We start from the raw sequence: 57,115 nt of genomic DNA on the forward strand, positions 1-57,115 counted from the left end.
GGGGGGCGCCCGCTCCGCACCGCCGGCGATCACGGGCCCCCGGCGGGGGCGCGAACGCGGCCGGGGAGCGGGACCCAGTGGTCCCGCTCCCCGGCTCTACTGTTCAGAGGTGTCCGCGGTCAGCGCGTCAGCGCCACCACTGGACAGCCTTCTCGGCGTTGACCAGGCCCGCGCCGTAGAAGCCGTTGTCGTCCGCGCCGCCCTCACAGGTGGCCTTCCAGGTGCCGGCACCGCCCGGGTTGAACTCGCCGGTCGGGCACGGGACGGACTCGGCGTGGCTGGTCAGCATCTCGGTCAGCTCGTCCGGGCTGGCCCACGGGAAGGTGCTGGCGAGCAGCGCGGCCACGCCGGCGACGTGCGGGGTGGCCATCGAGGTGCCCTGCATGTAGCCGTACTTGCCACCGGGGATGGTGGAGCGGATGCGGCCGTCCTTGTCCGGGGTGTTCGGGAACTGGAAGCGGCGGTCGCCACCCGGCGCGGTGACGGACACGACGCCCTTGCCGTAGCTGGAGTAGTACGACTTGACGCCGTCGGAGCCCACCGCGGAGACGGCGATGACGCCGGGCAGCTCGGTCGGCAGCGACAGGCAGTCGTTGGTGACCGGGCGGCTGCCGGGGGTGGTGTCGTCCGGGCTGGCCACGTCGACGGTCTTGTGGGCCAGGTCGAGGTTCTCGTTGCCCGCGGCGGCGACGTTGAGGACGCCCTTGCGCTGCGAGAAGGCGACGGCCTTGCGGACGGCGTCCGAGATCGCGGCCTGGTCCTTGTCCGTCTTGCAGTTGAACATCCACGGGTCGACGAAGTAGCTGTTGTTCGTCACCTTGAAGCCGTGCTCGCCGGCCCAGACGAAGCCGCAGACCGCGTTCTCCGGGTAGATGAACCCACCGTCGTCGACGACCTTGACGGCGGCCAGCTTCACGTTCGGCGCGACGCCGACGATGCCCTTGCCGTTCTTGGCGGCGGCTATGGTGCCGGCCACGTGGGTGCCGTGGTCGCTGGTGGTCGGCTGCCAGGCCTTCCAGTCGGTGTTGGTCTTGCCGTCGATGCAGGAGACCGACTGCGAGGCGTCCACGTTGGCGGCCAGGTCCTCGTGGGTGGCGTCGATGCCGGAGTCCAGCACGCCGACGGTGACGTTGCGGCTGCCGAGCGAGATCTTGTGCGCCTTGTCGGCACCGATCTGACGCATGTCCCACTGGTAGGCCTCGTCCGGGTCCTCACCCGGGGCGGCCGCCGTGGTGGCCGACTCGGTGGCGACCTCGGCCTTGCCCTGGTCGGAGGCCTGGATGCCCTTGGTGCGGCTGGCGCCGACCGAGTCGACGCCCTTGGCCAGGCGCAGCTTCTCGGCGAACTTGGTGTCGTTGGAGCGGGCGACGATGACGCCGACCTGCTCGTACGACTGGACGACGGTGCCGCCGAGGCCGGTGATGGCCTTCTCGACCTTCTGCACCTGGCCGTGGTTGGCCTTGGTGTTGACGACGTAGCTCATCAGCGGACCGGTCGTCGAGTCGGCCGTGGGGGCCGCGACGGCGGTGCCGGCCGGCAGCGCGAGGGCTCCCGCGGTGGCGAGCACGACGCCCACCGCCGCGTACCGGGTACGGCTGATCCGAGGAACACGCATGAGGGTTGGCCTCCCGGCTTGTCAGGCGGCAGCTGCGATGGGCAGATGCGCTTGGGAATGACCGGGACGCTAATGAATATTTGGTTATAAGCGCAAGAGGTAGTCATCTAATCGTCACATCTTGACCAGGAGCAGGGGTTACGAGCACCCGGCACCCAACAGGGGAAACAGAGGTCAAGAGTGTTAAAAAGTGATGGTTCGCCGACGTGCGGCCACAGCCGTCACCACATCCCCCACCAGCACGGATCGCACCCCTACAACGCGTACAGCCGACGCGCGTTGTCGCCCGCGACCGACCGCGCCAACCGCTCGGCGTCGGCCGCGGAGCAGGCGCCGTCGGCGCGCCAGCCCGCGAGCACCGCCCCCAGTCCGTACCGGAACTGACAGGTGCCCACCAAATAGAGTTCGGGCAACCCGTAGGCGTCGGTGGAGAACAGCAATTTGCCGAACGGGGCCAGCTCCAGCATCTCGCCCAGGACGGCGGCCGCCCTCGGCCCGGTGTAGGAGGCCGTCAGCCCGAGGTCGGTGTACACCGTCGGGAAGGCCTGGGCCAGCCAGGCGGCCTGCCGGTGGTACGGGTAGCCGTGCAGCAGCACCAGCGGGACTCCGCTGGGCTCGGCGGCCCGCACGAAGTCCGTCAGCAGCGACGGGTCGGCCCGGTGCAGGGTGAGGTCCGGATCGCCGAAGCCGGTGTGGAGTTGGAGCGGCAGGCCGAGCTCGGCGCAGACGTCCACCGCGGTCCAGAGCAGGTGGTGCAGCAGCACCGGGTCGGTCAGCCGACGCCGCCCGGCGCGCAGGTGGGCGCCGGCCGCGGCCACCACGGCCGCGGTGGCGGGGCGTTCGGCGGGGGCGGCCAGGCCGTGCCGGTAGGCCAGCACCGACTTGACCGCGACGGCCCCGGCGGCGGCCGACCCGAGCACCTGGGCGACGGCCCCCGGCCACTGCCCGGCGCCGGCCGTCACCGTCTCGGCGACCGATTCCAGCCGGACCACCTCGCGCACCGACGCCCCGGTCGCCTCGGCGAGTTCGGTCAGCGGCAGCAGCTCGTGGCCGGCGGCGGTGGGCAGCCCGGTGTCCACCAGGCAGGTGTCCAGCCCGGCCGCCGCCAGCAGTCGCACGGTGGCCTCGGCCGCACCCAACTCCCGCCGCCGGGCCAGGTAGTCGGCGGCCGGGGTGTGCGCCGGCAGGCCGAGCGCGGGCGGGCACCAGCGCCGCACCGCGAGGCCCAGCGCGCTGTCGAAGGGCGAACAGCCGGGAGCCGGCGGCCGGTCGGACTCGGTGAGCAGCCCGGCCAGGGCCTCGTCGGTGAGCTCGGCCGCCACCACGCTGTGGCAGTGGTGGTCGACCAGGGCGAGCTCCTCCGGCCGGGCCACTCAGTACCGCCAACGGGTGGCCGCGGCCAACTCCTCGGGCGTGACGGTCGCGTACTGGTCCCGCTCGGCCCGCCGCACCGCCAGCACCGCCTGGTAGAGCGGCTCGCCGAGCGCCTCGCGCAGCACGGCGGAGCGCTCGTAGGCGGCGATCGCCTCGGCCGGGCCGGTCGGCAGCCGGGGCACCGTGCCGGGCTCGGCGGCCGCCGGATCCCCGGTGAACTCCGGTGGCAGCGCGCGGCGCTGGTCCAGCCCGGCGAGACCGGCGGCGATCACCCCGCCGACCGCCAGGTACGGGTTGGCGCTCGCGTCGAAGCACTTGACCTCGGCGTTGGCGGCGGCGGCCCGCTCCCCGGTGGAGCCCGTCACCAGGCGCAGCGCGGCCTCGCGGTTCTCCAGGCCCCAGCACTGGTAGGCGCCGGCCCAGTGCGAGGGCACCAGCCGCAGGTACCCGGCCGGGCTGGAGCAGCCCAGCACCAGCAGTTCGGGCAGGGCGTCGAGCACCCCGGCGAGGAACCCCTCGGCCTCGGCCGTCAGGCCGTGCGGGCCGGGGCCGCCGTGGCCGAGGTTGCGCTCGCCGCGCCAGAGGCTGACGTGCAGGTGCCCGCCGTTGCCGACGGCGCCGGCCTCGACCACCGGGGCGAAGGAGACCCGCAGGCCGTGCCGGGCGGAGACGGCCCGGACGGTGTGCCGGACCAGGACGGAGGTGTCGGCGGCGGCGACCGGGCCCTCGGGGGCGACCGAGACCTCGAACTGGCCCGGGGAGTACTCGGGGTGGATCTGCAGGACGTTCAGCCCCTGCCGGCCGAGGGCGTGCAGGACGTCGCGCAGGTAGTCGGAGAGGTCGGTGATCCGGTGCATCCCGTACGCCGGGCCGTGCGTCGGGTACCGCGGGACGTCCTGCGGGCCTTCCTGCGGGCCTTCCTGCGGGGCACCGGCCAGGGCGACCGTCCACTCGACCTCGATGCCGGCCTTGAGGCTCAGGCCGCGCGCGGCCGCCGTGGCCTCGGCCCGGCGGGCGAACAGCCGCTGGCAGCCGGGGTGCGGGGTGCCGACCTGGGTGTACCTGTCCCCCGGGGCCCAGGCCCAGCCGGGCTGGGCGGCCAGCGGGACGATCCGGTCGAGGTCCGGGTAGAGCCTGAGGTCCCCGGTGGGGCCGCCGATGATCGGGCTGGTGGTGATCGTGTCGTCGGCGAGGAACACGTCGAAGCAGGGCGCGGTGCCGACGCCCCACTGCGCGGCGTGCACCAGGCCGCCGAGCGGCACGGCCTTGACCCGGGTGATGCCGGCGTTGTCCACCCAGGTGACGGCCACCGCCTCGACGGCCTCGGTGCGCAACCGGTCGACGGCCTCCTCGGCGCGCCGGGCCCGCTCGTCGCGCGGTGGCAGCGCGACGGCCGCCGCGGCCGCGGCGGCGAGCCGTTCGGCGGTGACGGGCGGCTCGGCGGGACCGGGCGCGGTGGGGCCGGCGGTGGCGGTTCCGGTGGTCATGCCCCCATGCTGCCCCGCCGGCCGGGGTCGGGTAACTCCCCTATCGGGTGGTCCCATTGGCAGCCATGTTCACCCGTTCACTCGTTCGGGGCGAACCTGGCGGTCAACTCCCCCGCGGTGATCCGCTCCAGGGTGTCCGGGGCGGCGTCGGTCGGGCCCGGGTAGAGCCGGTAGAGCGTCCCGCGCGCCCCGGCCGGCGCGGGCACGTCGGCGTGCACCAGCGCGGCGAACGCCCGGGTGCCGTCGAGGCGTTCGGCGATCATCCGGGCGGTGTCGTCCGGCTGCCGCTCGGTGCGCCGCTCGCTCTCGTGGAGCCCGCGCAGCCGCTCGGCGAAGGCGGCCACCGGCTCGTCCGCGCCGCGCTGGTAGACGTCCAGGATGCGGCCGGTGCGGTCGCGGACCAGCACCTCGTCGCTGCCGGCCGCGGCCGCGGCGCAGGCGAGGTCCCACAGGGTGGCCCGGGAGCCCGCCGCGAAGTGCGCGGTGACCTCGGAGGCCAGCGAACCGATCCGCCGGTGGTGCCGCGCGACGCTGTGGAACCCGGTGCCGGAACCGGGGTTGAGGTCGGTCCAGGTGTAGCTGCGCTGCCGGAGGTCGACGATCATCGGCACGCAGATCTTGGCGTCCCCGGCGAGGTCGAGCCGCTGGCGGACGTCCTTGGGGCGGAAGCCGCCCTTGCGCGACTTCGCGGCCTCCGCCGGGTCCAGGGCCATGAACCCGGCGAAGGCGTCGGCGAGGTCCTCGAAGGGGACGTCGTTGTAGCTGAACACCACCACCACGGCGTGCCGTGCGCCGCCCTTCAGCAGGGCGGGCAGGTCGAGGTCGACGAACTCGGTGGCGCCGTGCGGCGGCGGGGCGGTGGTGAAGTCGCCGGAGTGCACGGCCGCGCGCAGGCCGGAGACCAGCCGGGTGTAGTCGCACAGGCCGGTGAACTGCCACTGCTCGTCGAAGAACGCGACCGACAGGTCGAGGTCGACGCGCTGGCCGGGCTGCTGCATCCAGTGCACGAACAGCCGCAGCCGCTGCCCGTCCGGGAGCCGCTGGATGCTGCCGCGCGGCACCGCGACCAGGGTCTTGGCGCTGGCCCGCTCGGCGAAGGGGACGACCAGGTCGGCCAGTCCGGCGTCCAGCACGGACAGCTCGTAGCGCTCCGACCGGCCCGCCCGGCGCAGCAGTTCGGCCTCGATCAGGGCGCAGACCGGCGCGCTCGACCCGGCCGGGACGGGCGTGCCCCAGTCGGAGCGGGAGTGCGCCGAGGCGACCCGGCCGCGCGGGAAGTACAGTCGCCGCTCGCCGGGTTCGCGCGGCGCGCGCAGCCGCCCGTACGCACCGAGCAGCGGGCCGGGCGCGACCGCGCGCAGCGCTCCCGGCAGGGCCTCGGCGAGTTCGGCGGGCAGCGGCTCGCCGGGGCACCAGTCGGCGTGCACCCGCAGCAGGTGGTGCAGTCGGCGCACCAGTTCGCCCGGGCGGCGGGCCAGCAGCCGGACGGCGGCGGGCAGGTCGCCCTGTGCGAGGGCGTGCTCGACGCGGGCCGCGAAGGTCTCCACGGTCAGCCGGGTGTGGCCGGCCGGCGTCTCGCTCACCCGCAGCGGGGCGGGCGCCTCGCGCAGCGACGGGCCGAGGCCGTGCAGGTCGAGGTCGCTCTGCCGGACCACCGCGAACGCGGCCGCCGCGTACGGGAAGCGGGCGCGGTGCTCGTACGGGTGCAGCAGTTCGCCGGCCCGCAGCCAGGGCTCGCGGTGGCGGCGCAGGTCCTCGGCGAGGGTGCCGACCGGGAGCGCGTCCAGGATGGCGAGCAGTTCGCGGCGCAGCGGCCGGGGCAGGTTGCGCAGGCGCAGCGTGCGGGCGGTCTGCGGCAGCAGGTCGGGTTCGGCGCCGGACCACGCCCAGATCAGCCGCAGGACGTCGGTGGCGGTGGTGAGGTGGGCGGCGAGCAGCGGGCGGGCGGCCTCCCGGTCGCGGCGCAGCAGGGCGGCCAGCACGGTGGCGCGGGTCTCCCGGACGGGGATCTCGGCGGGCAGCCACGTGGCCGGGTCGGCGGGGGCGTGGTCGAGCAGCAGGGCGAGGTCCTCGCGGTCCTGCGGGCTGAGCGGGGTCCGCCGGGCGAGCAGGGCGGCGAGCTCGCTGCCGAACAGCGCGGCCGCCGCCAGGCGCAGCGGCTTGAGCCGCTGTCCGGGCCGCAGTGCGTTGGCGACGGCGCGGGCGCCCTTGGTGTCGGGCGACAGGTGGCGCTCGGGCTCCAGCGGGGTGCGGCAGACCGGGCAGCGGCGGTCGTCGAGGCACTCGACCAGGTCCTCGTAGCAGTCCCCGCACAGCAGGTGGGCGCACGGGGCGAGCGCGCCGATCCCGGCCTCCAGGCTGCCGCGCTCGCAGACCAGGCAGATCTGGCCGCTCTGGCAGAGCAGGTGGCCGCGGATCATCGCGGAGTAGGAGGCGTGCGCGTGCGAGGGCACGCCGTCGGGGAAACGGCGGAAGAGCGGGTCGTGACGGCGGTCGGCGCCGAGCTCGGCGTCGATCCCGCGCAGCAGCCGGGTACCGGCCTCGGCGAGGTCCGCCGGGCGCAGCCGGCCGAGGGCGGCGCGCAGGTCGCGGGTCAGGACGTACCCGCGTTCGGCCAGGTCGGTCTCCAGGACGACCAGCCCCTTCGCCGTCCACGGCTGCGGTTCCTCGAGCGGGGCCCCGGCCTCGACCAGGACCGTCCCGTGACGGCGCAGCAGGTAGGCGTCCAGTGCGGCCTCGGGCACCACGGTGTTCTGCTTCTTCACTGCTCTTCCCCCGGTGGATACGACAAAGCGGGGGCGGAGAGTGGGCGCACTCGGGTCATTTTGGAGATGAGTGAGAAGGAAGCGCGCCGCGGAGCCGCCCCCGCGTCGATCACCCTAGCGAAAGCCCGTCCGCGGCCCGAACGGTTTTCCGCCGACACCCTCTTCCTACTCGCGAGTAGCTTCGCTACAGTGGCCGGACACGCACCTCCGCCGGGCTTCGGGAGCCGCACCGGCGGCAGGCCGCGGTCGCCGTTCCTCCGGCGCCCGCGCGGTGCGCCTTCACCGGCAGGTGCCGCGGACCGCGGCGGGCCGGGTTCCTCCTCGTTTCAGAGCCGCTTCCTTCACTTTCGAGCGCCTGAGCACCACGGCACATCCGCAGTTCGGCCGGAGCGGACCGGCCGCCGCCCGGGTGCGCCCCACCCCGTCATCTCCCCAGCCCCCGCGCGTGGACCCTCCTCCGGCGGCGGCCGCCCCCGGCGTGCGTCCGGGCGCGGCGGCGTGCCCGTCGGAGCACGCGCGGGCCCTTCATGACTAGGAGTCAGGACAGATGGAGCGTCCCTTCCCCACTGTCGCCGTCGTCGGCCTCGGCACGATGGGTGCCGGCGTCGCGGTGGCGGTCGCCAAGAGCGGCCGCCGGGTGATCGGCATCGAGGCCACCGAGGACTCGGCCGCCCGGGCGCTGGCCCGGATCGAGGAGGCCACCGCCCACGCGGTGGACCGGGAGCGGCTGACCGCCGAGGAGCGCGCCGGGCTGCTGGCCCGGATCTCCGTCGGCCACGAACTGGCGGCCGCCGCCGGGGCGGACCTGGTGATCGAGGAGGTGCCCGAGCAGCTGGAGCTGAAGCGGGAGGTCTTCGCCGAGCTGGACCGGATCTGCCCGCAGACCACCGTGCTGGCCACCGGAACCACCGCGCTGTCGGTGACCCGGATCGCCGCCGCGACCTCCCGCCCGGACCGGGTGCTCGGCCTGCACTTCTTCAACCCGGTGCACACCATGAAGCTGGTCGAGGTGGTCCGCACCGTGCTGACCTCCCCGCGGACCGCCGAGGACGCCGCCGAGTTCGCCCGCGACCTCGGCAAGGAGCCGGTGGCGGCCGGCGACCGGGCCGGCTTCGTGGTGAACGGCCTGCTGTTCGCCTACCTGAACCAGGCCGCCTCGATGTTCGAGTCCAAGTACGCGTCGCGGGAGGACATCGACGCCGCCATGCGGCTCGGCTGCGGCCTGCCGATGGGCCCGCTGGCGCTGCTCGACCTGATCGGCATCGACACCGCCCGCACCGTGCTGGAGGCGATGTACGAGCAGTCCCGGGACCGCCTGCACGCCCCCGCCCCGATCCTCGGCCAGCTGGTCGCCGCCGGGCTGCTGGGCCGCAAGACCGGGCGCGGCTTCTACACCTACGAGGCGCCGGGCTCGTCCCGGGCCGTGGACGCGGCCACCGGGCCCGCCCGGCCCGGGGTGCCGGGCCGGGAGGTGCGCACCGTCGGCGTCTGCGGCTCGGGGACGATGGCCACCGGCATCGCCGAGGTCTTCGCCAAGGCCGGGCACCCGGTGCTGCTGGCCGCCCGCAGCCAGGAGAAGGCCGAGCGGGCCAAGGCGCAGCTGGCGAAGTCGCTGGAGCGCTCGGTCGCCAAGGGCCGGCTGACCGGCGAGCAGCGGGACGCCGCGCTGGCGCTGGTCACCCCGGTCGGCCGGTACGCCGAGCTGGCCGACGTGGACCTGGTGGTCGAGGCGGTGGCCGAGGACCTGGCGGTCAAGCGGGAGCTGTTCGCCACCCTGGACAAGATCGTCAAGCCGGGCGCGGTGCTCGCCACCACCACCTCCTCGCTGCCGGTGATCAGCTGCGCGACCGCCACCACGCGGCCGCAGGACGTGATCGGCATGCACTTCTTCAACCCGGCCCCGGCGATGAAGCTGGTCGAGGTGGTCTCCACCGTGCTGACCGCGCCGGACGTCACCGCCACCGTGCTGGAGCTGACCGCCGGGGTCCGCAAGCACCCGGTGGAGTGCGGCGACCGGGCCGGCTTCATCGTCAACGCGCTGCTCTTCCCCTACCTGAACGACGCGGTGCGGATGCTCCAGGAGCACTACGCGACGGTGGACGACATCGACACCGCGATGAAGCTCGGCTGCGGCTACCCGATGGGCCCGTTCGAGCTGCTGGACGTGGTCGGCCTGGACGTCTCGCTGACGATCGAGCAGGTGCTGCACCAGGAGTTCCGCGAGCCCGGCCTGGCCGCCGCGCCGCTGCTGGAGCACCTGGTCGCGGCGGGCTGCCTGGGCCGCAAGACCGGCCGCGGCTTCCGCGACCACGCGCGCCGATGACCACGCCGCAGCCGTACGGATCCCCGCCGCCCGGGGCGCAGCCCCACGGCGGCGGGGCCTCCGGCAACGGCGCCCCGCCGTACGGCTCCGCGCCCGCCACGGCCTCGGCGGCCTCCGCGCGCCCGGGCTGGAGCCCCGGGGCGGTGTCCTCCCGCTGGCCGCGCCCGGCCGTGACCGGCCCGGTCGCGCCGGTGCGGCGGGGAAGGGCCGTGGCCGCGCCGTCCGGGCCGTGTAGCGTTCCGGACATGGATCGGGTTCAGTCAACCTCCCCTCAGCACCCCGCCGGGCCGCACGGCGGCGCCGACCGGACCGCCCCCTCGACCGGGGGCACCGGGCCGGAGGGCGGGCCGGGCAGCCGCCGGGCGGCGGCGCAGCGCCAGCAGATGCGCCAGGACCTGGCCACGGCCGCGATGGAGCTGTTCGCCTCGCAGGGCTACGAGGAGACCACGGTCGACCAGATCGCGGCCGCCGCCGGGGTGGCCCGGCGCACCTTCTTCCGGTACTTCCGGTCCAAGGAGGAGGCGATCTTCCCGGACCACGACGACACCCTGGTCCGGGTGGCCGACCTGCTGGCCAGCGCGGAGCCGGAGGAGCACCCGCTGGACGTGGTGTGCCGCGGCATCAAGGAGGTGCTGCGGATGTACGCCTCCACCCCGGGGGTGTCGGTCGCGCGGTACCAGCTGATCCGTCAGGTCCCGGCGCTGCGCGAGCGGGAGATCGCCGTGGTGGCCCGCTACGAGCGGCTGTTCACCCGCTACCTGCTGGGGCGCTTCGACACCAGCGAGTCCATCCCGTCCGGCTGGCAGCGCGGCGGCGAGGACGACTCGATGCTGGCCGAGGTCTCGGCGGCGGCGGTCGTCGCGGCGCACAACCACGTGCTGCGGCGCTGGCTCCGGGCCGGCGGCCGGGGCGATGTGGAGGCGCAGCTGGACCACTCCTTCGAGGTGATCCGGCGGACCTTCTGGGCCGCCAGCGCACCGGGTGCCAGGCGTCGGGGATCGGTGGTGGCACCGGGTGCCAGTGGGACCTCGGATGACACCGGGGCGGAGAGCGCACTGAGTGCCAGCCCCGGAGGTGAGGTACTCATCACAGTCGCCCGGACGGACGCTCCGCTGGAGGTCGTGGTGGACAGCATCCGGGCCGCACTGAGTGGCGCCAGAGAGGCATAGCCACAGCATTCACGCAGGTCAGAGCGGTATCCAGGGCCCGCGCCGAGGAGTCGGCGCGGGCCCTTCGCATGCCCGCGCGACGCGCGTCGCGCGGCCCCGGAAGCCGCCGGAATTCGTGACACCCGGTGTCTTTACGAGTGGCACAGGGTGCCACTACGTTGTTACCCACCAGTCGCGGCGCCGCGGCTCCCCACCTCGGCGCGCCGTCGTCCGGCGTTCCCACACCCCGGGAGCAGAGCCAGCACGGCCCGGTCCACCCCGGGCGCCCAGCCTGACCCGCCCACCACCCACCTCAGCGAAGCCGGTGTCCGCTCCCGGCTCCCCCAGACGCCCTGTGCCCTCACACAGGTACGCCTTCGGAGGCAGCCATGCAGGAAATCCTCGACGCGATCATCAGCACCGACACCACGTCGGCGGACTTCGCGGCGATCAAGCTCCCCGAGTCCTACCGAGCGGTGACGCTCCACAAGGACGAGGAGCAGATGTTCGCGGGCCTCGACAGCCGCGACAAGGACCCCCGCGAGTCCCTTCACCTCGACGAGGTCGCCCTGCCCGAGCTGGGCCCCGGCGAGGCCCTGGTCGCCGTCATGGCGAGCGCGGTGAACTACAACACCGTCTGGAGCTCGATCTTCGAGCCGGTCTCCACCTTCGGCTTCCTGGAGCGCTACGGCCGGCTGTCGCCGCTCACCAAGCGCCACGACCTGCCGTACCACGTGGTCGGCTCCGACCTCGCCGGCGTGGTGCTGCGCACCGGCGCCGGGGTCAACGCCTGGAAGCCGGGCGACGAGGTCGTCGCGCACTGCCTCTCGGTCGAACTGGAGTCCGCGGACGGCCACAACGACACGATGATGGACCCGGAGCAGCGCATCTGGGGCTTCGAGACCAACTTCGGCGGCCTGGCCCAGCTGGCCCTGGTGAAGACCAACCAGCTGCTGCCCAAGCCCAAGCACCTCACCTGGGAGGAGGCCGCCTCCCCCGGTCTGGTCAACTCCACCGCCTACCGCCAGCTGGTCTCGCGCAACGGCGCCGGCATGAAGCAGGGCGACAACGTGCTGATCTGGGGCGCCAGCGGCGGCCTCGGCTCGTACGCCACCCAGTACGCGCTGGCCGGCGGCGCCACCCCGATCTGCGTGGTCTCCAACGACGCCAAGGCCGAGATCTGCCGCGCCATGGGCGCCGAGGCGATCATCGACCGCTCCGCCGAGGGCTACAGGTTCTGGAAGGACGAGCACACCCAGGACCCGCGCGAGTGGAAGCGGCTGGGTTCCCGGATCCGCGAGTTCACCGGCGGCGAGGACGTGGACATCGTCTTCGAGCACCCGGGCCGGGAGACCTTCGGCGCCTCGGTGTACGTCACCCGCAAGGGCGGCACCATCGTCACCTGCGCCTCCACCTCCGGCTACATGCACCAGTACGACAACCGGTACCTGTGGATGTCGCTCAAGCGCATCGTCGGCTCGCACTTCGCCAACTACCGCGAGGCCTTCGAGGCCAACCGCCTGATCGCCAAGGGCAAGATCCACCCGACCCTGTCCAAGGTCTACTCCCTGGAGGAGACCGGCCAGGCCGCCCTGGACGTGCACCACAACAAGCACCAGGGCAAGGTCGGCGTGCTCTGCCTGGCCCCCGAGGAGGGCATGGGCGTCGCCGACCCCGAGTTCCGCGCCAAGCACATCGACGCCATCAACCTGTTCCGCGAGCTTGACGAGCGGAACGTCCAGCCGAGCCGGAACGTGTGAGACGGATCAGATGACCGAGCCCCAGAAGCGCGACCGCCCCTGGCTGATGCGCACCTACGCCGGCCACTCCACCGCGAGCGACTCCAACGCGCTCTACCGGCGGAACCTGGCGAAGGGCCAGACCGGCCTGTCCGTCGCCTTCGACCTGCCGACCCAGACCGGCTACGACTCCGACCACGTCCTCGCCCGCGGCGAGGTCGGCCGGGTCGGCGTCCCGGTCGGCCACGTCGGCGACATGCGCACCCTGTTCGACGGCATCCCGCTCGAACAGACCAACACGTCCATGACGATCAACGCCACCGCCATGTGGCTGCTGGCGCTCTACCAGGTGGTCGCCGAGGAGCAGGGCGCGGACATCGCCAAGCTCACCGGCACCACCCAGAACGACATCGTCAAGGAGTACCTGTCGCGCGGGACGCACGTCTTCCCGCCCGGCCCGTCGGTGCGGCTGATCACCGACATGATCGCCTACACGGTCGGCAACATCCCCAAGTGGAACCCGATCAACATCTGCAGCTACCACCTGCAGGAGGCCGGGGCCACGCCCGTCCAGGAGATCGCCTACGCGATGTGCACCGCCATCTCGGTGCTCGACGCCGTGCGCGACTCCGGTCAGGTGCCGGCCGAGCGGATGGGCGAGGTGGTCGCCCGGATCTCCTTCTTCGTGAACGCCGGCGTGCGCTTCGTCGAGGAGATGTGCAAGATGCGCGCCTTCGCCCGGCTGTGGGAGAAGGTCACCCGGGAGCGCTACGGCGTCACCGACCCCAAGCAGCGCCGCTTCCGCTACGGCGTCCAGGTCAACTCGCTCGGCCTGACCGAGGCCCAGCCGGAGAACAACGTCCAGCGGATCGTCCTGGAGATGCTGGCCGTCACCCTCTCCAAGGACGCCCGCGCCCGTGCCGTCCAGCTGCCCGCCTGGAACGAGGCGCTCGGCCTGCCCCGGCCCTGGGACCAGCAGTGGTCGCTGCGCATCCAGCAGGTGCTGGCGTACGAGTCGGACCTCCTGGAGTACGGCGACATCTTCAACGGCTCCGAGGTGATCGAGGCCAAGACCGAGGAGCTGCTGGCCGGTGCCGAGGCGGAGATCGCCAAGGTGCTGGAGATGGGCGGGGTCATCCCGGCCGTCGAGTCCGGCTACCTGAAGTCCAACCTGGTCGCCTCGCACGCCGCCCGCCGGGCCCGGATCGAGTCCGGCGAGGACAAGATCGTCGGGGTGAACTGCTTCGACACCACCGAGCCGAGCCCGCTCACCGCCGACCTCGACACCGCGATCATGGTGGTCGACCCGGCCTCCGAGCAGTCCGTGCTCGCCGCCCTGGAGGCCTGGCGCACCGAGCGCGACGAGGCCGCCGTCCAGGCGTCGCTGGCCGAGCTCAAGGCCGTCGCCGCCACCGAGGCCAACCTGATGCCGGCCACGCTCGCCTGCGCCCGGGCCGGTGTCACCACCGGCGAGTGGTCCTTCGCCCTGCGCGAGGTCTTCGGCGAGTACCGCGCGCCCACCGGCGTCGGCGGCGCCCCCGTCGCGGTGGCCGCCGAGCCCGGCGGCGAGCTGGAGGCGGTCCGTGCCGCGGTCGCCGCCACCGCGCGGGAGCTGGGCGCCGGCAAGCTGCGCCTGCTGGTCGGCAAGCCCGGCCTGGACGGGCACTCCAACGGCGCCGAGCAGATCGCCGTCCGGGCCCGCGACGCCGGCTTCGAGGTGGTCTACCAGGGCATCCGGCTGACCCCGGAGCAGATCGTCTCCGCCGCCGTCGCGGAGGACGTCCACTGCGTGGGCCTGTCCATCCTCTCCGGCGCGCACGGCGAGCTGGTGCCCGACGTCCTGAAGCGGCTGCGCCGCGCCGGGGTGGAGGATGTCCCGGTGATCGTGGGTGGCATCATCCCGGCAGCGGACGGCGAGGCCCTCAAGGCCGCCGGCGTCGCCGCCGTGTTCACCCCGAAGGACTTCGGCATCACGACCATCATCGGCCGGATCGTGGACGAGATCCGGCTGGCCAACGAGCTCCAGCCGTGGACGCCCGCACCGACCGCGGCCACGAACTGAACAGCTGACCAGCTGACCACTGGGAAGGAACCCTCGATTCTCATGACTCCTGTCAACCGTCTGCGCCCGCGCCGCTCCTGTCTCGCCGTGCCGGGCAGCAACCCGCGCTTCCTGGAGAAGGCCCAGGGCCTGCCGGCCGACCAGGTCTTCCTCGACCTGGAGGACGCCTGCGCCCCCCTGGTCAAGGAGAGCGCCCGCCACAACATCGTCGACGCGCTCAACAACGGCGACTGGGGCACCAAGACCCGCGTGGTCCGGGTCAACGACTGGACCACCCACTGGACCTACCGCGACGTGATCACCGTGGTCGAGGGCGCCGGCCCCAACCTCGACTGCATCATGCTGCCCAAGGTGCAGGACGCCGAGCAGGTCAAGGCGCTCGACCTGCTGCTCACCCAGATCGAGAAGACCATGGGCTTCGAGGTCGGCAAGATCGGCATCGAGGCGCAGATCGAGAACGCCAAGGGCCTGATCAACGTCGACGCCATCGCCGAGGCCTCGCCCCGGCTGGAGACCATCATCTTCGGCCCCGCCGACTTCATGGCCTCCATCAACATGAAGTCGCTGGTCGTCGGCGAGCAGCCGCCCGGCTACAACGCCGACGCCTACCACTACATCCTGATGCGCATCCTGATGGCCGCCCGCGCCAACGACCTCCAGGCGATCGACGGCCCGTACCTCCAGATCCGCAACCAGGAGGGCTACCGCGAGGTCGCCCGCCGCTCGGCCGCCCTCGGCTTCGACGGCAAGTGGGTGCTCCACCCGGACCAGGTCGCCGCCGCGAACGAGATCTACTCGCCCTCGCAGGAGGACTACGACCACGCCGAGCTGATCCTCGACGCCTACGACTACTGCACCTCCGAGGCGGGCGGCGCCAAGGGCTCCGCCATGCTCGGCGACGAGATGATCGACGAGGCCAGCCGCAAGATGGCGCTGGTCGTCGCCGGCAAGGGCCGGGCCGCGGGCATGCAGCGCACCACCAAGTTCGAGATCCCGGAGGCGTGAGGCCATGCAGTTCGGACGCACCTACGAGGAGTTCGAGGTCGGCGCGGTCTACAAGCACTGGCCCGGCAAGACGGTCACCGAGTACGACGACCACCTCTTCTGCCTGCTCACCATGAACCACCACCCGCTCCACATGGACACCAACTATGCGGAGAAGACGACGGACTTCGGCAAGAACGTCGTGGTGGGCAACTACATCTACTCGCTGCTGCTCGGCATGTCCGTCCCGGACGTCTCCGGCAAGGCGATCGCCAACCTGGAGATCGAGTCGCTGCGGCACGTCGCACCGACCTTCCACGGCGACACCATCTACGGCGAGACCACCGTCCTCGACAAGTGGCCGTCCAAGTCCAAGGACGACCGCGGCATCGTCTACGTCGAGACCAAGGGGTACAAGCAGGACGGCACGGTCGTCTGCATCTTCCGCCGCAAGGTGATGGTGCCGACCGAGACGTACACCAAGGAGCGCGGCGGCGAGCAGCCCGGCCGTCCGACCCCGCTCTCCTGAGCCCCTCCCCGCCACAGACCCCGGACGGGGAGGCCGCCGTCATCGGCCGACCCCCACCCGGTCGGGGGCCCTGCTGCCGCAGCCACGCCGGCAGGGCCCCCGGAAATCCCCCCCCCCGCCCTCTTCAGACATTCCGGAGCCGCACGATGGGACGCCTCGCACAGACCGACGGCCTCACCGAGATCCAGCGGGACATCCTCGCCACCGTGCGGGATTTCGTCGACAAGGAGATCATTCCGGTCGCGACCGAGCTGGAGCACAAGGACGAGTACCCGACCGCCATCGTCGAGGGCATGAAGCAGCTCGGCCTGTTCGGCCTCACCATCCCCGAGGAGTACGGCGGCCTCGGCGAGTCGCTGCTCACCTACGCCCTGGTGGTCGAGGAGATCGCCCGCGGCTGGATGTCGGTCTCCGGCATCGTGAACACCCACTTCATCGTGGCGCACATGATCAACGCCCACGGCACCCAGGAGCAGAAGGACTACTTCCTGCCGAAGATGGCGGCCGGCGAGATCCGCGGCGCCTTCTCGATGTCCGAGCCGGGCCTCGGCTCCGACGTTTCGGCCATCTCGACCAAGGGCGTCAAGGACGGGGAGTTCTACGTCCTCAACGGCCAGAAGATGTGGCTCACCAACGGCGGCACCTCCACCCTGGTCGCGGTCCTCTGCAAGACCGACGAGGGCGGCGACACGCCGTACAAGAACATGACCACCTTCCTGATCGAGAAGGAGGCCGGTTTCGGGCCGAACCCGAAGGTTCCCGGCCTGACCGTGCCCGGCAAGATCGAGAAGATGGGCTACAAGGGCGTCGACACCACCGAGCTGGTCCTCCAGGACGTCCGCATCCCGGCCGACCGCATCCTCGGCGGCGTCCCCGGCCGCGGCTTCTACCAGATGATGGACGGCGTCGAGGTCGGCCGCGTCAACGTCGCCGCCCGCGGCTGCGGCGTCGCCCGCCGCGCCTTCGAGCTGGGCATCTCCTACGCCCAGCAGCGCTCCACCTTCGGCAAGAAGATCGCCGAGCACCAGGCGATCCAGTTCAAGCTCGCCGAGATGGCCACCAAGGTCGAGGCCGCCCACCAGATGATGGTCATGGCCGCCCGCAAGAAGGACGGCGGCGAGCGCAACGACCTCGAGGCCGGCATGGCCAAGTACCTCGCCTCCGAGTACTGCAAGGAGGTCGTCGAGGACGCCTTCCGCATCCACGGCGGCTACGGCTTCTCCAAGGAGTACGAGATCGAGCGCCTCTACCGCGAGGCCCCGATGCTGCTCATCGGTGAAGGTACTGCGGAGATCCAGAAGATGATCGTCGGACGCCGGCTCCTGGAGGAGTACCGGATCGCCGACTGACCCCCGGGCGGCCCGCCGACGGACCACGTCTCCGGGCCGCCCCCTCGAACCGCCGGTCGACGGGCGTGCGGGCCCGTCCCGGCGGAGCGCCGTGCCCCGTCACGGGCCCGGCCTGGTCCGCCTGGGTCCGGCACGGCCCTTCTGAAGCGGCCGCAGGGCGTACAGCTGCAACGACGCGCCCTGCGGCCGCTTCCGCACACCCGCTTCCGGCCGCTACGGCCGTTTCGCCCGCCGGGTTCCGTCGGCGAACCCGTTGAGACAAGAGTCACCAGCCCTGTCCGGTCCCTTGGGAACCGGACCGGGGCGAGCTACGGTCGTAGAGGTGGACGCGCACACGCGCCGCCACCGGACACATGAACGAGCAGGCGGGTTGCCCACCCACCGTGTGCTCCCGATAGCATCCACCGGGACAGCAAGCCGTCCCTCTATTACCGATCCCGCGGTGGCCCCCGTCCAGCGGCCATGATCCCCCGCGACAAAGGTCTTCGATGCCCATCAGCCCGTCCCCTCACACCTCCGTCACGGACCGCGATGCCCTCGCAGCCCCGACGGCCGGTCGGCGACCCCGCGTGACCATCGCGCGCGGAGCCACCCCCTGGTTCGTCCCCACCCTCGCCACGGCCGCCGTGACCACCGCCCTCACCCGGCGCAACGGCAAGTGGGCCCTGGCTGCGGTACCCGCCTGCGCACTCGGCGCGGGCATGCTGTGGTTCTTCCGCGACCCCGAGCGTGAGATCGGTGCGGGCAGAGTGATCTCCCCCGCCGACGGCGTGGTGCAGAGCATCGACGCCTGGCCGGACGGCCGCACCCGGGTCGCGATCTTCATGAGCCCGCTCAACGTCCACGTCAACCGCGCGCCCCTGCCGGGCACGGTGACGTCGGTCGAGCACGTCGCGGGCGGCTTCGTCCCCGCGTTCAACAAGGACAGCGACCAGAACGAGCGGGTCGTCTGGCACTTCGACACCGAGCTCGGCGACATCGAGATGGTCCAGATCGCGGGGGCCGTGGCCCGCCGCATCGTGCCGTACGTGGACGCCGGAACCAAGGTCGAGCAGGGCGACCGGATCGGTCTGATCCGGTTCGGGTCCCGGGTCGACACCTACCTGCCGGCCGGCGTCGAGGTCGGCGTCGAGGTCGGCCAGAAGACCACAGCCGGGGTGACGCGCCTTGACCGTGACTGAACCTGAGACAATCGTCGGCCTGGACGACGAGGAGACGGCCCTGCGCCGCCGCCGCTGGGCGCGCGACCGCGAGCTGCGCGCCCCGCGCTCTCCTCAGCACCTGTCCACCGCCGACTTCCTGACCCTGGGGAACGCCGTCTGCGGCTTCCTGGCGATCTACTCGATCACCACCGGGGTCCTCGTCCCGCACATCACCAACCCGGACGCCGCTCCGGACCGGCACAGCGCCGCCACCGCGGTCACGCTGCTGCTGATCGGCTCGATGTGCGACCTCTTCGACGGCCTGGTGGCGCGCAAGCTGCGCTCCTCCGCCCTCGGAGCGGAACTGGACAACCTGGCGGACCTGATCAGCTTCGGCATCGCGCCGGCCTACTTCGTCGCCGTCTGGGGCATGGTCTCCCAGGGCTCCAACAGCAAGCTGTCGGCGCTCATCGCCATCACGGTGCTGCTCGCGGTGGTCCTGCGGCTGGCCCGCTTCTCGGCCGTCAAGATGCGGCCCGGGGTGTTCCAGGGCATGCCCTGCCCGATGGGCGCGATGACGGTGATCGCCATCGTGCTGCTCGACCCGCCGTTCCTGCCCGGTCTGCTCGCCATCTTCGGCGCCGCGTACCTGATGGTCAGCCGGATCGAGTACCCGAAGCCGCAGGGACTGCTGGCCACCGCGACGCTCTGCTGGGTCGTCGTGGCCATCGGCTGCCTGGCGGCCTGGGCCACCGGCCTGCCCGGCGGCAACCAGCTGATGCACGTCGGCGCGTTCGCCCAGATCACCCTGGCCGCGATGGCACCGCTGCTGGTCATCCGCCGCAAGGTGGGGCAGAAGGTCGGCGACGTCCGCGCCCGGCGGGCGGAGTCCCGGCTCGGCTGAGTCCCCGCGATCCTCACGGATCGTCATGGACCGTCATGGAGAAGGGCCCGGAACCTCTTGGTTCCGGGCCCTTCTCCTGTGTCGTACGGGTCGCGCGTGTCGTGTCCGTCGGGTGACGGCCGGGCGGCGCGGCGGGTGCGGGCTCAGGCGCCGCCGGTGTGCACGCTGAACGCCGAGCGGCGGGCCGCCCGGGCCACGCCCGGGTCCGGGTGCACGCCCGAGACCGCCGTCAGCACCGAGGCCGCCCGCGGGTGGCCGGACTGCCGGGCCCGGGCGAACAGCCGGACCGGGTCGCCCGCCGAGGCGCCCTCGACATGACCCACCAGCAGCTCGGTCTCGCCGTGGTCGAGCACCGCGGCCGCGGTGTCCACCCAGAGCCAGGCCGCGTCCTCCGCGCCCAGCACGTCCGCCGGGGCGACGCCCTCGTCGGCGCGCTCCGCCAACCAGAGCAGCGCGTAGGGGCGCAGCACCGGCTCGTCCACCGCCGCGCGCACCGCCTGCTCGGCCGGGCCGCCGGCCACCCGCAGCGCCTCGAAGGCCAGTCCGCGCACCAGCGCGTCATCGCCCTGGGCGGCATCCAGCAGCTCGCCCACCGCCCGGTCCGCCGGACGGGCCGCGACCCAGGCCCGGAACTCGGCGCGGGCCGGGCCCGGCGAGTAGTCCGCGCACGCGTTCAGCAGTTCGAAGGCGCTCTGCTCGATGTGCCCGGCCGCGGTCTGCGCGACCGTGCAGATCTCCTCCAGCTTGGCCCGCACCGCCCAGTGGCCGAGCGGCGACAGCTCCGCGGCATCGTTCCTGCGCACCAGGGCGCCAACGGCCGCCAGGCCGTCCAGCATCCAGTCCAGGACGGCGGCCACGTCCGAGGGCGCGGCCGGGGTGTCGATCTGTGGCGCGCGGCAGGTGCCGCGGACGGCGGAGACGGCCGAGGCCGCGTGCGGCACCGGCGACAGCCCCGGTCCGCCGAGGCCGGTGCCGACCCGGCGTTCGTCCAGGCCCCGGCGCAGCAGCTCCAGCAGCTCGCTCTCGGCGACCGGGCCGTCCACCAGGTGCAGGAAGGAGAGCAGCTGCGGGGCCTGGTCCACGGCCTGCCCGGCCAGGACGGCGAACACGCCGCGCAGCGCGGCGGGCGGCACCGGGGCGAGCAGGGTCCAGGCGTCGAACAGCGCCGACCAGCCGCGCACCACGGCCTCGTCGTCGTGCTCCCAGGCGTGCAGGCGCCAGCCGGGGCCGGCTCCGCCGTCCCGGGCCTCCACCAGGCCCACCAGCAGCGCTTGCCCCCACGCCTTGGCGGCGGCGGCGACCGTCATGGCCAGCGCCCGGCCGGCCTCACCGGCGTCCTCGGGGAGCAGCTCGCCGCGCTTGTCGACCTCGGCCAGCTCGCCGGCCCAGCGGGCGACGCGGACGGCGTCCACCAGCATCCGGCGGGCCAGCGGCGCCAGCTCGGCGGGTGCCGGGAAGCCCTCCGGCACGGGAACCCTGCCCCGCCCGGGAGCCGGAGCGGGCCCTCGTCGCCGGGGCACTCCGTTACGGGGGACACCCGCCCCGCCCGGCCTGCCACCGGCGGGCCGTTGGGCCGTTCCGGGGAGACGGGTCACCGTCGCACCGGTACCGATCGTCGGCGGGAGCGGGGCATCACGGTCGCGCGGGTTCCGAGACGTCACGTCGAGCAGTCTTCCCCTTGTACCGGCCTTCTGTCACATCCGGTTGTCCGTACGACCGGGCGACCGCCGGTGGCACCTCCGCAAGATCGGGCAACAGCGGCAAACCGCCTGGCCGGAAACGTGTGACCTGCCCATGCCACTCATGCCGCTCCGGTCGCCGGAATTGCCCGAGCGGTCACCGTGCGTACGGGTGGGGGGTAAGGGGTCGGGCCAATAATTGCCCCTGACATCGGGGTGGTTTTCGCGCGGGTGGCGCGAGGATTCCCCTCCGCCGACTTCCGGCGGAGGTGTCCAGAACGAATCCGGACGGACGGGGGGCGGGGTGGGGGGATCGTGCCGCACGAGAAGTCGGACCGGCCGACTTCTCGCGCGCCGCGGGCGGAATGGGGGAAACGTTCATTCGTGGACGGGGGGAAGCGTGCCGGAAAAGGCCGGCGGGGACCCACCGGAAACGCCCGCAGGAGGAGGGGGGCGGGGGTGCGGCCCGCGGGTTCCGCGGGGCTTCGGGGCTTCGGAGCTTCGGGCCTTCGGGCCTTCGGGTCCTTCCCGATGGGAATCGCCCTACAGCAGCGGCGTGAGCCAGCGGCGCAGGAGTTCGGTGTAGCGGTCGGGAGCGGTGTTCCAGAGGGTGGCGTGGTCGGCCCCGGGGAAGGGCTGGAGGCTGACCACGTCACGACGGGCGGCGGCCAGCTTCTCGGCGGTGCCGAAGGGCGCGATCCGGTCCTCGGGGCTGTGCAGGAGGAGGGTCGGCACCCGCAGGTCGGTGCCCGCGGCGATGCGGCCGAAGTCGGCGAGGTCGACCCCGGTGCGGCCCTCCGCGGCCAGGGCGCCGAGCTCGGCGGCGACGCCCTGGAAGCCGGCCCGGGCGGCGTCCCGGCGGGCGGAGGCCGGGAGGTCGAGCACCGGCGAGTCGAGGATCAGGCCGCTGACGGCGTGCGGCCAGGCGGTGCGGGCCGCGGTCTGGAGGACCATGGTCGCGCCGAGGGACCAGCCGTAGAGGATCACCCGGCCCGCGCCGCTGTCGAGCGCCAGCCGCACCGCCGACTCGATGTCGCGCCACTCGGTCTCGCCGAAGTGGCTGAGCCCGTCCGGGGAGGCGGGGGCGCCGTCGTCGCCGCGGTAGGTGACGGCGAGGGCCGGCAGGCCGAGCCGGTCGAGGACCGGGAGCACCGGGAGGGTCTGCTGGCGGTCGGCCTCGGGGCCGTGCACCAGGATCACCCAGGTGCCGCGTTTGCCGTCGAGCTGCCAGGCGGGAAGGGCGCCGAGCTCTCCGTCCGCGGTGGTGTCGGCGAAGGCGAGGCCGAATGCCCCGGTGGGGTCGCCGAGGTGGACGCGGGGGGTGAAGCGGACCTCGGTGCCGGGGGCGAGGGTGCCCCGGTCGGCGCGGACCAGCCGGCGGGTGACACCCGACTCGTCGCTGTGCAGGACCTCCTCGACGACCGCGTGCCCGCCGTCCGCCCACTCGACCGCCCAGCGGCCGGGGCGCAGGCTCTCCGGGGCGCGGGTGAAGGTGACCCGGCCGGGGGCGAGTTCGCGGACCAGGACCGGCCCCGACTCCTGGACGGTGGTCTCCGGACGGACCATCCGCTCGGAGGCCCGACGACCGATCACCAGCACGGCGGCCCCGACCGCGGCGGCCGCCACGACGGCGGCGGTTCCCCAACGCATTTCGCTCCCCGCTCTGTTGCTGACGGACCGGACGGTGTTCGAGCACCAGTTCACCGGCGCCCCACCCGCCCGGCCACCCGGCTGGGCCGTCCGGGTCACCCGGGCGGCGGCCCGACGGTGCCCAGGAGGTACCGGAAGCGGGCGGTGAGGGCGCCGGCGGCGGGGAGCGGTGCGGGGGCGACGCGGGGGGCGGTGCGGCCGGCCCGGCGGCGGAACGGTGCGGGGGCGGTGCGGGCGTCCCACGGGGCGTCAGCACTGCCCGCGTGTGACCAACCCCTCCGTGACCTCGGTTGACTCCCGGTTCGGGCGCGTGATGGGATCCTGGGGCCAAACGGAGGCATGGAGAGGAAGCCGGTGGAATTCCGGCGCGGTCCCGCCACTGTCACCGGGGAGCACGCTCGGAACATCGCCACGGCGGGCCGTCGACGGCCGCTGGAAGGCTCCGGGAGTGCGTCCGACCCGGAAGCCAGGAGACTCTCGCCCCCGTCACGTCGATCCAGGGCGCGGACCCTGAGTGAGGACACGCACGCGATGCAGGCTGCCCCGCCCTGCCGGACACCGAGCCGCCTTCCGTCGTGCGCCCGATGACCGCGCTCGCGCCCTCCACCTCTTCGCGCAGACCGGCCCGAACTCCGGGCCCGTCGGTCCGCGCCGCCGCGTTCGCGCTCGGCGCCGCCGCGGGCTACGCCGCCGACGCCCGCTTCGCCGACCCGCGCCGGGGCCACCCGGTGGCCGTCTTCGGCAGCGCCGCCACCCGGCTGGAGCGCCTGCTGTGGCGCGACGACCGCGGCGCGGGAGCCGGGTACACGGCGCTGTGCGTGGGCGCGGTCGCGGCGGGCGCGCTCGCCCTGGACCGTACGGTGGGCCGGCGCCCGCTGGGCCGGGCGGCGCTGGCGGCGGCCGCGACCTGGACGGTGCTCGGCGGCACCTCGCTGACCCGGGAGGCGCGCACCATCGGCCGCTCGCTGGCCGCGGGCGACCTCGAGGCCGCCCGGGAGCGGCTGCCGCACCTGTGCGGGCGTGACCCGAGCGCGCTGGACGGGCAGCAGATCGCCCGGGCGGTGGTCGAGTCGGTGGCCGAGAACACCGCCGACGCCGTGGTGAACGCGCTGACCTGGGGCACCCTGGCCGGCACCCCCGGCCTGCTGGCCTTCCGCGCCGTCAACACCCTGGACGCCATGGTGGGCCACCGCTCGCCGCGCTACGCCCGGTTCGGCTGGGCCTCGGCCCGGCTGGACGACCTGGCGGGCTGGCCCGGTGCCCGGCTGACGGCGCTGCTGACGGTGGCCGCCGCGCCCGAGCCCCGTACCGCCTGGCGGGTCTGGCGGCGCGACGGCTCCGCGCATCCGAGCCCGAACGCGGGACAGGCCGAGTCGGCGTTCGCCGGGGCGGTGGGCGTCCGGCTGGGCGGGACGCTGCGGTACGGCGAGCGGGAGGAGCACCGGCCCGTCCTGGGTGCGGAGCTGCGGCCGGTGACGGTCGACGACATCGAGCGCGCCTGCGCGCTCTCCCGGCGGGTGGGCGCACTGGCGCTGGGTACGACGGTCGCGGGGCACGTCCTGCTGCGGACGCTGCTGAGGAAGAGGGGACGGGCATGAGCAACGCGCTGCTGGTCGCGGGGACGACCTCGGACGCGGGCAAGAGCGTGGTGACGGCCGGGATCTGCCGTTGGCTCGTCCGCCAGGGCGTACGGGTCGCGCCGTTCAAGGCGCAGAACATGTCGCTCAACTCCTTCGTCACCGCCGACGGCGCCGAGATCGGCCGCGCCCAGGCGATGCAGGCGCAGGCCGCCCGGGTGGAGCCGGAGGCGGCGATGAACCCGGTGCTGCTCAAGCCGGGCGCGGACGGCCGCAGCCAGGTGGTGCTGCTCGGCAGGCCGGTGGCCGAGGTGGGCGCGCTGGACTACCGGGAGCGCAAGCCCGTCCTGCTGGAGCGCGCCCTGGAGTGCCTGGCCGACCTGCGCCGCCGCTACGACGTGGTGGTCTGCGAGGGCGCGGGCTCGCCCGCCGAGATCAACCTGCGCGACCGCGACATCGCCAACATGGGCCTGGCCACGGCCGCCGCCCTGCCGGTGGTGGTGGTCGGGGACATCGACCGCGGCGGGGTCTTCGCGGCGATGTACGGGACGCTGGCGCTGCTGTCGGCGGAGGACCAGCGGCACGTCGCCGGCTGGTTCGTCAACAAGTTCCGCGGCGACGCGCGGCTGCTCGCGCCCGGGCTGGAGATGCTGCACGAGCTGACCGGCCGTCCGGTGCTGGGCACCCTGCCGATGCTGCCCGGGCTCTGGCTGGACGCCGAGGACTCGCTGGACCTGTCGACCGTGGTGGACCGGGCGGACGGGCCCGGACCGCTCGGCGCGGACGTGCTGCGGGTGGCCGTGGTGCGTTTCCCGCGGCTGTCCAACTTCACCGACATGGACGCGCTCGCGCAGGAGCCGGGCGTGCTGGTGCGCTGGGCGACCCGGCCGGAGGAACTGGCCGACGCCGACCTGGTGGTGCTGCCCGGCACCCGGGCCACCGTCGCGGACCTCGCCTGGCTGCGCGAGCGCGGCCTGGAGCCGGCGCTGAAGGCGCGGGCGGCGGCCGGGCAGCCGATCCTCGGGGTCTGCGGCGGCTACCAGATGCTGGCGCACTCGATCGTGGACGAGGTCGAGTCGAAGGCGGGCGCCGTCGAGGGCCTCGGTCTGTTGCCGACGCGGGTGCGGTTCGGCGCCGAGAAGGTACTGGCGCGGCCCGTCGGCGAGGCGTACGGGCAGCGGGTGGAGGGCTACGAGATCCACCACGGGGTGGTCACCGTCGAGGGCGGGGACACCTTCTTCTCCGACGGCCGGGGGCGCGGCCTGGACGGCTGCCGGGTGGGCTCGGTCCGGGGCACGACCTGGCACGGCGCGCTGGAGAACGACGGGTTCCGCCGCGCGTTCCTGCGCGAGGTCGCGGAGTTGTCGGGCCGCGCGTTCGTCCCGGCCCCGGACACCTCCTTCGCCGCGGCGCGCGAGGCCCGGCTGGACCGGCTGGGCGACCTGATCGAGGAGCACGCCGACACCGACGCGCTGTGGAAGCTGATCGAGGGCGGGGTGCCGGCGGCCGGATCGCTGCCGTTCGTGCCGCCCGGGGCCCCTGGGAGTGACGCATGAGCCGGGCAGGGCGGCAGAGCCGGACGGGATCACCGGGCCGGGCAGGAACGCGGAAGCGGATACGACTGGAGTGGGGTACGGCATGAGTGACGTCCGCTATCCGTTCACCGCGATCGTCGGCATGGCCGACCTGCGGCTCGGGCTGCTGCTGAACGCGGTCTCCCCGGCCGTGGGCGGCGTGCTGGTGCGCGGCGAGAAGGGCACCGCGAAGTCGACCATGGTGCGCGCGCTGGCCGGCCTGCTGCCGTCCATCGCCACCGTGGACGACTGCCGCTTCGCCTGCGACCCGGCCGCACCCGACCCGCAGTGCCCGGACGGGCCGCACGTCTCCCCGTCCGCTTCCGAACGGCCTTCCCAGCTGGTCGAGTTGCCGGTCGGCGTGGCCGAGGACCGAATCGTCGGCTCGCTCGACCTGGAGCGGGCGCTGGCCGAGGGCGTCAAGGCGTACGAGCCCGGACTGCTCGCCAGGGCGCACCGCGGCGTGCTCTACATCGACGAGGTGAACCTGCTCCAGGACCACGTGGTGGACCTGCTGCTGGACGCCGCCGCGATGGGCCGCTCCTACGTCGAGCGCGAGGGCGTGTCGGTGCGCCACGCGGCCCGGTTCCTGCTGGTCGGCACGATGAACCCGGAGGAGGGCGAGCTGCGGCCGCAGCTGCTCGACCGGTTCGGCCTGACCGTCGAGATCGCCGCCACCCGGGACCCGGCCGAGCGCGCCGAGGTGGTCCGCCGCCGGCTCGGCTACGACGCGGACCCGGCCGGCTTCGCCGCGCGGTTCGCCGAGGACGAGCGGACGCTCGCCGAACGCATCGTCGCGGCACGGGAGTTGCTGCCCAAGGTCGAGCTGACGGATGTGGCGCTGCGTCAGATCACCGCCGTGTGCGCCGCGTTCGAGGTGGACGGGCTGCGCGCGGACATCGTGATGGCCCGCACGGCCGTCGCACTGGCGGCCTGGGACGGGCGCACCGAGGTGCTGGAGGAGGACGTCCGCAAGGCCGCGCAGCTGGCGCTGCCGCACCGGCGCCGCCGCAACCCCTTCGACGCGCCGGGGCTGGACGAGGAGCAGCTGGACCGGACGCTGGAGGAGCACGCGCAGCCGGAGGACCCCGAGCCCGAGGACGACGGGCCCGGCCCGGACGGCGACGGCGGACCCCAGGACGGCCCGGACGGGGGACCGGAGGACGACGGCCCGGGGGGCGGCCCCGACGGCGGCGGCGCGCCCGAACCGTCCGACGGCGGCCCCGACGGACCCGCCTCCGAGGCGCCGGCCCCCGAGGCCCCCTCGCCCGAGGGCACCGAGGAGCCCGCGCAGTCGCCCGTACCCGCCCAACACCCCGCCCCCGCACGGGAGTCGGCGCCGGTCGCGGCCGGGGACCCGTACCGGACCCGGCTGTTCACCGTCAAGGGCACCGGGCAGGGCGCCCAGGGCCGCCGCTCCCCCGCCGAGACCACCGGCGGGCACACCATCCGCGCCCGCCGCCCGCAGGGCGCGCTCGCCCGGCTGCACCTCACCGCGACCCTCCAGGCCGCCGCACCGCACCAGGTGGCACGCGGGCGCAGCGGGCGGGCGCTGGTGGTGCACAAGGACGACTTCCGCGAACAGGTGCGCCAGGGACGGGAGTCCAACCTGGTGCTGTTCGTGGTGGACGCCTCCGGGTCGATGGCCGCCCGGCAGCGGATGACCGCCGTCAAGGGCGCGGTGCTGTCGCTGCTGATGGACGCCTACCAGCGCCGCGACAAGATCGGCATGATCACCTTCAGGGGCGCGGGTGCCGAGCTGGCGCTGCCGCCCACCTCCTCGGTGGAGGTCGGCGCGGCCCGGCTGGAGTCGCTGCCCACCGGCGGGCGGACCCCGCTGGCCGCCGGCCTGCTGCGCGCCCACGAGGTGCTGCGGGTGGAGCGGCTGCGCGACCCGAACCGGCGCCCGCTGCTGGTCGTGGTCACCGACGGCCGCGCCACCGGCGGACGGGACGCGCTCGGCCAGTCCCGTCGCGCGGCCGCGCTGTTCGCGGCGCAGGGCACGGCGAGCGTGGTACTGGACTGCGAGTCCGGCCCGGTCCGCCTGGGCCTGGCCCGCACCCTGGCCGGGCTGCTCGGCGGCACCGCCGTCAGCCTGGACGAGCTGCGCGCCGAGGGCGTGGCCTCGCTCGTGCGCCAGAGCCGTTCCGAGAACCGCGGTGCCACGTCGACTGCTTCGATTGCTTCCCCTGCTTCCACTGCTGCGACTGCTCCGATGCGAAAGGCGGCCTGAGCCGACATGCCCAAGGGTGTCCCCGAGAGCGTCCCCGACGACGGCCTGACGACCCGTCAGCGCCGTACCCAGCCGATCACCGCCGTGCACACCGGCCCCGGGAAGGGCAAGTCCACGGCCGCGTTCGGCATGGCGCTGCGGGCCTGGAACCAGGGCTGGTCGGTCGGGGTGTTCCAGTTCGTGAAGTCCGCCAAGTGGAAGGTCGGCGAGGAGAACGCCCTGCGCGTGCTCGGCGCCTCCGGCGAGGGCGGCACCGTCGACTGGCACAAGATGGGCTCCGGCTGGTCCTGGATCCAGCGCTCCGCCGAGCAGGAGATGTCCAGCGAGGAGGCGGCCAAGGAGGGCTGGGAGCAGGTCAAGCGGGACCTCGCGGCCGAGACCTACCGCTTCTACGTGCTGGACGAGTTCACCTACCCGATGCACTGGGGGTGGATCGACCCGGAGGAGGTGGTGGCCGTGCTCAGGGACCGCCCCGGCAGTCAGCACGTCGTCATCACCGGCCGGTACGCGCCCGAGGCGCTGACCGGATTCGCCGACCTGGTCACCGAGATGACCAAGGTCAAGCACCCCATGGACGCCGGCCGCAAGGGCCAGCGCGGTATCGAGTGGTAGACCGTTGAGCACCGGCCCCGTGAACATCCCCCGCCTCGTCGTCGCCGCGCCCTCCTCGGGCGCCGGCAAGACCACCGTCGCCACCGGCCTGATCGCGGCGCTCGCCGCCCGCGGGCTGGCGGTGTCGCCGCACAAGGTCGGCCCCGACTACATCGACCCGGGCTACCACGCGCTCGCCGCCGGGCGCCCGGGCCGCAACCTGGACGCCTTCCTGTGCGGGCCGGAGCGGATCGCCCCGCTGTTCCTGCACGGCGCGGCGGGGGCGGACGTCGCGGTGGTCGAGGGGGTCATGGGCCTGTTCGACGGGGCCTCCGGGCGCGGGGAGCTCGCGTCCACGGCGCACGTCGCCAAGCTGCTGCGGGCGCCGGTGGTGCTGGTGGTGGACGGCTCCTCGCAGTCCCGCTCGGTGGCCGCGCTCGTGCACGGCTTCGCCTCCTGGGACCCCGAGGTCCGGCTCGCCGGGGTGATCCTCAACCGGGTCGCCTCCGACCGGCACGAACAACTCCTGCGCGAGGCCCTGGAGGAGGGCTCCGGCGTCCCGGTGCTGGGCGCGCTGCGCCGCTCCGCCGCGGTCGCCACGCCGTCCCGCCACCTCGGGCTGATCCCGGCGGTGGAGCGCTCGGCGGAGGCCCTCCGGGCGGTCGCCGACATGGGCGAACTGGTCGCCTCCTCGGTCGACTTGGACGCCCTGCTCGAACTCGCCCGGACGGCACCGGACCTGGACGCCGAGCCGTGGGACCCGTCGGTCGAGGTCACCCCGGTGGCCGCGCCGGCGTCCGGCCGGCCGCGGATCGCGCTGGCGGGCGGCGCGGCCTTCTCCTTCTCGTACGCCGAGAACGCCGAACTGCTCGGCGCGGCGGGCGCGGAGGTGGTCCCGTTCGACCCGCTGCACGCCTCGTCGCTGCCCGAGGGAACGGCCGGCCTGGTGATCGGCGGCGGCTTCCCGGAGCTGTACGTCCGCGAGCTGAGCGGCAACGGCCCGCTGCGCGCCGCCATCGCCGCGTTCGCCGCCGCGGGCGGGCCGATCGCCGCCGAGTGCGCCGGACTGCTCTACCTGGGGCGGGAGTTGGACGGCCTGCCGATGTGCGGCGTGCTGGCCACCGACGCCCGGATGACCGAACGGCTCACCCTCGGCTACCGGGACGCGGTCGCCCTGCACGACTCCCCGCTGGCCCCGGCCGGCACCAGGCTGCGCGGCCACGAGTTCCACCGCACGGTCTGCGACCCGGGGGCGGGCGAACTCCCGGCCTGGGGCTGGCACCTGCCGACCGGGCCCCGCACCGAGGGCTTCGCGGGCGGCAACGTGCACGCCTCCTACCTGCACCTGCACTGGGCGGGCGCACCGGCGCTGGCGTCCTCCTTCACGGCCGCGGCGGCGGACTTCGCGGCGGGGGACTTCGGGGCGGGGACGGCGTAGGCGGCGGGGCAGCGGGGCCGGCGTAGGCGGCGGGGCGGCACAGGCGGGAGAAGCGGCAGCGTCTGCACGCGGCACCCGGCTTGGGCTTCCGCGGCGGCCCGCCGGGGACAACGGCGCGACGCCGCGGGCCGTCCCGACCTAGGCTGCGGGCATGCATGTGATCGTCCTCAACGGCGGGTCCAGTTCCGGCAAGTCGAGCATCGCCCGGTGCCTGCAGGAACTGCTGCCGGAGCCCTGGCTCCACCTCGGCGCGGACACCATGGTCGAGGCGCTGCCGCCCTCGCTGCGCAGCGGCGGCGAGGGCATCGGCGGGCTGGAGGACGGGAACGGCACGGTCGAGGTCGGTCCGGCCTTCGCCGCGCTGGACGCCGCCTGGACGATCGGCGTGGCGGCGATGGCCCGGGCCGGGGCCCGGATCGTCGTGGACGAGGTGTTCCTCGGCGGCGGCGCCTCACAGGCCCGGTGGCGGGCGGCACTGGAGGGCCTGGACGTGCTCTGGGTCGGGGTGCGCTGCGCCCCAGCGGTGGCCGCGGAGCGGGAGGCCGCGCGCGGTGACCGGGTGGCCGGGATGGCGGCCGCCCAGGCGGAGGCGGTGCACCAGGGCGTCGCGTACGACCTGGTGGTGGACAGCTCACGGGCATCCGCGGCGGACTGCGCCCGGGCCGTGGCCGCACGGGTGGACGGCCACACGGGGTGAACGGGTGAACGGGAGGGCGGGCGAGTAGGGCCGGTACGCGGACGCGCCGCCCCGCCCGCGTAGGCCCGCGGACGCCTCCTGGGCCACTCGCGGGCTGCTCCCGTGCTACGCCCGGTCGAGCAGCGCGGCGAGGTAGCACGCCACCTCGTCGCGCAGTTCCTCCGGCGCCGGGATGCGCCAGTGCCCGCTGCCCGCCGTCGCGTTGAACAGCACCCCGTCGCACCAGCGGAGCAGGCGGCGGGCGTCGGCCGCCGGGTCGGCCGAACCGCACCGCGCGAGCAGGGCGGCGGCGATGCCGGCGAAGCGCCCGCCCAGACGGTCGTAGACGGCGCGCAGTTCGGGCCGCCGGGTGGCCTCCAGGGCGAGCTCCAGGCGGGCCAGGGTGAGCCGGCGGCCGCTGGTGAGCGCCTGGTAGAGCACCTCGGCGCCGACCCGGACGAGCAGGTCCCGCGCGGCGGCGGAGGCGGCGGAGGCGGCCGGGGTGAAGGCGGAGGCAGCGGCGGGCGAGGCCGTGGCGGGGGCCTCCTCGGTGAGGACGGGCTGGCCCTCGGTCTCCCGTTCGACGATCCGGATGAGCGCGAGTTCGAGCAGGGCGGCCCTGGTCCGGGCGAGGTTGGAGGTCGAGCCGGCGGGCAGGCCGGCCTCCTCGTCCACGGCGCGGTGGGTCAGCCCGCGCAGGCCGCGCTCGGCGATCAGGGTGATGGCGGCGTCGGCGATCAGGGTCGGGCGCGGGGGCGTCATGGGTCCGATCATGGCCTCTCTCCTGGGGCGATCCCAAGTCACTACGGCAGTAGTGCCCGCAGACTACATCTGTAGTACGGTGCTGACAGATGAACACTACGGATGTAGTGCGAGGAGAGGAGCCCTCCCATGGGCAGCCCGCAGGGCAGTCAGCAGGCGATCGTCATCGGCGGCGGCATCGGCGGGCTCACCGCCGCCCTCGCCCTCCACCGGCAGGGCATCCCGGTCCGTGTCCACGAGCGCGCCGACTCCCTCGAACCCGTCGGCGCCGGGCTCGCCCTCGCCCCCAACGCCCTGCGCTCCCTCGACCGGCTCGGCATCGGCGGGCGCCTGCGCGCCCTCGCCACCCCGCACCCCGCCATCGGCCTGCGCCACCCCTCCGGCCGCTGGCTCGCCCGCACCAGCACCTCCGCCTTCGAGGCCTACTTCGGCGACACCATCGCCGCCGTCGCCCGCGCCGACGTCATCGCCGCCCTGGTCGACGCACTCCCGGAGGGCACCGTCCGCACCGGCTCACCCGCCACCCTCGTCACCCCCGGCAGCGCCACCGAACCCGCCGCCGTCCGCACCACCGACGGGGAGGAGACGGCCGACCTGGTCGTCGCCGCCGACGGCATCCACTCCGCGACCCGGGGCCTGCTCTTCCCCGGACACCCCGGCCCCCGCTACAGCGGATTCACCACCTGGCGCACCATCGTCACCCCCGGCCGCCGCCCGGCCGCCGCCGGCGAGGTGTGGGGCCGCGGGCGGCTCGCCGGGATCGTCCCACTCGCCGACGACCGCGTCTACGTGTACGGCGCCGCCCTCGCCCCGGCCGGCGAGCGGGCCGCCGACGGCGACGAACGGGCCGAACTCCTGCGCCGGTTCGGCGACTGGTGCGCCCCCGTCCCGCAGCTCTTCGCCCTGGCCGAGCCCGAACGCGTCCTGCGCCACGACGTCCGGGACCTCGCCGACCCGCTGCCCGCCCACCACCACGGCCGGGTCGCCCTCCTCGGCGACGCCGCCCACGCGATGTGCCCCTTCCAGGGCCAGGGCGCCTGCCAGGCCATCGAGGACGCCGTCGTCCTCGCCTCCCTGCTCACCCCCGGAGCCGACCCGGCCGCCGCCCTGCCCGCCTACACCGCCGCCCGGCTCCCCCGCACCACTGCCGTCGTCGCCGACTCCCGCCGCATCGGCGACCTCGTCGCCCTCCGCTCCCCCGCCGCCACCCTCCTGCGCACCACCGCCCTCACCCTCGCCGGCCTCCTCCCCGCCCGCGCCCTGCTCAGCCGCTCCGCCCGGACGTACGGCTGGCAGCCGCCGACCCTGGACGCGGCGGGCTGAGCGATTCGCGGCGGCCGGGCACCCCGACTACACGTCGGTGTCCTTCGGATGCCGGGGCGATGCATGGACCAGATGGACGGTTCGGGCCGCCTCGTCCACCACGTACCGCACCCGGCCGCCGGCGGTCACCTCGTACTCCCACTGCGGCAGCTCGACGCCCCCGAACACCCGGGTCGCCATGCGCCCCCGGAGGCGGTGCTGGCGGTCGGGGTCCCGCCCCGACAGGGGGCTCGTACGGAGCGCTTCGAAGCAGCGGCGGGCATTGCCGGGCGCTTCGGCGCACAGATCGCCCCAGCCCTTGGCGGCCTCGCTCGTACCGAACCGAAGGCGCCATTCGCCACCCACGGGTGGCGGCGGGACGTCGTCGCCGCGCTTGGAGCTCACGGCTCGACCACCTCGCCGTGGTCATCGCCGGGCAGGGGACGGGTGAGCTCGGCCGCCAGCTCCGGGTCGGCGAGGACTCTGGCGGTGGCGCGCCACTCGGCTATCACTCGGTGCAGACCGGCGTGCACGTCGAGCTCGACCACGTCACGCGTCGCGTCGACGAGGTCGACGACGAACTCGCGGACCTCCGCGGCCGACAGGTGCCTGGTCCACGGGAAGACCGCGGGAAGGGCGAGCAGCACGGCCCGCGCACCCTCGTCACTGGCGATCAGTGCCGCGAACAGACGGGCGGTGACGTCCGCGGTCTCCTCCCGCTGACGGTCGTGGCGCTCGGTGGTGAGGTACAGGTCCTCGCCGTCCCGCCGCGTGACGTGCACACGCTGGGCCCGCTCCACGGTGTCCGCGACACGCTTGGAGTTCTTCGACAGCTCGGAGAACGACACGGTGAGGGTCGACATGGCCCGACTGTAGTTCGGAACACGTTCCGAAGTCCAGGAGTATCGGGCTGCCGGACGGCCGGTGTCGGTGTCAGCTGCGATGATGCGCGGCATGGGTGACTCCGGCCGCCGGGCCATTGCCGAGTACTGGGACGCGGCCGCCGAGGCCTTCGACGAGGAGCCCGACCACGGGCTGCGGGAGGAGCCGGTGCGGGCGGCGTGGGTGCGGCGGGTGCGGGGATGGGTGCCGGGCGGGGCGGCGGACGTGCTGGACGTCGGCTGCGGCACCGGCTCGCTCGCACTGCTGCTCGCGGCGGACGGGCACCGGGTGACGGGGGTGGACCTGGCGCCCCGGATGGTCGCGCGGGCCCGGGCGAAGCTGCTCGCGGCGGGGCTGACGGCGCGCTTCCTGGTGAGCGACGCGGGCGCGCCTCCACTCGGGGACGGAAGCTTCGACGCGCTGCTGTCGCGCCACCTGGTCTGGACGCTCCCCGAGCCCGAGCGGGCGCTGCGCGCCTGGGTGCGACTGCTGCGGCCCGGCGGCCGGCTGGTCCTGATCGAGGGCCGCTGGCGCGAGGCCGGGCAGGCGGCCGCCTCGCCGTACCCGGCCGGGGCGGGGCGACTGCCCTGGGACGGCGGGATCGGGGCCGAGGAACTCGCGGCGGCCGTCCGGCCGTTGGTGTCCGAGCTGCGGGTCGAGCCGCTGGGCGGGGAGGCCGAGCTCTGGGGCGGCCCGGTGGACGACGAGCGGTACGCGCTGGTCGCGCGCCGTTGAGCGCGCCGCCGAGCGCGCCCTTGAACGCCCCCTTGAGCGCGCCGCCGAGCACCCCTCCGGGCGCCCGTCAGGCGTGGTTGCCGAAGGTCCCGTTGAACGGGTCGGACCGGTGGCAGGCGAGGCAGCGCAGCCGGGTGTAGATCGCCACCGCACCCATGAAGACGTCCTCGCGCCCGTCGGCCGGGGACTTGGAGGCGGCCGGCTCCCCACAGTCCAGGCAGACGCGGTGGGGGCGGGCGGCGATGGAGCAGGCGCGGCAGATCAGGTGGGTCGGGTGTTCCGCGTGCACGACGACGGGCTGCGGGCCGCCGTACAGCAGGTGGTCGCACCACGTGCAGGACTCGTCCTGCTGCGAGGCCAGCATCCGGGCGCGGGTCTCCTGCTGCCACTTCGCCGCCTGCTGCAGCGGCACCCTGACCGGCGGCCCCCACCCGGAGGCGGTCAGCCACTTGGCGCCCTCCGCGCCGGCGGCCCGCAGCTGGTCGTCGACGGCGATGTCCCTGGGGGTCTTCTCTTTCATCGGGGCCTCTCCTCCGGTGGGCTTCCGCAGGGATAACGCGGCCGGGACACGGCTGGACACGCCGTCCGCCGTCCCGCCCCGGGGAGCCGACCCTGCTTCAGAGGAGCGGCTCGGTGTCCCCGTGCGCGATGAGCAGCTTGCGCAGCAGGGCGTCGAGCCGGGTGCGCTCGTCCGGGTCGAGGGCGGAGAGGATGCGCTCCTCGTTGTGGACGTGACCGGCCAGCGCGCCGTCGATCAGCTCCTTGCCGGCCGGGGTGAGGCGGACCAGGACGGCGCGGCGGTCGGTCGGGCACGGGTTGCGCTCGACCAGGCCCTTGGCGGACAGCCGGTCGACCCGGTTGGTGATGGCGCCGGAGGTGACCATCGCGGACTTGAGCAGCGCGCGGGCGTTGAGCTCGTACGGCTCGCCGGAGCGGCGCAGGGTGGCCAGCACGTCGAACTCGGAGGAGTCCAGGCCGCAGGCGGTGAAGTACTCGCGCAGGGCGTTGTCGACCCGGACGTTGAGCCGTCGCAGCCGGCCGATCAGGGCCATGGGCCCGGAGTCCAGGTCGGGGCGGGCCCGGGCCCACTGCTCGACGATGTCGTCCACGGTGTCGCGCTGTCGCATGCCCGCCGCCCTCCCGGAGCCGTCTGTTCGAAGCCGTCCGCCCGAAGCCGTCCGTCCATCGCAGATATCTTAACATTCACATACTTGACGTTCTCCGATCCTGGGCGTAGAAAGTATCTCAACGTTCAGATAATCAACGTTCAGGGGGACGTCATGGCCGTCATGGACCGCAAGCGCGCAGGAATCGCCGTCACCGCCGCCCTCGCCCCGGCCGCGTGGGGCACCACCTACCTCGTCACCACCCAGCTGCTGCCCGAGGGCCGCCCGCTGCTGCTCGCCGCCCTCCGCGCGCTCCCGGCCGGACTGCTCCTGCTGCTGATCGGCCGTCGACTTCCCAAGGGGCGCTGGTGGGGGCGCGCGGCCGTACTCGGGATGCTCAACATCGGGCTGTTCTTCCCGCTGATGTTCGTCGGCGCGTACCGCCTTCCCGGCGGCGTCGCCGCCACCATCGGGGCGATCCAGCCGCTGCTCGTCACCGGGTTCTCGATCGGCGTGCTGCGGGTGCGGCCCGGACGGCGGGCGGTGATCGCCGGGCTGGTCGGGGTGGGCGGAGTGGCCCTGCTGGTGCTCAAGAGCGGCGCCCGGCTGGACGGCGTCGGGATCGCCTCGATGGTCGCCGGGATCTCGCTGATGGCCATGGGCACCGTCCTCACCCGCCGCTGGGGCCGTCCCGAGGGCGCCACCCTGCTCGACCTCACCGCCTGGCAGCTCCTGGCCGGCTCGGTCTTCCTCGTGCCGCTCGCCGCCGTGGTCGAGGGCGCCCCGCCCGCCCTGAGCGCCGCCAACCTGGCCGGCTTCGCCTACCTCGGCCTGTTCGGCACCGCGCTCGGCTACTTCCTCTGGTTCCGCGGCATCGAACACCTCGGCGCCGGCCCGGCCTCCTTCCTGGGCCTGATCAACCCGGTCGTCGCCACCCTCGGCGGCCTCATCGTCCTCGGCCAGACCCTCACCCCCTGGCAGCTCCTCGGCCTCCTCCTCGCCCTCGCCGCCATGCTCGTCGGCCAGGCCCCCGCCCGCCGCACCCCGCCCCCGAACCCGACCCCCCAACCGGCCACCGCAGCCACCCCCACCCACACCCCCGAACCAGCCACCGCCCGCTGACCCGGGCCTGCCCGAAGGCCGACACATCCCCCGATACCCGTGCCCCGCCGGTCCGTCCGGACGGGGCGCAGGCGTGTCCGGCGGGGCGGCGAGCCGTGGCGGAGGGGCCGCGCGAACGGCGGAACCCCACCCCCGCCCGCGGTGGAGAGGTCCTGGGACGCAGGTCCGGACGCAGGCGTGTCCGGCGGGGCGGCGAGCCGTGGCGGAGGGGCCGCGCGAACGGCGGAACCCCACCCCCGCCCGCGGTGGAGAGCTCCTGGGACGCAGGTCCGGACGCAGGCGTGTCCGGCGGGGCGGCGAGCCGTGGCGGACGGGCCGCGCGAACGGCCGACTCGCCCGGCTGGGGGGGTCAGCCAGTAGCGCGAACGTAGATGTCGGCGGCGCCGGGCACGCCACCGGGGATGGCGGCGACGCAGATGCCGCGGGCAGTGGGGGCGGGAGAGGTCCCTGGGGCCGGGTGGGGACCCAGGTCCGGGCAAAGACGCGTCCGGCGGGGCGGGGAGCGGTGGCGGATGGCCGCGTGGCTGTCGGAATCCGGCGCCCGGCCGTGGGGTCAGCCGGTGGCGCGGATGTAGATGTCGGCGGCGCCGGGGAGGCCTCCGGGGATGGTGGCGACGTAGATGCGGCGGGCGGTGGGGGCGGGGAGGTCGGTGGGGGTCGGGGTGGGGGTCCAGGTCGGGGTGGGGGGCGGGGTGGTGGGGGCCTCGGCGGCGTCGCGGGTGGGGTCGTCGTCGGGGGCGACCGCTGGGGCCGGGGCGGGGGCGGGGGCTTCGTCCGCAGGGTCGGCAGGGGGCTCGCTGACGTCCGGGGTGGCGGCGGTGGGGTCGGGCTCCGGGGCCGGGGGCTCGGCGGTGGCGGGCGGGTCGGGCGTCGGCGTGGGTGTGGGCGTGGCTGTCGGTGTCGGCGGCGTCGGCGCGGATTCGGGGAGTTCCGGGGCCTCGGCCGGCTCGTCGCCGCCGAGGGCGGCGACGAGGTCGGCCGGGAGCGGGGCGGCCGGGCCGGGCGAGGGGAGGTCGTAGGCGCTGAGGAAGTCGCCGAGGCCGGGGGCCCGTCCGCCGCCGAGGCGGTAGTGCAGGTAGGCGACCGGGGCGCCGTCGAAGGTGTGGGTGTAGACGGCGCCGACCGGGACGTAGAAGCGGCCGACGCCGGGGTGCTGGGAGGGGTGCAGGCCGGCCAGGCGTTCGGCGCGGTCGCGGTCGGTCTCGCGGCCGGTGCTGCCGGCGGTGAGCGCGTTGACGCCGCGCACCACGAGGGCGGCGGCGACGGACACGCAGAGCACCAGCCCGACGGCGACGGTGCGTCGCAGGACCGGGCGGCCGTGCAGCGCGGGCCAGGAATCGGTCACCATGCGCTCGGGTGGAATGCCGTCCACGGTTGTCGTGCTCCCCCGTTCGATCAGAACGCTCGTCGGGACGTCTGATCAGGCAATTCGTTCGAGGCGCCTGATCAGGACGTCACACTCTGCTCGACGTGGGACCGTAGCCGAGAGTTCCTCAGCCCAGGTAGGCGGGGGCGACCGCAGCCCCGGTGACCTGCCGCGCACCGCCCGAACCGTCCGCCGGGACGGTCCACAGGTCGGCGCCGTAGTCGCCGGGCAGGGCGTAGACCAGGGTGCCGTCGCCGGACCAGAGCGCCTGGTCGTCGATGTTGCGCTGTTCGGCGGTGGCGGTCTCGGTCATGGTGGCGAGGTCGAGGACGTACAGCCGCCAGGGGGCGTCGGCGGGCAGGCCGGGGACCCGCTTCTTGTACGCGACGCGGGTGCCGTCCGGGGAGAGCGAGGGGCATTCGACGTTGTCGTGCAGGGTGGTGAGGGTGCGGGCGGCGAGGTCGCCGCGGACGAGGTGGGTCCGGCCGGCACTGGCGAGGGTGGCGTAGAAGGTGGTGTCGTCGGCGAAGGTGACGCCCCAGATGTTGATGTCGTGCGCCTGGTACGGGTGGCCGTCGAGGACGACCGCGAAGTCCTCCAGGTTCTCCCGCAGGTTCCAGTCGCGGACGTCCACGATCGAGGTGCGGGTGGAGAAGTCGCTGCCCGCGTACGAGTCGCCGCTGACGAAGACCGTCCAGGCGGCGAGGTGCCCGGACGGGGAGACCCGGGAACGGGTGGGGATGCCGGCCGCCGGGAAGGCGCGGAGCTCGCGCAGGTGGTCGTCCAGGACGACGGCGCGGTAGGTGTCCTCCAGCGCGCCGTGCTGGGCCTGGAGGCAGATGCCGGTGCCGGCGGCGGCGTGGAAGCGCAGGCACTGGACGCCGGAGGCGGTGCGCGGGCCGTCGGGGCGGTCGGCGGCGACGGCGGTGATCTCGTCCCGGTGCGGGCCCCAGGCCATGTTGCGGAACAACAGCTGTCGTGCGCCGCTCTGCACCTGTAGTGACACGGGGCCGGAGGTGACCGACGGCCCGCCGGGCTGGGCCTGGTCCCGGCGGGCGGTGCGGTCGGAGGCGTGGAGGACGGCGCCGGTGCCGACCGCGCCGAGCAGGACGACGGCGACCAGCAGGATGATCATCCTGGTTCGGTTCTGCAGGTTCATCGGGTCTCCTCCGGGGTCTTCGCGGCGGCGGGGCCGGGCCGTCCGGCGGCAGGGCCGGGCTGCCCCGAGGCGGGGCCGGATTGCCCGGCGGCGGGTCCGGACGGGCGCAGCACCGCCGCCGCGCCGAGCACGCACAGCGCCAGCGCCCCCGCCGACCAGCCCAGCGCCGCCGGGCCGCCGACCAGGCCCCACAGCGCGCCGAACAGCAGCGAGCAGGCGAACCGGGCCAGCGCCTGCCCGGTGCCGACCAGGGCGAGCCCGGCGCCGCGCTGCTCGGCGGGTACGGCGTCGGCGGCCGCGGCGGCGAGCACGCCGTCGGTGGCCGCGTAGAAGGTCCCGTGCAGCACCAGCACGCAGAGCACCGCCGGCAGCCCGCGCAGCGGCGAGAGCAGCAGCCCGTACGCGAGCAGCAGCACCCCGTGCCCGGCGAGGAAGAGCCGGTGGCGGCCGATCCGGTCGGCGAGCGCGCCGAGCGGGACGGCGAGCAGCAGGAAGGCGGCGGCGGTGCCCAGCGGCAGCAGCGGGAAGAGGCCGACGGGCAGGTCCAGTCGGCGCTGGACGAGCAGGTAGAGGAAGGAGTCGCTGACGGTGGTGAGGCCGAGCAGGACGGCGCAGAGCGTGAGCCGGCGCAGCCCCGGCAGCCGCAGCAGGGTGAGGCTGTCGCGCAGCGAGGGGGCTGAAGTCGACAAGTCGTCACCCTGCTGCCGGTTGGGCACGAACAGCAGCAGGATCAGCACACCGAGCGCCGCGACGCACGCGCTGACCGTGAACACCGCGTCGTAGCCGTGCCGTTCGCCGCCGTCCGCGAGCAGCGGGCCGCCCGCCAGCCGCAGCACCAGGAAGGCGGTGAGCGGGCCCAGCAGGGCGCCGGCCGTGTCCATCGCCCGGTGCACCCCGAACGCCCGGCCGCGGTGGGCGGGGTCGGTGGCGAGCGAGATCATCGCGTCCCGGGGGGCGGTGCGCAGGCCCTTTCCGGTGCGGTCGACGGCGATCACGGCACCGATCAGCGGCACCGTGTGGACGAACAGCAGCAGCGGCCGGCACAGGGCGGACAGCCCGTACCCGACGGCCGCCACGGCCTTGTGGCGGGCCGCACCGTCGCGGCCGCGGCGGTCGGAGAGATGGCCGCCGACCAGCCGGACCAGTGCGCTGAACCCGTTCTGGATGCCGTCGAGCAGGCCGAAGCCGAGCGGGGAGAGGCCGAGGCCGGTGAGCAGGTAGAGGGGGAGGACGGCGGTGACCATCTCGGAGGAGACGTCGGTGACCAGGCTGACCGCACCGAGGGCGACGACCGCCCCGGGCACGGCGCCCCGCCGCACCGGGCCGGCGGCCGGCGCCGCGGAGGACGGGCCGGCGGAGGACGGGCCGGCGGAGGACGGGCCGGCGGGGGCCTTCGAGCTGCGCGAGTCCGCGACGTACACGGGCGTCAGTCCCCGAATCCGGTGAGGCCGGTGCGGTCGGTGCGGCCGGTGAGGCCGGCGGCGCCCGCGGAACGCGGCCGGCAAGCGGGGACGGGGGTGCCGCGGTCGGGGGATCCGGGGGTACGCGGTCGTGCGAAGGCCATGAGGTCCTCCGGAGGTCGGGGCTTCCCGGGCGGGGGCGCCGAGAACAGTAGGAGCGCCTCGGTGTCGTGTACCGCACAACGCAGGTGAAGAACAGGCGAACAGCTGCCGTGCCGGGGCCGATCGGGCGGACGGCTCCGCGGACGGCGCGACGGACGGGCCGAGCGCGGGTCGGCGGCCACGGGACCCCGCGTCGGATCTCACACCCGCCGCGATTGACCCGTTCCGGCCGGGCGTGGTGGGATCACCGGAGCTGGGACGAAGGGGTGCGGCACGTGAACGATCCGGTCGCCGGCGCCCCCCGCACCCTGGTGGTCGGGATCGGCGCGAGCAGTGGCGCCGAACGGACCGAGGTGCTGCGGCTGCTGACGGACACCCTCCGGGAGGCCGGTCTGGCGCGCTCCGCGGTGGCCCGGCTGGCCACCGTGGCGGGCAGGGCGGACCACCCGGCGGTGCGCTGGGCGGCCGATCACCTCACCGGAGCACCGGTACCGCTACCCGTGGACGAACACCCGCCCGAGGCGCTGGCGGACGTGTCCGTGCCGAACCCCTCCGCCGCGGTCGGTACGGCCGTCGGCACCGCGAGCGTGGCCGAGGCGGCGGCACTGGCGAGCGCACCGGGTGGCCGGCTCGTGGTCACCAAGCGGAAGTCGGCGCGGGCGACGGTCGCGATCGCCCGGGTGGCGACCGACGACCGCCCGACGCCACCCGACGCGGCGGCCGTTCCCGCCCCCGACAACCGGCACCAGCCTCCGACATCACCCGCGCCGACCAGCACCAGCCGTACGCCCGCAAGGAGACCCCGCGTGACCGCCCCCGAACCCGACCTGCGCCACCACGGCGACGCCGAGGTGCGCGCCGACGGGCTCGGCCTGGTCGACCTCGCCGTCAACGTCCGCACCGGCACTCCCCCGGCCTGGCTGCGCGAGCACCTCGCGGCCACCCTCGGCGACCTCGCCGCCTACCCCGACCAGGGTGCCGCGCGCGCCGCGGTGGCCGCCCGGCACGCCCGCCCGGTCGGGGAGGTGCTGCTCACCTCGGGGGCGGCGGAGGCCTTCGTCCTGCTGGCGCGTGTCCTGACGTCACGTCACATCGTCGTGGTGCACCCGCAGTTCACCGAACCGGAGGCGGCCCTGCGGGACGCCGGACACCAGGTGCACCGGGTGCTGCTCTCCTCCGAGGACGGGTTCCGACTGGGCGCCGTGCCCGAGGAGGCGGACCTGGTCGTCCTCGGCAACCCGACCAATCCGACCTCCGTGCTGCACCCCGCCGGGGCCGTCGCCGCACTGGCCCGGCCGGGGCGCACCCTGGTGGTGGACGAGGCGTTCATGGACACCGTCCCGGGAGAGCGGGAGTCCCTCGCCTCCGTCCGGGACCTGCCCGGCCGGGTCGTCGTGCTGCGCAGCCTCACCAAGACCTGGGGTCTGGCCGGACTGCGGATCGGCTATGTGCTCGGGCCCGCGCCGCTGATCGCCGAACTCGGCGCCGCCCAGCCACTCTGGCCGGTCTCCACCCCGGCGCTGGCCGCCGCCGAGGTGTGCAGCGGCCCGGCGGCGCTCGCCGAGGCCGAGCAGGCCGCAGCCGAACTGGCGCTCTGGCGTGAGCACTTGGTGAAGGGCCTGGCCGCCTTCCCGTCGGTGCGGCTGTACGGCGAGCCGGCCGCTTCCTTCGTCCTGGTCCGGCTCCCGGAGGCGGCGGCCGTCCGGCAGCGGCTGCGCGAGCACGGCTTCGCCGTCCGGCGCGGGGACACCTTCCCGGGACTGGGCGAGGAGTGGCTGCGGATCGCCGTCCGGGACGAGGCCACCACCGACCGCTTCCTCAACGCCCTTGAAGCCGTGCTCGGTTCGGCCTGACCGGCTGGAAAGCCGACCCGCTGGTCAGGCCGACCGGCGGAACAACCGGCCCGCCGGACGCCGCGCGGCGCTACCGGACTCCGAGCACCTCCGCCGCCAGGGCGGTCCCCCGCACCCGGGCCGCGATCTTGGCGAAGGCGGTCTCGCGCGAGGTGGAGACGTCGTCGGCGAACGGCGAGAAGCCGCAGTCGTCGGTGGTGCCGAGCTGGTCGACCGGGATGTACCGGGCCGCGGTCAGCACGCGGTCGCGCACCTCCTCCGGGGTCTCCACCTTGAGGTCGATCGGGTCGGTCACCCCGACGAACACCCGGATGCCGGGGCGAAGTTGCTCCGCGATGACGGCGAGGACGCGGTCGGGGTCGGCCTCGCTCGCCAGCTGCACGTAGAAGTTGCCGACGTTGAGCCGGAAGAGCTTCGGCAGCAGCCCGGCGTAGTCGACGTCCAGGCTGTGGGTGGAGTCCTGGTCCCCGCCCGGGCAGGTGTGCACACCGAGGCGGGCCCGCTCCTCCTCGGTGAACCGGTCGAGCACCCGGTTGTTGAGGGCCACGAAGTCGTCCAGCAGGCCACCTGACGGGTCCAGCTTCAGCGACAACCTTCCCTCGGTGAAGTCGAGTTGGACGACGTGGGCGCCCGCGTCCAGGCAGCCGCGGATGTCGGCCTCGGCCTCGCCGACCAGGTCCTCCAGGAACTCCTCACGCGCGTATCCGTCGATGCCGCCGGCCGGGTAGAGCAGGCTGAGCGCCGAGGGCGCGATGACGGCCTGCTTGACGGGCAGCGAGGTGTGGCGGCGGGCGTCCCGCAGATAGGTCTCGGCACGCACGTGGTACCGGAAGGGGCCGGCGGTCAGCCGCGGCAGCTGCCGGGTGTGCCCGTCGGCGAAGGGGATGACGGCACCGTCCCCGTCGAGGGAGGTCAGTCCGGTGAGGGGGTAGGTGGCGAAGCTCGGCTTGGCCTGCTCGCCGTCCACCAGGACGGGGCAGCCGAGTTCCACCAGCCTGGCCAGGGTGTCGGCGGTGGCCTCGTCCTGCACCTTCTTCAGCTCGTCGTCGGACAGGCGTCCTTCGGCGTGCTCCGCCAGGGCGTTCAGCAGGGTGGCCGGCCGCGGAATGCTGCCGATGGGCTCCGTGAGAATGGTCATGACTGGACGTTAGGAAGGGGGGCGCCCCGAGCACAACGGGGCGCACGGCGCACGCCACCGGGCCATTCACACCCCGCGCGCCCCTCCCTTCTCCTTTCACGCCCCCGGAACAGCGCGCCCCTCCGCCCACTCCCGTAGCCTGGCGAAGTCCTCGGTCAACAGGCCGATCCGGGGGTTGACGTGCAGGGCCAGCGCCGGCCCCGGGTGGTGGGCGGCGATCCACTCGCCGTCCTGCGGGCCGAGTTCGTCGTCCACCCAGACGAACGGGCGCCCGGCAGCCCAGGCGACCACGTCCCTGGTCTTCCAGTGCAGGCCGTCCGGGTCCTGGCCGAACAGGTCGGACCAGCGGATGTACGGGAGTTCGGGCAGGCCGATGTGCGGGCCTATGTGGGTGTTCGCCTCGCCCATCCACCCGGTGGCCCACACCAGTTCGTACGGCAGCGCCAGCAGCTCCTCGCCGTGGGAGGGGTTGAGCCAGACCCGCAGCGGCTTGACCCGGACGGCGGGGGGCTTGGCGTGCCTGGCGCGGGTCGCCTGCCGGGCCTGGACCGCCGCCAGGTGCTCCTGCTTCGCCACCCACCAGGAGGGGCGCAGCCGGTGGGTGTCGTAGCCCTCTGGCCTCCGCTTCGGCGCGGCGAAGGGGTTGAGCGGTCCGTCCACGTCGAGGAGGAGCAGGGGCTGCTGGGTCATACCGTGAATTCTCAGCCCGGCAAGGGCGCTTGACCAGCGATTTGCAGGTCACGATCAGGGCGCCCACACCGGGTGTCACGGTCGGGCGCCGGCAGACGTCACGGACGGCCCCCTCCCGCACCGGCCGTCAGGGGCGGTCCCACAGGTTGCGGGCGGCGAGCAGCGGAAGCACGCCCTCGCCGAACCAGTACGCCTCCTCCAGGTGCGGCATCCCGCTCAGCACGAACTCGTCGATGCCCAGCTCGTGGTACTCGCCGATCAGGTCCGCGACCTCCCGGTGGCTGCCGACCAGCGCCGTCCCGGCGCCGCCGCGCAGCAGCCCGATGCCGGCCCACAGGCCCGGGTACACCTCCAGCCGCTGCGCCGAACCGCCGTGCAGCGCCAGCATCCGCCGCTGCCCCTCCGACTCGCTCTCGGCGAGCGCCCGTTGGGTCTCCCGCACCCTGCGCGGGTCCATCGCGGCGAGCAGCCGCTCGGTCTCCGCCCAGGCCTGTGCGGCGGTGTCCCGGGTGATCACGTGCAGCCGGATGCCGAACCGGACGGTCCGGCCCCGGGCGGCGGCCAGTCCGCGGATCCAGCGGATCTTCTCCCGGACCTGGGCGGGCGGTTCGCCCCAGGTCAGGTAGACGTCCGCGTACCGGGCCGCGACGTCGCCGGCGGCCGGGGAGGAGCCGCCGAAGTACACCGCCGGCACCGGGTCCGGCAGCCGGTTCAGCCGCGCACCCTCGACCCGCAGGTGCGGGCCGTCGTGGTCGACCGTCTCCCCCGCCCAGAGCCGCCGGGTGATGTCCAGGAACTCCCCGGTCCGCGCGTACCGGGCGTCCTTGTCCAGGAAGTCCCCGTAGGCGCGCTGTTCGGCGGACTCCCCGCCGGTCACCACGTTGAGCAACAACCGCCCGCCGGAGTGCCGTTGGTAGGTCGCGGCCATCTGCGCGGCCAGCGTGGGGCTGATCTGCCCGGGGCGGAAGGCGACCAGGTACTTCAGCCGCTCGGTCGTCTGGCTGAGCATCGCGGTGGTCAGCCAGGCGTCCTCGCACCAGGCCCCGGTCGGCGTCAGGACCCCCTCGAAGCCCAACTGCTCGGCACTGCGGGCTATCTGCCCGAGGTAGCCGATGCTCGGCGGCCGGTCCGACCCGGCCGCGCCGGGCGTGGAACCGTGCCCGCCGCCGACGATCAGCCGGCTGTCGCCGTTGGTGGGGAGGAACCAGTGGAAGGTGAGAGCCATGGACGGACACACTCCTGGGGCCGGTACTGCCTGCGGTCGGTTGACGGAACCCACCGACCGCGACACCCGTCCGCCCACACCCGGCCCAGGTCCACGTGCAGACGGCGCACGAGGAGGGGCCGACCCGGAGCAGTCATGGTCCGATTCTCCGCGACGCCCCCACCCCGATCAAGCCCCGGCGCCGGGACACCTCGTCCCTCCGACGCCCCCGGCCCGAACGCCCCGCCGAGCCCGAACGCCCCGCCGAGCCCGAACACCCGAGCGCCCGAACGCCCGGAGACCCGAACGCCGGAAACCCGAACGCCGGAATGCCCGCAGGCCCCCTCCCGAACCGGGAAGGGGCCTGCGGGCGTTGCACACACCGGGTGCCGCGGTGAGACCGCGGTGGATCAGACCTGGCCGGCCTTCTCCAGGGCCGCGCAGCAGGTGTTGATCAGGAGGCGGGTGACGACGTAGGGGTCGACGTTGGCGTTCGGGCGACGGTCCTCGATGTAGCCCTTCTTGTCCACCTCGACCTGCCACGGGATGCGCACGGAGGCACCGCGGTCGGAGACGCCGTAGCTGTAGACGTTCCACGGGGCGGTCTCGTGCTTGCCGGTGAGGCGGGACTGGATGTCGTCGCCGTACTGGCTGACGTGCTCCAGCACGATCTCCTGGGAGGCGCCGAGCGACTCGCAGGCGGTGATGATGGCGTCGTAGCCCTCGCGCATCGCCTTGGTGGAGAAGTTGGTGTGGGCACCCGCGCCGTTCCAGTCGCCCCGGGCCGGCTTGGCGTCGAGGGTGGCGTCGATGCCGAACTCCTCGGCGGTGCGGTAGAGCAGGTAGCGGGCGATCCACATGTCGTCGGAGACGGTCAGGGCGTCGACCGGGCCGATCTGGAACTCCCACTGGCCGGGCATGACCTCGGCGTTGATGCCGCAGATGGCCAGGCCGGCGTCGAGGCAGCGGTCCAGGTGCAGCTCGACGATCTCGCGGCCGAAGACCTCCTCGGCGCCGACGCCGCAGTAGTAGCCGCCCTGCGGGGCCGGGTAGCCGCCCTCCGGGAAGCCGAGCGGGCGGGAGCCCTTGAAGAAGGTGTACTCCTGCTCGATGCCGAAGATCGACTCCTGCGCGGTGTACTTCTCGGCGACCTCACGCAGCAGGGCGCGGGTGTTGGAGACGTGCGGGGTGCCGTCCGTCTCCAGGACCTCGCAGAGGACCAGGATGTTGTCGCCGCCGCGGATCGGGTCCGGCACCACGCGCACCGGGTCCAGCACGCGGTCCGAGGCGTGGCCCTCGGCCTGGCTGGTCGAGGAACCGTCGAAGCCCCAGGTGGGGATCTTGTCGGCGTTGGGCAGGACGCGAGTCTTGGAACGGAGCTTCGCGGTCGGCTTGGTGCCGTCGATCCAGATGTACTCGGCCTTGATTGCCACGTCGTGTCCCTCGCGTTGCTGGGTGGTGGGTGCCCGCGTAGCGTTGCAAGCCGCCGTTTCCCGGTTGTTCCTCTCGTGTAACGCGCATGTGAACCAACCGTCCGCATTGGCACCGTCACGGTGCGGGAGTGCCGGGAGTGGCACTCCCGCCGCTACGGGTGCCGTCGGTCACGGCTCCGGCGCGGTCAGTGACGACGGGCGTGCGCGGCGCGACGGCGCCGGGTGGCCCACAGCGCGGCCGCTCCGCCCGCGACCAGGGCGGCGGCCCCCGCGGCGAGCGGGCCGGTGGCGCTGCTGCCGCCGGTGGCGGCCAGGTTCTCCGCCTTCTCCGCCTTCTCGGCCGTCTCGGCCGTCTCGGCCTTCCCCGACTTCTCCCCCTTCTCCGCCGCGGCCTGCGGGACGGCGGTGCGCGAGGCGGTGGTGTCGGAGGCCGGCTGGGCGGCGGCCGCGCCGGCGGGCGCGGTGCTCGCGCCGGCCGGGCCGGACGGGGTGGTCGCCGGGGTGGCCGCCGAAGTCGCCGCCGGCGCGGAGGGCTTCTCGCAGCTCACCGAGGCGACGGTGACCTTCCCGGTGACCTTGGCGACGTTCAGGTTGAGCGGGTTCACCTCCACCTGCACCTCCAGGGCCGAGGCGGCGGCGGTGGTCGTGGTGACGGTCTTCTTGGAGAACTCCACCGAGACGCTGCCGATCAGCGGCACGTCCACCTTGGTCGGGCCGTACAGGCCGACGGTCACCGGCTTGCCGAGCACGCTGAGCTTGACCGGGGCGATCACGTCGGCGGTGGGCTGCCCGTCCACCGGACAGGTCGCCTCGGCGCTCATCGCCTCCAGGCCGAGCAGCGCGGTGGCCGGCAGGCCGGGGGCGTGCACGTCGGCGTTGACGAGCTTGACGGAGGCGGTGGCGCCCTTGGCGTCGACGCGGGTGACCGACTTGCCGATGTCGGCCTTGACGAGCTCGACCGGGCCGGTCTGGTCGACCCCGGCCACCGTGGCCGTCAGGATCGACCCGTCGCGCTGGGCCGGCGACTCCACCTTGTTCAGCGCGATGTTGACCGGGATGTCCACCGCCTTGTTCAACAGGCTGACGTCCAGGTCGAGTTCGGCGGTGACGGCGCGCGCCTTACCGGGCGACGGGGCGGGCTCGGCCGCCTGGGCGGGCGCGGCGGTGAGCAGTGTGCTCGCCACCACGGCGGTGGCCGCGGCGGCGGAAACGATTCGGCGAGAAGACATGGCGATACCCCCACACAGATGAAACGATGAGCCGCCAGTCTTCTCGAACAATCCGTCACATGAGTAACACAGAAAGTCATTTCACTCGTTGGAGTGAGATTGGCGTTCCGCGCTGACTCACCTCTGCTACAGCGGCCGTACCGGCGCCGGAGCGCCTACGGCAGCCGCCAGTCCACCGGCTGCGCCCCCTGCCGCACCAGCAGCTCGTTCGCCCGGCTGAACGGCCGCGAACCGAAGAAGCCGCGGTCGGCCGACATCGGACTGGGGTGGACCGACTCCACCGACGGGACGTTGCCCAGCAGCGGGCGCAGGTTGCGGGCGTCGCTCCCCCACAGGATCGCCACCAGCGGGCCGCCGCGCGCCACCAGCGCCCGGATCGCCTGCTCGGTGACGGCCTCCCAGCCCTTGCCGCGGTGCTGGCCGCTCTTGCGCGGCTGCACGGTGAGCACGCGGTTGAGCAGCAGCACGCCCTGCCGCGTCCACGGGGTGAGGTCCCCGTTGGACGGCTGCGGCAGGCCCAGGTCGGTGCCGTACTCCCGGTAGATGTTGATCAGGCTCGCCGGGATCGGCCGCACCTCCGGCGCCACCGAGAAGCTGAGCCCGACGGCGTGCCCGGGGGTCGGGTACGGGTCCTGCCCGACGATCAGCACCCGCACGTCGGCGAAGGGCTGCTGGAAGGCCCGCAGCACGTTCGGGCCGGAGGGCAGGTAGGTGCGGCCTGCGGCCAGTTCGGCGCGCAGGAAGTCGCCCATCGCGGCGACCCGTCCGGCGACGGGTTCCAGGGCGGTGGCCCAGCCGGGCTCGACGATCTCGTTCAGTGGACGCGGTGCCATGGTCGCCACCCTATCGGCCTACACCGACAGGGCTTTCAGTGGATGATCATGTGATCGAGGCCGGTCGGGAGGGCTCCCGGCTACCCGACCGGCCGCCCCCGCAGCACCACCAGCCGCGGGTCCGCGAGCACCCGGACGTCCGCCCGCGGGTCCTCCCCGTACACCACGAAGTCCGCCGGCGCGCCCTCCTCCAGCCCCGGCCGCCCCAGCCACTCGCGCGCTCCCCAGCTCGCCGCCGACAGCGCCTGCGCCGGGCTCAGCCCCGCCTTCACCAGCTCCGCCACCTCGTCCGCGACCAGCCCGTGCGCCAGCGAGCCGCCCGCGTCCGTCCCGACGAACACCGGGATGCCGGCGTCGTGCGCGGCAGCCACCGTCTCGTAGCGGCGCTCGTGCAGCCGCCGCATGTGCGCCGACCAGGCCGGGAACTTGGCCTCGCCGCCGGCCGCGAGGTCCGGGAAGGTGGCGATGTTGACCAGGGTCGGCACGATCGCCACCCCGCGCTCGGCGAAGACCGGGATCAGCTCCTCGGTCAGCCCGGTGGCGTGCTCGACGCAGTCGATCCCGGCCGCCAGCAGGTCCGGCAGCGACTCGGCGGAGAAGCAGTGCGCGGTGACCCGGGCACCCTCCTCGTGCGCCGCCGCGATCGCCTCGGCCAGCGCGTCGCCGGGCCAGCAGGCGGCGAGGTCGCCGCGCTCGCGGTCGATCCAGTCGCCGACCAGCTTCACCCAGCCGTCCCCGCGCCGGGCCTCGGCCCGGACGTAGGCGGCCAGGTCGCCGGGCTCGATCTCGTGCGCGTAGTTGCGGATGTAGCGGCGGGTGCGGGCGATGTGCCGCCCGGCCCGGATGATCCGTGGCAGGTCCTCGCGCTCGTCGATCCACCGGGTGTCGGCGGCCGAGCCGGCGTCGCGGATCAGCAGGGTGCCGGCGTCCCGGTCGGTGAGGGCCTGCTTCTCGCTGGTCTCGGCGTCCACCGCGCCGTGCGCGTCCAGGCCGACGTGGCAGTGCGCGTCCACCAGGCCGGGCAGCACCCAGCCGGTCACCGTCCGCACGTCGCCGGCGGTCGGCGGGCGGGTGAAGCTCACCCGGCCGTCCACCACCCAGAGTTCGTCCCGGACGTCCTGCGGACCGACCAGCACCCGACCCCGTACGTGCAGCACCGCACCATCGCTCATGGCCGCACTCTACCGACGGGCGGGTTCCGTGTAAGCAGTCATGATGCGGCAGACTCGTTTCCGCACCCCCTCCCCGCGCAGCACCGCGCACCCGCGAAACCCCGCGGACCCCGCAAGACCCCGCAGAACCCCCGCGAAAGGCGATAAAGACGTGAGTCCCTTCCTCGACCTGCCCCCGCTCAGCGCCGCCGAGTTCGCGGCGATCGAGGACCAGGTGGCCGCGCTGCTGCACACCGAGGCCGATGTGATCGTCACCCAGGGCGAGGCGCTCCTCCCCCTGGAGGCCGCGATCCGCGGCGCCGCGCACCCCGGCTCGACCGCCCTCAACATCGTCACCGGCCCGTACGGGCAGACCTTCGGCAACTGGCTGCGCTCCTGCGGGACGAAGGTCGTCGACCTGGCCGTGCCCTTCGACAGCGCGGTGAGCGCCGAGCAGGTGGCCGAGGCCCTGGCGGCGAACCCGGAGATCGACTTCGTCTCGCTGGTGCACGCCGAGGCCGCCACCGGCAACACCAACCCGGTCGCCGGGATCGGTGCCGTGGTCCGCGAGCACGGCGCGCTGCTGATGCTCGACGCGGTCGCCTCCGTCGCCGCCGAGCCGCTGCTCACCGACGAGTGGGGCGTCGACCTGTGCGTCATCGGCGGCCAGAAGGCGATGGGCGGCCCGGCCGGGGTCTCCGCCGTGTCCGTCTCCGCGCGCGCCTGGGAGCGGATCGCCGCCAACCCGGCCGCCCCGCGCCGCTCCTACCTGTCGCTGCTCGACTGGAAGGAGCGCTGGACGGACGCCGGCCGCGCCGTGCTGCCGCACGCCCCGGCCCAGCTGGAGATGCTCGCGCTCGGCGCCTGCCTGGACCGGATCGCCGCCGACGGCCTGCCCGCCGTGATCGCCCGCCACCGCGCCGCCTCCGCCGCCACCCGGGCCGGTGTCCGCGCGCTCGGCACCCTGGCCCCGTACGTCGTCGAGGACGCCCACGCGGCCCCGGTCGCCACCACCCTGCGCACCCCGGACGGCGTCGACGCGACCGCCCTCGCCGCCCGCCTCGACCCGGCCCTGCCCGTCCAGCCGGGCGGGGGCGCCCTGGCCGGCTCGATGCTGCGGGTCAACCACTACGGGCAGGCGGCCGCGCTGGACACCGTCCGCGCCTGCCTGTCGGCCCTCGCCGGGGCGACGGACGCCGAGGCGGCGCCCGCCCTGGCCGCCGCCGAGGCCGCCTGGAGCGCGACCGTCGGAGCCTGATCGGCCCGAGCGCACACGGCCGAGGCCCCCGCAGGACGTCCTGCGGGGGCCTCGGCCGTACCCGGGGCGCCGTACCCGGGGCGCCGTACCCGGGGCGCCGTACCCGGGGTCAGTGCCCGTTGACGTCCACCACCTCGACGCCGCGGATGTTCCGCTCGATCTCCTCGGCCGGCAGCGCGATCGCCAGCGCCCAGTAGTAGACGACCAGCGAGAACGCCACCACGACGACGATGTCCCACCACAGCGGCAGGTTCCCCTGCGCGCCCACGCCGAAGGTGCCCTGCCAGGAGGTCAGACCCATGCCGATCAGGTAGACCGGCAGCCACTGCCCGGCCCGGAAGTCCATCCGGGGAGCGTTCGGCAGCCCCTTCGAGCGCGCGTACCAGGAGTACCCGCCGAGCAGCAGGTAGCCGATCACGATCGCCAGGCCCAGGCGCCACAGGGTGTCCCAGCCGGACCAGTAGATGACCAGGCTGGCCACCACGAAGGCCAGCGGCGAGACCACCGAGCCGGCGGGCAGGTGGTACGAGCGCTCCATCCCGGGCAGCCGCTTGCGCAGCACCCCGAAGGCCAGCGGGGCGCCCGCGTACATCAGCACCACCGCCGAGGTGATGAAGCCGACCAGCCGCTGCCAGCTCGGGAAGGGCAGGAAGCAGATCACCCCGGCCACCCAGGCGATGAGCAGGCCGAGCCAGGGCACCGCGCGCTTGTCGGTGGCCTGCAGCGTCTGCGGCGCGTAGCCGTTGCGGCTCAGGCCGTAGGTGACCCGGGAGCTGGAGGTGATGTAGACCAGCCCGGTGCCGGCCGGCGAGATGACCGCGTCGATGAACAGCAGGGTGGCCAGCCAGCCCAGGCCGATCAGGGTCGCCAGGCCGGCGAACGGTCCGCTGATCCCGGGATAGTCGAGGGTGCTCCAGCCGTGGGCGAAGGTCTCCGGCGGCAGGGCGCCGATGAACACCACCTGGAGCATCACGTAGACGATCGTGCCGATCACCACCGAGCCGAGCACCGCGCGGGGGATGTCCCGGCGCGGGTTGCGGCTCTCCCCCGCCCACTGGATGGCCTGTTCGAAGCCGAGCAGCGCGAAGATCACCCCGCTGCTGCTGATCGCGGTGAGCACGCCCTTGGCGCCGTCCGGCGCGAAGCCGTGCACGTCGAAGTTGGAGCCGTGGAACTCGGTGATGCCGAGCGCGAAGATGGTCAGCACCGGGACGGCCACCTTCCACACGGTGGCCGCGCTGTTGGTGTGGGCGAGCAGCCGCACGCCGAGGAAGTTGATCGCGACGAAGACTCCGAGCAGGGCGGCCGCGACGACGAACCCCCAGCCGGTCAGGGTGAGGTTCTGGTTCAGCAGGCCGTCCGCCCAGCTCCAGTGCTGGGCGTAGTTGATCATCGCCTGCACCTCGATCGGCGCGATCGTCGCGGCCTGCAGCCAGGTGAACCAGCCGAAGGACATCCCGGCGAACCCGCCGAAGGCGTAGTGCGGGTAGCGCGCCGTGCCGCCCGCCACCGGGAACAGCCCGCCCAGCTCGGCGTGCACCAGCGCCAGCAGGACGATCGCCACCGCGCCGATGCCCCAGGACAGCAGCGCCGACGGCCCGGCCGCCACCGCCGCCTTCTGCGCCCCGAACAGCCAGCCGGAGCCGATGATCGCCCCGACCGAGGCCCAGAGCAGTCCGATGACGCCGACCTCGCGCCGCAGCGCGGTGTGCCCCGAGCCGGGCGGATTGGATGAGGAATGGGCCATGGCCGATCGCCTCTCGAAGCAGGAGGAATTCCTCCGACAGTGCCGCAGCCCGACCGACTCCCCGCCCCGAAACGCCCCGCACCCCGCACCCCTCACTCGAACAGCCCGCGAGAACGGCCCGCGGGACCAGCCCCGGGGAACGGCCCGCGGGAACGGCCTGCGGGGACCCGCCGCGGGAACCTCCGCCGGCACAGTTCCCGAAGCGTTCACCCGCCCGGCACGCGGAGCTCACCGGAGGCAGGCAGGCTCCCGAGCAGGGCCTGAAGTTGGCTATACAACTTCAGGCCGCACGAGAGCCCGACAGCACAGCCCGACACCACAGCCCGACACGACAGCCGTAGTGCCGCCGAGGAGAAGACCGATGACCGAACTGCCGCCGTACTGGCTGCGCGACAACTGCCCGTGCGCCGAGTGCCGGGACCCGCGCAACGGGCAGAAGCTGTTCCAGATCGACGACCTGCCGCAGGACCTGGCGGTCACCGGGAGCGCGGAGGCCCACGGGCACCTGGAGGTGCACTGGTCGGACGGGCACCGCTCCCGCTACCCGCTGGAGTGGCTCGACCGGGCGGACGACGGCGACGGGCGCACCGAGCAGGGCAAGCGGCTCTGGACGGCGGCGGACTTCGCGCCCGACATCCCGCAGGCGCGGTGGGAGGACTACCTGACCGACCCGGCCGAGCGGGCCGCGGTGCTGGCCGCCGTACGGGACGGCGGCTTCGCCGTGCTGCGCGGGGTGCCGGCCGTCGAGCGGCAGGTCCTGCGGGTGGCGGAGAGCTTCGGCCACGTACGGGTCACCAACTACGGGGAGCTGTTCGACGTCCGGGTCGAGCCGGATCCGAACAACCTCGCCTTCACCAGCGTCGCCATCGCCCCGCACACCGACAACCCGTACCGGGACCCGGTGCCGACCCTCCAGCTGCTGCACTGCCTGGAGAACTCGGCGACCGGCGGCGACTCCGGACTGGTGGACGGGTTCAAGGCCGCGGCGATCCTCCGGGAGGAGGCGCCGGCCGCGTTCGAGGTCCTCACCCGCACGCCCGTCCCGTTCGTCTTCCGCGACCGGGGCACCGAACTGCGCGCCGACCGCCCGCTGATCGACGTGGACCCTCGGGGCCGGATCCGCGAGGTCAGGTTCAACAACCGCTCGATCGGCACCGTCCGGGCCGGCGGCCCGGCCGAGCTGAACGCCTTCTACGCCGCCTACCGCCGCTTCGCCGCGATCACCCTGCGCCCCGAGCTCCAGCTCACCTTCCGCCTCGGCCCCGGCGACTGCCTGATCTTCGACAACACCCGCCTGCTGCACGCCCGGACGGCCTTCCAGCAGGACGGCCACCGCCACCTCCAGGGCTGCTACGCCGACCTCGACGCCCTGAACAGCACCCTCGCGGTGCTGCGCCGCCGCACCGCCGCCCTGGACGCGATCGCCGCCCTCTTCGCGGGCGAGGGCGCCGGGGAGTACCTGGGCGAGGAGGTCACCATGGCCGAGCACATGCTCCAGGCCGCCGCTGCCGCCGAGGCCGCCGGGGCGCCCGGGCACCTGGTCGCCGCGGCGCTGCTGCACGACGTCGGGCACTTCTTCGACGAACACGGCCAGGAGGCCCTGCACGGGCGGGATCTGATGCGGGGTCAGGACAACCGCCACAGCGACTCCGGGGCCGACTGGCTGGCCCGCTGGTTCGGCCCGGAGGTCACCGAGCCGGTCCGGCTGCACGTGGCCGCCAAGCGCTACCTGTGCGCGGTCGAGCCCGGGTACCGGGAGCGGCTCTCCGCGGCCTCCGAGTACACCCTGGGCGTCCAGGGCGGCCCGATGGACGAGCGCCGGGCCGCCGCCTTCGCCGAACTCCCGGGCGCGCGGGACGCGGTGGCGGTACGGCGCTGGGACGAGCAGGCGAAGGTGGCCGGCGCCCCGACGCCGGGCTTCGCGCACTACCGCCCGCTGCTCGCCGCGCTCATGCGGTAGCCGCTCGGCTCATCCCGCCCGGCTCATCCCGCTCGGGGAACGCCCGCCCGGCTCATCCCGCCCGGGGAACGCTCGCGCGGCACCCGCGAGGGCTTCAGTCCAGCTCCCGCGCGTGCCGCGAAAGCGCCGAGGTGGCCAGCGAGTTGTGCACGCTGAACGCCACCGTCCCGGGCAGGTAGCGGTCCTGGGACCACTCCACCGGCGTGCCCGTCGGGTCGGTCGTGCGGCGCCGCTCGCGCAGCAGCGGACCGCCCCGGCGGCAGCCGAGCAGCCGGGCGTCCTCGGCGTTGGCCGGGACGACGTCGATGGTGTGGTCGGCGTCGGTGAACAGGATGCCGTGCTCGCGCAGTACTTCGGTGTGCGAGACCACGTCCGGCGGCAGCTCGGCGACGATCTCGCCGACCCGCGGCGGGTAGACGGTGCGCTCGACCATCACCGGCGTGCCGGACAGCGTCCGCAGCCGGACGATGACGTACACCTCGGCGCCCGGCTCCAGGCGCAGTTGCTCGCGCTCGGCGGCGTCGGCCGGGCGGCGCACCAGCGAGTCCAGGATGCCGCCGGGCTCCTCGCCCATCGAGTACGCCCAGTGGGTGAAGCTGAGCAGTTCGGAGAAGCTCTGCACCCGGGCGCCGCCGAGGACCACCCGGCGGGTGCCGCGGCGGGAGGTGACCAGCCCGTCGGAGCGCAGCACCGCGAGCGCCTGGCGGACGGTGCCGCGGGAGACGCCGTACTGCTCGGCCAGCGCGCCCTCGGCGGGCAGCCGGCCGGCCTCGCCGTACGCGCCGGTGGTGATCGCCTCGCGCAGGTCGGCGGCCACCTTCCGGTACAGCGCGCCCGGGCGCTCGGCCGGGGGCTCCCCGGCGGCCGAGTGGCCCCCTGCGGCCGGGGGCTCCCCGGCGGCCGAGTGGCCCCCTGCGGCCGGGGGCTCCCCGGCGGCCGAGTGGCCCCCTGCGGCCGAGTGCTCCGCGGTGGCCGAGTGGGCCCCGGCGGCCGGGCGCTCCTCGGCCCCGGGGCGCTGGGGCTCGGTTGCCACGTCAGTCAATGTCCCTCCTGGGGCGGTGTCCTGCGCAGCCGTACCGGCGCGGACAGCCCGACCTTATCCCGCTGCGCCTTCGAAGCATCGCACCGAAAGGTTCACGCTCCGATGGCCGGATTCCACCGTTCCCGCAGCCGACCCCGGTTCTGGGCCATCCGTTCACCTTCCCGTCACCGGGCTCCGGCGTACTTACTGCCGTCAGCGAAGTTGGCTAGTCAACTCGGACGACGTCGATCGATCGCCCATCCGGCCGGTCCGCCGCCCTTCGCGAGACGCAAGCCCGCGGAACCCCCCGCGAACGCCCCTCGCCGTACGCCCCCTTAACAGGAGACTTCCCCGTGACCGTGCACCGCGCCCGCGCCGCCGCCTTCGCGGCCGTACTGACCGCCGCCGCGCTCTCCCTCACCGCCTGCGGCTCCGCCGGTTCGAGCGCCAAGTCCGGCGACGCCGCCAAGGACGGCGCCAAGGACGCCAAGACGGCCACCTCCGTCGCCGACTTCGGCGGCATGGACGGCCTGATCGCCGCGGCCAAGAAGGAGGGCAAGCTGCACGTCATCACGCTGCCCCGGGACTGGGCGAACTACGGCAAGATCATCGACGGCTTCAAGGCCAAGTACGGCATCGAGGTCGAGGAGGAGAACCCGGACGGCACCAGCCAGGACGAGATCAACGCGATCAACTCCCGCAAGGGCCAGGACCGCGCCCCCGACGTGGTCGACCTGGGCAGCGCCTTCGCCCTCCAGGCGGT

The 57,115-nt window shown here is 74.2% G+C and carries 45 protein-coding genes and 1 riboswitch (1 of these 46 cut by a window edge); of the genes, 22 read left to right on the forward strand and 23 right to left on the reverse strand.

The window, feature by feature from the left end; translation table 11 throughout:
- Window positions 1–127: 127 nt before the first annotated feature.
- The 4 genes from ACFWP2_RS26430 to ACFWP2_RS26445 all read right to left on the reverse strand — a co-directional run bounded on the left by ACFWP2_RS26430 (window position 128) and on the right by ACFWP2_RS26445 (window position 7,241).
- On the reverse strand, window positions 128–1,615 hold the full coding sequence (locus tag ACFWP2_RS26430) for a S8 family serine peptidase (RefSeq protein WP_380455684.1): 1,488 nt from the start codon (window positions 1,613–1,615) through the stop codon (window positions 128–130).
- A 254-nt stretch (window positions 1,616–1,869) separates the two neighbouring features.
- Window positions 1,870–2,988 (reverse strand): amidohydrolase family protein, encoded by a 1,119-nt coding sequence (locus ACFWP2_RS26435; RefSeq protein ID WP_380455687.1) that lies wholly within the window; start codon window positions 2,986–2,988, stop codon window positions 1,870–1,872.
- A complete protein-coding gene (locus tag ACFWP2_RS26440; RefSeq protein ID WP_380455690.1) occupies window positions 2,989–4,476 on the reverse strand; it encodes a glutamine synthetase in 1,488 nt (495 codons plus the stop codon).
- Window positions 4,477–4,553: 77 nt separating this feature from the next.
- Window positions 4,554–7,241, reverse strand: coding sequence for an MXAN_6230/SCO0854 family RING domain-containing protein (locus tag ACFWP2_RS26445; protein ID WP_380455693.1), 2,688 nt, complete (start codon window positions 7,239–7,241; stop codon window positions 4,554–4,556).
- A 547-nt stretch (window positions 7,242–7,788) separates the two neighbouring features.
- Between ACFWP2_RS26445 and ACFWP2_RS26450 the strand changes: the two genes are divergently transcribed.
- The 9 genes from ACFWP2_RS26450 to ACFWP2_RS26490 all read left to right on the forward strand — a co-directional run bounded on the left by ACFWP2_RS26450 (window position 7,789) and on the right by ACFWP2_RS26490 (window position 19,421).
- Window positions 7,789–9,564 (forward strand): 3-hydroxyacyl-CoA dehydrogenase family protein, encoded by a 1,776-nt coding sequence (locus ACFWP2_RS26450; protein WP_380455697.1) that lies wholly within the window; start codon window positions 7,789–7,791, stop codon window positions 9,562–9,564.
- A gap of 245 nt (window positions 9,565–9,809) precedes the next feature.
- On the forward strand, window positions 9,810–10,733 hold the full coding sequence (locus ACFWP2_RS26455) for a TetR family transcriptional regulator (protein WP_380455701.1): 924 nt from the start codon (window positions 9,810–9,812) through the stop codon (window positions 10,731–10,733).
- Window positions 10,734–11,101: 368 nt separating this feature from the next.
- The gene (ccrA, locus tag ACFWP2_RS26460; RefSeq protein WP_380455704.1) at window positions 11,102–12,472 is read left to right on the forward strand and encodes a crotonyl-CoA carboxylase/reductase; all 1,371 of its coding nucleotides are present in this window, start codon (window positions 11,102–11,104) and stop codon (window positions 12,470–12,472) included.
- A 10-nt stretch (window positions 12,473–12,482) separates the two neighbouring features.
- A complete protein-coding gene (locus tag ACFWP2_RS26465) occupies window positions 12,483–14,513 on the forward strand; it encodes a protein meaA (RefSeq protein WP_380455707.1) in 2,031 nt (676 codons plus the stop codon).
- A gap of 42 nt (window positions 14,514–14,555) precedes the next feature.
- The gene (locus ACFWP2_RS26470) at window positions 14,556–15,518 is read left to right on the forward strand and encodes an HpcH/HpaI aldolase/citrate lyase family protein (protein ID WP_380455710.1); all 963 of its coding nucleotides are present in this window, start codon (window positions 14,556–14,558) and stop codon (window positions 15,516–15,518) included.
- A gap of 4 nt (window positions 15,519–15,522) precedes the next feature.
- Window positions 15,523–16,026 (forward strand): MaoC family dehydratase, encoded by a 504-nt coding sequence (locus ACFWP2_RS26475; protein ID WP_359961015.1) that lies wholly within the window; start codon window positions 15,523–15,525, stop codon window positions 16,024–16,026.
- Between the two features lie 146 nt (window positions 16,027–16,172).
- Entirely contained in the window at window positions 16,173–17,375 is a 1,203-nt protein-coding gene (locus ACFWP2_RS26480) for an acyl-CoA dehydrogenase family protein (protein ID WP_380455714.1), read from the forward strand.
- A 488-nt stretch (window positions 17,376–17,863) separates the two neighbouring features.
- The gene (locus tag ACFWP2_RS26485) at window positions 17,864–18,556 is read left to right on the forward strand and encodes a phosphatidylserine decarboxylase (protein WP_380455716.1); all 693 of its coding nucleotides are present in this window, start codon (window positions 17,864–17,866) and stop codon (window positions 18,554–18,556) included.
- The gene (locus tag ACFWP2_RS26490) at window positions 18,543–19,421 is read left to right on the forward strand and encodes a CDP-alcohol phosphatidyltransferase family protein (RefSeq protein WP_380455719.1); all 879 of its coding nucleotides are present in this window, start codon (window positions 18,543–18,545) and stop codon (window positions 19,419–19,421) included. Before ACFWP2_RS26485 ends, ACFWP2_RS26490 begins: the two co-directional genes overlap by 14 nt.
- Before the next feature lie 143 nt (window positions 19,422–19,564).
- On the opposite strand, the gene ACFWP2_RS26495 is transcribed toward ACFWP2_RS26490, so the two are convergent.
- Window positions 19,565–20,890 carry a hypothetical protein gene (locus ACFWP2_RS26495; RefSeq protein ID WP_380455722.1) on the reverse strand — a complete coding sequence of 442 codons (1,326 nt, stop codon included), beginning with the start codon at window positions 20,888–20,890 and terminating at the stop codon, window positions 19,565–19,567.
- A 753-nt stretch (window positions 20,891–21,643) separates the two neighbouring features.
- On the reverse strand, window positions 21,644–22,750 hold the full coding sequence (locus ACFWP2_RS26500; RefSeq protein WP_380455725.1) for an alpha/beta hydrolase family protein: 1,107 nt from the start codon (window positions 22,748–22,750) through the stop codon (window positions 21,644–21,646).
- A 343-nt stretch (window positions 22,751–23,093) separates the two neighbouring features.
- Window positions 23,094–23,227: riboswitch (cobalamin riboswitch) on the forward strand.
- A gap of 107 nt (window positions 23,228–23,334) precedes the next feature.
- Here ACFWP2_RS26500 and ACFWP2_RS26505 point away from each other — a divergent pair.
- The 6 genes from ACFWP2_RS26505 (at window position 23,335) to cpt (ending at window position 30,860) form a co-directional block, all read left to right on the forward strand.
- Window positions 23,335–24,348: a cobalamin biosynthesis protein gene (locus ACFWP2_RS26505; protein WP_380455727.1), complete on the forward strand. Its 1,014-nt coding sequence runs from the start codon at window positions 23,335–23,337 to the stop codon at window positions 24,346–24,348.
- Window positions 24,345–25,883, forward strand: a complete 1,539-nt coding sequence (locus ACFWP2_RS26510) for a cobyric acid synthase (RefSeq protein ID WP_380455729.1) — start codon at window positions 24,345–24,347, stop codon at window positions 25,881–25,883. Before ACFWP2_RS26505 ends, ACFWP2_RS26510 begins: the two co-directional genes overlap by 4 nt.
- A gap of 82 nt (window positions 25,884–25,965) precedes the next feature.
- The gene (locus ACFWP2_RS26515; protein WP_380455731.1) at window positions 25,966–28,134 is read left to right on the forward strand and encodes a putative cobaltochelatase; all 2,169 of its coding nucleotides are present in this window, start codon (window positions 25,966–25,968) and stop codon (window positions 28,132–28,134) included.
- A 6-nt stretch (window positions 28,135–28,140) separates the two neighbouring features.
- Window positions 28,141–28,746, forward strand: coding sequence for a cob(I)yrinic acid a,c-diamide adenosyltransferase (gene cobO / locus ACFWP2_RS26520; RefSeq protein WP_380455734.1), 606 nt, complete (start codon window positions 28,141–28,143; stop codon window positions 28,744–28,746).
- Between the two features lie 4 nt (window positions 28,747–28,750).
- Window positions 28,751–30,163 (forward strand): cobyrinate a,c-diamide synthase, encoded by a 1,413-nt coding sequence (locus ACFWP2_RS26525; protein WP_380455736.1) that lies wholly within the window; start codon window positions 28,751–28,753, stop codon window positions 30,161–30,163.
- A gap of 151 nt (window positions 30,164–30,314) precedes the next feature.
- Window positions 30,315–30,860, forward strand: coding sequence for a chloramphenicol phosphotransferase CPT (gene cpt / locus ACFWP2_RS26530; protein ID WP_380455739.1), 546 nt, complete (start codon window positions 30,315–30,317; stop codon window positions 30,858–30,860).
- A 105-nt stretch (window positions 30,861–30,965) separates the two neighbouring features.
- On the opposite strand, the gene ACFWP2_RS26535 is transcribed toward cpt, so the two are convergent.
- Window positions 30,966–31,613 (reverse strand): TetR/AcrR family transcriptional regulator, encoded by a 648-nt coding sequence (locus ACFWP2_RS26535; protein ID WP_380455741.1) that lies wholly within the window; start codon window positions 31,611–31,613, stop codon window positions 30,966–30,968.
- A 117-nt stretch (window positions 31,614–31,730) separates the two neighbouring features.
- On the opposite strand from ACFWP2_RS26535, the gene ACFWP2_RS26540 reads away from it, so the two are divergent.
- Entirely contained in the window at window positions 31,731–32,924 is a 1,194-nt protein-coding gene (locus tag ACFWP2_RS26540; protein ID WP_380455745.1) for an FAD-dependent monooxygenase, read from the forward strand.
- 27 nt (window positions 32,925–32,951) lie between these two features.
- Here ACFWP2_RS26540 and ACFWP2_RS26545 read toward each other — a convergent pair whose 3' ends face one another.
- Together ACFWP2_RS26545 and ACFWP2_RS26550 are read right to left on the reverse strand one after the other, a co-directional pair.
- Window positions 32,952–33,308 carry a hypothetical protein gene (locus tag ACFWP2_RS26545; RefSeq protein ID WP_380455747.1) on the reverse strand — a complete coding sequence of 119 codons (357 nt, stop codon included), beginning with the start codon at window positions 33,306–33,308 and terminating at the stop codon, window positions 32,952–32,954.
- A complete protein-coding gene (locus tag ACFWP2_RS26550; RefSeq protein ID WP_380455749.1) occupies window positions 33,305–33,766 on the reverse strand; it encodes a prevent-host-death family protein in 462 nt (153 codons plus the stop codon). The genes ACFWP2_RS26545 and ACFWP2_RS26550 overlap by 4 nt, the downstream gene beginning before the upstream one ends.
- Before the next feature lie 91 nt (window positions 33,767–33,857).
- Here ACFWP2_RS26550 and ACFWP2_RS26555 point away from each other — a divergent pair, with 91 nt between their 5' ends.
- Window positions 33,858–34,520, forward strand: coding sequence for a class I SAM-dependent methyltransferase (locus ACFWP2_RS26555; protein ID WP_380455752.1), 663 nt, complete (start codon window positions 33,858–33,860; stop codon window positions 34,518–34,520).
- Window positions 34,521–34,587: 67 nt separating this feature from the next.
- On the opposite strand, the gene ACFWP2_RS26560 is transcribed toward ACFWP2_RS26555, so the two are convergent.
- Window positions 34,588–35,040, reverse strand: a complete 453-nt coding sequence (locus ACFWP2_RS26560) for a hypothetical protein (protein ID WP_380455755.1) — start codon at window positions 35,038–35,040, stop codon at window positions 34,588–34,590.
- Window positions 35,041–35,137: 97 nt separating this feature from the next.
- Window positions 35,138–35,647, reverse strand: a complete 510-nt coding sequence (locus ACFWP2_RS26565; RefSeq protein ID WP_380455757.1) for a MarR family winged helix-turn-helix transcriptional regulator — start codon at window positions 35,645–35,647, stop codon at window positions 35,138–35,140.
- Between the two features lie 153 nt (window positions 35,648–35,800).
- Between ACFWP2_RS26565 and ACFWP2_RS26570 the strand changes: the two genes are divergently transcribed.
- Window positions 35,801–36,748 carry an EamA family transporter gene (locus ACFWP2_RS26570; RefSeq protein ID WP_380455760.1) on the forward strand — a complete coding sequence of 316 codons (948 nt, stop codon included), beginning with the start codon at window positions 35,801–35,803 and terminating at the stop codon, window positions 36,746–36,748.
- Window positions 36,749–37,301: 553 nt separating this feature from the next.
- Here the strand turns inward: ACFWP2_RS26570 and ACFWP2_RS26575 are convergent.
- The 3 genes from ACFWP2_RS26575 to ACFWP2_RS26585 all read right to left on the reverse strand — a co-directional run bounded on the left by ACFWP2_RS26575 (window position 37,302) and on the right by ACFWP2_RS26585 (window position 40,694).
- On the reverse strand, window positions 37,302–38,096 hold the full coding sequence (locus tag ACFWP2_RS26575; protein WP_380455763.1) for a hypothetical protein: 795 nt from the start codon (window positions 38,094–38,096) through the stop codon (window positions 37,302–37,304).
- 145 nt (window positions 38,097–38,241) lie between these two features.
- Complete coding sequence (locus ACFWP2_RS26580; protein ID WP_380455765.1) at window positions 38,242–39,273, reverse strand: TolB family protein; 1,032 nt, start codon at window positions 39,271–39,273, stop codon at window positions 38,242–38,244.
- On the reverse strand, window positions 39,270–40,694 hold the full coding sequence (locus ACFWP2_RS26585) for an MFS transporter (protein WP_380455767.1): 1,425 nt from the start codon (window positions 40,692–40,694) through the stop codon (window positions 39,270–39,272). Before ACFWP2_RS26585 ends, ACFWP2_RS26580 begins: the two co-directional genes overlap by 4 nt.
- Before the next feature lie 416 nt (window positions 40,695–41,110).
- On the opposite strand from ACFWP2_RS26585, the gene cobC reads away from it, so the two are divergent.
- Window positions 41,111–42,688, forward strand: coding sequence for an Rv2231c family pyridoxal phosphate-dependent protein CobC (gene cobC, locus ACFWP2_RS26590; protein ID WP_380455770.1), 1,578 nt, complete (start codon window positions 41,111–41,113; stop codon window positions 42,686–42,688).
- Window positions 42,689–42,758: 70 nt separating this feature from the next.
- On the opposite strand, the gene ACFWP2_RS26595 is transcribed toward cobC, so the two are convergent.
- The 7 genes from ACFWP2_RS26595 to ACFWP2_RS26625 all read right to left on the reverse strand — a co-directional run bounded on the left by ACFWP2_RS26595 (window position 42,759) and on the right by ACFWP2_RS26625 (window position 50,387).
- The gene (locus ACFWP2_RS26595; protein ID WP_380455773.1) at window positions 42,759–43,826 is read right to left on the reverse strand and encodes a cobalamin-independent methionine synthase II family protein; all 1,068 of its coding nucleotides are present in this window, start codon (window positions 43,824–43,826) and stop codon (window positions 42,759–42,761) included.
- Between the two features lie 96 nt (window positions 43,827–43,922).
- Window positions 43,923–44,516: a hypothetical protein gene (locus tag ACFWP2_RS26600; RefSeq protein WP_380455777.1), complete on the reverse strand. Its 594-nt coding sequence runs from the start codon at window positions 44,514–44,516 to the stop codon at window positions 43,923–43,925.
- A 127-nt stretch (window positions 44,517–44,643) separates the two neighbouring features.
- Window positions 44,644–45,741, reverse strand: coding sequence for an LLM class flavin-dependent oxidoreductase (locus ACFWP2_RS26605; protein ID WP_380455780.1), 1,098 nt, complete (start codon window positions 45,739–45,741; stop codon window positions 44,644–44,646).
- A 389-nt stretch (window positions 45,742–46,130) separates the two neighbouring features.
- Window positions 46,131–47,153, reverse strand: coding sequence for a glutamine synthetase (glnII, locus tag ACFWP2_RS26610; RefSeq protein WP_380455783.1), 1,023 nt, complete (start codon window positions 47,151–47,153; stop codon window positions 46,131–46,133).
- Window positions 47,154–47,338: 185 nt separating this feature from the next.
- Complete coding sequence (locus tag ACFWP2_RS26615; RefSeq protein ID WP_380455785.1) at window positions 47,339–48,382, reverse strand: LAETG motif-containing sortase-dependent surface protein; 1,044 nt, start codon at window positions 48,380–48,382, stop codon at window positions 47,339–47,341.
- 155 nt (window positions 48,383–48,537) lie between these two features.
- Window positions 48,538–49,215: a uracil-DNA glycosylase gene (locus ACFWP2_RS26620; RefSeq protein WP_380455788.1), complete on the reverse strand. Its 678-nt coding sequence runs from the start codon at window positions 49,213–49,215 to the stop codon at window positions 48,538–48,540.
- Window positions 49,216–49,295: 80 nt separating this feature from the next.
- Window positions 49,296–50,387, reverse strand: a complete 1,092-nt coding sequence (locus tag ACFWP2_RS26625; RefSeq protein ID WP_380455792.1) for an amidohydrolase family protein — start codon at window positions 50,385–50,387, stop codon at window positions 49,296–49,298.
- A 151-nt stretch (window positions 50,388–50,538) separates the two neighbouring features.
- On the opposite strand from ACFWP2_RS26625, the gene ACFWP2_RS26630 reads away from it, so the two are divergent.
- A complete protein-coding gene (locus ACFWP2_RS26630; RefSeq protein ID WP_380455795.1) occupies window positions 50,539–51,624 on the forward strand; it encodes a pyridoxal-phosphate-dependent aminotransferase family protein in 1,086 nt (361 codons plus the stop codon).
- 109 nt (window positions 51,625–51,733) lie between these two features.
- On the opposite strand, the gene ACFWP2_RS26635 is transcribed toward ACFWP2_RS26630, so the two are convergent.
- The gene (locus ACFWP2_RS26635; protein WP_380455796.1) at window positions 51,734–53,371 is read right to left on the reverse strand and encodes an APC family permease; all 1,638 of its coding nucleotides are present in this window, start codon (window positions 53,369–53,371) and stop codon (window positions 51,734–51,736) included.
- A gap of 361 nt (window positions 53,372–53,732) precedes the next feature.
- Between ACFWP2_RS26635 and ACFWP2_RS26640 the strand changes: the two genes are divergently transcribed.
- Complete coding sequence (locus ACFWP2_RS26640; RefSeq protein WP_380455799.1) at window positions 53,733–55,331, forward strand: TauD/TfdA family dioxygenase; 1,599 nt, start codon at window positions 53,733–53,735, stop codon at window positions 55,329–55,331.
- A gap of 94 nt (window positions 55,332–55,425) precedes the next feature.
- Here the strand turns inward: ACFWP2_RS26640 and ACFWP2_RS26645 are convergent, their stop codons facing one another.
- On the reverse strand, window positions 55,426–56,364 hold the full coding sequence (locus tag ACFWP2_RS26645; protein WP_380455802.1) for a UTRA domain-containing protein: 939 nt from the start codon (window positions 56,362–56,364) through the stop codon (window positions 55,426–55,428).
- A 341-nt stretch (window positions 56,365–56,705) separates the two neighbouring features.
- On the opposite strand from ACFWP2_RS26645, the gene ACFWP2_RS26650 reads away from it, so the two are divergent.
- Window positions 56,706–57,115 carry the beginning of an ABC transporter substrate-binding protein gene (locus ACFWP2_RS26650; RefSeq protein ID WP_380455805.1) on the forward strand. The gene runs 760 nt beyond the window's last position, so only the first 410 of its 1,170 coding nucleotides appear in the window; its start codon is at window positions 56,706–56,708; the stop codon falls past the right edge of the window.

Origin of the sequence: Kitasatospora sp. NPDC058444 (genome assembly GCF_042721415.1) — a bacterium.
GTDB lineage: Bacteria > Actinomycetota > Actinomycetes > Streptomycetales > Streptomycetaceae > Kitasatospora.

What these genes read in the sequence shown, in the direction of transcription:
- ACFWP2_RS26605 (WP_380455780.1), bottom strand. Translation starts at nt 45,741, where the DNA reads ATGGCTCTCACCTTCCACTGGTTCCTCCCCACCAACGGCGACAGCCGG.
- ACFWP2_RS26450 (WP_380455697.1), top strand. Translation starts at nt 7,789, where the DNA reads ATGGAGCGTCCCTTCCCCACTGTCGCCGTCGTCGGCCTCGGCACGATG.
- ACFWP2_RS26550 (WP_380455749.1), bottom strand. Translation starts at nt 33,766, where the DNA reads ATGTCGACCCTCACCGTGTCGTTCTCCGAGCTGTCGAAGAACTCCAAG.
- ACFWP2_RS26600 (WP_380455777.1), bottom strand. Translation starts at nt 44,516, where the DNA reads ATGACCCAGCAGCCCCTGCTCCTCCTCGACGTGGACGGACCGCTCAAC.
- ACFWP2_RS26620 (WP_380455788.1), bottom strand. Translation starts at nt 49,215, where the DNA reads ATGGCACCGCGTCCACTGAACGAGATCGTCGAGCCCGGCTGGGCCACC.
- ACFWP2_RS26555 (WP_380455752.1), top strand. Translation starts at nt 33,858, where the DNA reads ATGGGTGACTCCGGCCGCCGGGCCATTGCCGAGTACTGGGACGCGGCC.
- ACFWP2_RS26580 (WP_380455765.1), bottom strand. Translation starts at nt 39,273, where the DNA reads ATGAACCTGCAGAACCGAACCAGGATGATCATCCTGCTGGTCGCCGTC.
- ACFWP2_RS26595 (WP_380455773.1), bottom strand. Translation starts at nt 43,826, where the DNA reads ATGACCATTCTCACGGAGCCCATCGGCAGCATTCCGCGGCCGGCCACC.
- ACFWP2_RS26535 (WP_380455741.1), bottom strand. Translation starts at nt 31,613, where the DNA reads ATGATCGGACCCATGACGCCCCCGCGCCCGACCCTGATCGCCGACGCC.
- ccrA (WP_380455704.1), top strand. Translation starts at nt 11,102, where the DNA reads ATGCAGGAAATCCTCGACGCGATCATCAGCACCGACACCACGTCGGCG.
- ACFWP2_RS26430 (WP_380455684.1), bottom strand. Translation starts at nt 1,615, where the DNA reads ATGCGTGTTCCTCGGATCAGCCGTACCCGGTACGCGGCGGTGGGCGTC.
- cpt (WP_380455739.1), top strand. Translation starts at nt 30,315, where the DNA reads ATGCATGTGATCGTCCTCAACGGCGGGTCCAGTTCCGGCAAGTCGAGC.
- ACFWP2_RS26540 (WP_380455745.1), top strand. Translation starts at nt 31,731, where the DNA reads ATGGGCAGCCCGCAGGGCAGTCAGCAGGCGATCGTCATCGGCGGCGGC.
- ACFWP2_RS26615 (WP_380455785.1), bottom strand. Translation starts at nt 48,382, where the DNA reads ATGTCTTCTCGCCGAATCGTTTCCGCCGCCGCGGCCACCGCCGTGGTG.
- ACFWP2_RS26625 (WP_380455792.1), bottom strand. Translation starts at nt 50,387, where the DNA reads ATGAGCGATGGTGCGGTGCTGCACGTACGGGGTCGGGTGCTGGTCGGT.
- cobO (WP_380455734.1), top strand. Translation starts at nt 28,141, where the DNA reads ATGCCCAAGGGTGTCCCCGAGAGCGTCCCCGACGACGGCCTGACGACC.
- ACFWP2_RS26500 (WP_380455725.1), bottom strand. Translation starts at nt 22,750, where the DNA reads ATGCGTTGGGGAACCGCCGCCGTCGTGGCGGCCGCCGCGGTCGGGGCC.
- ACFWP2_RS26465 (WP_380455707.1), top strand. Translation starts at nt 12,483, where the DNA reads ATGACCGAGCCCCAGAAGCGCGACCGCCCCTGGCTGATGCGCACCTAC.
- ACFWP2_RS26635 (WP_380455796.1), bottom strand. Translation starts at nt 53,371, where the DNA reads ATGGCCCATTCCTCATCCAATCCGCCCGGCTCGGGGCACACCGCGCTG.
- ACFWP2_RS26455 (WP_380455701.1), top strand. Translation starts at nt 9,810, where the DNA reads ATGGATCGGGTTCAGTCAACCTCCCCTCAGCACCCCGCCGGGCCGCAC.
- ACFWP2_RS26480 (WP_380455714.1), top strand. Translation starts at nt 16,173, where the DNA reads ATGGGACGCCTCGCACAGACCGACGGCCTCACCGAGATCCAGCGGGAC.
- ACFWP2_RS26640 (WP_380455799.1), top strand. Translation starts at nt 53,733, where the DNA reads ATGACCGAACTGCCGCCGTACTGGCTGCGCGACAACTGCCCGTGCGCC.
- ACFWP2_RS26565 (WP_380455757.1), bottom strand. Translation starts at nt 35,647, where the DNA reads ATGCGACAGCGCGACACCGTGGACGACATCGTCGAGCAGTGGGCCCGG.
- ACFWP2_RS26575 (WP_380455763.1), bottom strand. Translation starts at nt 38,096, where the DNA reads ATGGTGACCGATTCCTGGCCCGCGCTGCACGGCCGCCCGGTCCTGCGA.
- ACFWP2_RS26515 (WP_380455731.1), top strand. Translation starts at nt 25,966, where the DNA reads ATGAGTGACGTCCGCTATCCGTTCACCGCGATCGTCGGCATGGCCGAC.
- ACFWP2_RS26510 (WP_380455729.1), top strand. Translation starts at nt 24,345, where the DNA reads ATGAGCAACGCGCTGCTGGTCGCGGGGACGACCTCGGACGCGGGCAAG.
- ACFWP2_RS26485 (WP_380455716.1), top strand. Translation starts at nt 17,864, where the DNA reads ATGCCCATCAGCCCGTCCCCTCACACCTCCGTCACGGACCGCGATGCC.
- ACFWP2_RS26440 (WP_380455690.1), bottom strand. Translation starts at nt 4,476, where the DNA reads ATGACCACCGGAACCGCCACCGCCGGCCCCACCGCGCCCGGTCCCGCC.
- ACFWP2_RS26470 (WP_380455710.1), top strand. Translation starts at nt 14,556, where the DNA reads ATGACTCCTGTCAACCGTCTGCGCCCGCGCCGCTCCTGTCTCGCCGTG.
- ACFWP2_RS26505 (WP_380455727.1), top strand. Translation starts at nt 23,335, where the DNA reads ATGACCGCGCTCGCGCCCTCCACCTCTTCGCGCAGACCGGCCCGAACT.
- ACFWP2_RS26560 (WP_380455755.1), bottom strand. Translation starts at nt 35,040, where the DNA reads ATGAAAGAGAAGACCCCCAGGGACATCGCCGTCGACGACCAGCTGCGG.
- ACFWP2_RS26570 (WP_380455760.1), top strand. Translation starts at nt 35,801, where the DNA reads ATGGCCGTCATGGACCGCAAGCGCGCAGGAATCGCCGTCACCGCCGCC.
- ACFWP2_RS26475 (WP_359961015.1), top strand. Translation starts at nt 15,523, where the DNA reads ATGCAGTTCGGACGCACCTACGAGGAGTTCGAGGTCGGCGCGGTCTAC.